Source organism: Mesorhizobium sp. 1B3 (assembly GCF_050958605.1).
GTDB lineage: Bacteria > Pseudomonadota > Alphaproteobacteria > Rhizobiales > Rhizobiaceae.
Genome location: NZ_JBJHDO010000009.1, coordinates 168,541 through 224,917 on the forward strand (window position 1 = coordinate 168,541; position 56,377 = coordinate 224,917).

A 56,377-nucleotide genomic window follows, 5' to 3' on the forward strand; every position below is an offset into this window, starting at 1 on the left:
CGAACCCATGGCCGGAACCATCCGCTTCCTCGCCGCGCGCGGCGTGCCGGTCATGGCGCATGTCGGCCTCACTCCGCAGTCCGTCAACACGTTCGGCGGATATGCCGTGCAAGGGCGCGGCGAGGACGGCGAGCGCGTGGCGCGCGACGCGGCCGCCGTCGCGGAAGCCGGCGCCTTCGCGGTCGTGCTCGAAAAAGTGCCGGAGTCGCTCGCCCGCCGCGTCACCAGCGAGATCGCCGTGCCTACCATCGGAATCGGCGCCTCGCAGGCCTGTGACGGCCAGATCCTCGTCGTCGACGACATGCTCGGCGCGTTCACCGATTTCCGCCCGAAATTCGTCCACCGCTATGCCGAACTGAGCGCGGAGGCGGAGAAGGCCGTCGCTGCCTATGCTGCAGACGTGCGGGCGCGCCGCTTCCCCACGGCCGACCATGTGTTCGGCGATACGCCGGGAGCTGTCGCCAGGGGACGCGGGGCATGAGCGTGCAGATCGTCCGCACCCTGGCGGAGCTTCGCGCGACGATCGCCGCCTGGCGGCGCGACGGCGCCGTGATAGCGGTCGTGCCGACCATGGGCGCGCTGCACGAGGGTCACCTGAGCCTGGTGCGCGCCGCGCTCGGCCGGGCCGACCGGGTCATCGTCACCCTGTTCGTCAATCCCAAGCAGTTCAACAGTGCGGCCGATCTCGCCGCCTATCCCCGCACCGAGGACGACGACGCGGCGAAGCTTGCGCCCCTCGGCGCGCATATGCTCTACGCGCCGGACGCCCAGGAGATCTATCCGGAAGGCTTTGCCACGACAGTCTCGGTGAGCGGTGTCAGCGAAGGGCTGTGCGGCGCCTTCAGACCCGGCCATTTCGACGGGGTCGCCACGGTCGTCGCGAAGCTTTTTCTCCAGACCGGCGCCGACCTGGCCTTCTTTGGCGACAAGGATTTCCAGCAACTCCTTGTCGTCCGCCGTATGGCGCGCGACCTCGACTTGCCCGTGGAGATCGTCGCTTGCCCCACTGTGCGCGAGGCCGACGGGCTCGCGCTCTCGTCGCGCAACGTTCGCCTGTCGCCGTCCCAACGGGCGAAGGCCCCAAAGCTTGCCGAAGCGCTCACCGCGGCCGCGCGGCGCCTCGCCTCAGGCGCGCGCCCACTGTCCACGCTCGACGACGCTCGGACCGCGATTCTCGCAGCCGGCTTTGATCGCGTCGAATATCTGGAGTTGCGTTCGGCCGACGATCTCGCCACGCTCGACTTACTCGACCGGCCAGCCCGTCTACTCGTCGCGGCTTGGCTAGGTCACACCCGACTCATCGACAATGTCGAAGTAGTCTAGCGTGAGAATTTCTCAGCATATCGCGAAAGTTTCTCTCTCGGATCGCCGTATATTTCGCCGTAGCCTTCGCGGTTAGCAGATTTGTCGGGAGGAGCCATGAAGAATGAAATAGGCACACCAATAGACGAAAATCGGGAACGGCGGATACGCGACAGCTTCGCACGTCAGGGTCTCATGGAGCACCTCGGAGCGTCGATCAACGAGGTCCGCAGGGGTCTTGTGTCTATCCGCATGCCATTCCGGCCGGTGCTCTCACAGCAGCACGGCTATTTCCACGCTGGCGGGACGTCAGCGATCGCGGATTCAGCGGGCGGGTACGCCGGCTTCACGATGTTCCCGGAGAATAGTTCCGTTCTGACGGTAGAGTTCAAGATCAATCTCCTGAACCCAGCGCAAGGCGAAGCACTCGAAGCAATTGGCAAAGTGATTAAGTCCGGCAAAACACTTACCATCTGTCAGCTTGAAGTGTTTGCGGACAGTGCTGGGAGCCGTTCGCTGGTCGCGATTGGCCAACAAACACTTATCTGCCTGGCTGGCCGTCAAGATGCGCCGCACACACACTGAAGGTGCGGCTCGGCGGCGGCACGGGTCATGATTCGTCTCCCCGCAGCATCCATTTGTTCCTGGCCAAGCGCGAGAACGTCTTCGGGTTCGCCACGGCCTCTCGACCGCCCGCCATTGGCACATCCGTGCCAGCAGCGCTCGGCGATACCTGCGCGAGTACCCCGCCGGCCGTTCGACGCGTCAAGCATCTCGAAGCTGCGCGCAGCCGATGACCTGTTTCCGCCGCCAGCAGTGGCCCAGCAGCGTGCGTCTCATGCCGTTCCAAGTCCAAACGAGATATCTCGAAATCTGGTGGGAAAAGCTAGCCTTGCATTCTGGGGTGGAGCGGCAGGCTGTGCACTCGGGGGGCGGTCACTGTAATCGGCAAAGTTTCGCTTGCACTTTCGACCTTTCGACGTTGTCCCCGATCGAACCGGAGAACCGGAGGTAAGCGCTCCCGATGAACGTGTTCGTCCGGCTCGAGGCGGCGCGCAGCAACGTGCGATAACGGTCAAGTACTCATCGACCGCCACCCCGTATCACGGTACGCGACACCTCCCTCGACTCCATCTTGATTGGCGTACCGCATGACTCGGACTGCACCCGAAGGGTATCGCCGCTTGGAAGAGGACGATCCCAGACGAAGGATACGCATCGCGATGGGTGGTCTACGCCAAGGCGCCCTTCGCCGGACCGGAGGCGGTGCTCGCCTACCTGTCGCGCTAAACCCACCGGGTCGCAATCTCGAACCGCCGCCTGATCGCCTTCGACGAGAGCGGCGTCACCTTCCGCTACAAGGACTACCGCCGCAACGGCGAGGACCGGCAGCAGGTCATGACGCTAGCGGCCGACGAGTTCATCCGCCGCTTCCTGCTCCATGTCCTACCGCGAGGCTTCCACCGCATCCGCCATTACGGCCTGCTGGCTGGCTCGACCCGCGAGGCTAGTCTCGCTCTCGCCCGCGCACTCCTGGATGTCGCCGCGCTGATGACGGCACATCAGGCGCATCGGACGACTTCCGGCCGCCATGCCCCTGCTGCGGCGGACGCATGATCACCATCGAGACGTTCGAACGCTGGAAGCAGCCGCGCGGACCGCCGCACGCCACCGCGACGAACCGGGAGGGTTAGCCATGACCCGGCATGGCATGGTCAAGGCATTAGCCGCAGGCGCTGCGCCTCCGGCAACGGACACACGCGCGTCCATGGCGACTATCGCCGCCGACAGGATAGCGACGAGCCGCGTGCCCGGCCGGCTAAGACGAGCCAAGACGCGAGGAGGCCGCCTGTCCGCACCCACTTCCGCGCTTCCCACCACTAGTCGCGCCATCGCCGACATCGGCCGCAGTTCGAAATCCCCATAGCCACAGACTGTGGCCCGAGAGTTCCTGCATGAGAGGCTTTCGTACGCCTGCCGGCACCCGAAACCCTTCACCATGTCGGCCGTTGACTGGCCAACAAGGGGTATTCGGGCTGTGTCCCACAGCTTCCTGGCGCAGTCGTATACCTCCCTATCCCGAGTTCGAGGAAAGATCCTTTGCCTCACGTCTGTAGCACCCCTGTGTTGGCGTGACCAGGGTAGCGTGGACTGGTTCTTCCAGCCACCGTCTTGTCCTTGATCTACTGGCCGCGCCCTCGATCGTCGGGCATCTTCTTGAATGGCTAGGAAGGTGCTTGCCCTGGCGCGGATGCAGACGTTGCCTTCCCCTTCACTCGGAGAGTTGCGTCGCAGGCAATCACTCCCTTTCCCACAGCCAGGACGCGCAAGGGATTGATTTCCAGCTCGACCATGGCGTCGCGATCGCTCGCGAACGCGGCCGACAGACGCGCGACGGCCGTGGCAGCGGCGTCGATTTCCGCCACAGGAGCGCCTCGGAACCCGAAGAAGAGTGGCACGCCCCTGAGTGTGTCCAGCGCCAGCCGCGCCTCGTCCTCTCCGATAGGCGCGAGACGGAACACCACGTCCTTGTAGAGCTCGGCCGTCACGCCTCCGATGCCGATCATTATCATTGGACCCAACGCCGGATCTGACCGACACCCAACGATCAATTCCACTCCCGGCGGCGCCATCGCCTCGATCAAGACCGCACCGGTCCTCAGGCGCTCAAGTATGTCACGGGCGGCAGTTTCAACCGCAGCGTCGTTGTCCAGCCCGAGAACGACACCGCCGACCTCCGTCTTGTGCAGGATATCAGGCGAATGAACCTTGACTGCGACCGGCAGGCCGATTGCCCTTGCCGCCTGCACTGCCGCCTCCGGGGAGACGGCCACGGCGCGTTTCGGTGCCGCAATACCGATGCTTTCCAGGACGCGCTTGGCAGAATCCTCGGTTCCGTCATGGAGCTTTAACTGGGCTGCAAACCCAGCCAGCTGGTCTGGCGAGAGCACAGCATCGCAGCGAGACACCGATCGCTGGCGCATCGCCGTAGCGAGGGCGGCAATCGCTCGATGATGATCTTCGAACACCACAAAGCCGGCGTCTTCATATTCTGCGATCCGCTCGGGATCTGCGACGATGCACAGAAGCATCGGAACATCGGGATAGCGCTCGGGCAGCGGCGAGAGGATCGACGAAAGCCGCGGGGCAATAACTTTCGATCCCGCCGTCACAGTGAAGAAGGCGACCAGCGCATCGAAGGCCCCGTCGCGCAACACGACATCGAGATTGTTGCGCACCAGCTCCAGATGGTTGAAGGCCTGCGCCGTCACGTCGACGGGGTTGCGTACAGCGGCAAAGGAATTGATTTCCTTTAGCGCCATCTGTGCTTCCGGTGGCAAGGGCGGGACCTCAAGCCCATGTGCCGCGGCGGCGTCGGCCATCTGAACGCCTACCGCCCCCGAGATGGTCACCAGTGCCAGCCGGTTGCCACGCGGTCTGCCATTCATGCGCTGCAGCAGATAGGCCGCATCGACTGCTGCCTCTGTGGAGGCGGCACGCGTCGCGCCGAACTGGACGAGCATTCCGTCAAACACTCTGTCGCTGCCGCTCATCGCGGCAGTGTGGGTGCGGACAGCTTCCGACCCGACGGCGCTGCTTCCCGCCTTGAGGAAGATCACCGGCTTGTCCGCGGCGGCGGCGGCGCGCAGCCCGGCGACGAGCGAGTCGCGCGCGCGCACCCCTTCGGCGTAAGCGACGATGATGCCGATCTCTGGCTGGGAAGCCATCCATTCGATACAATCGCCGACATCGAGACCGGCCTCGTTGCCGGTGGTCATCCAATGACCGACCCTCACCCCGCGGCGGATGGCAATTTTGCACAGATGGCTGCCATAACCTCCGCTCTGGCTGACGATTCCGACATTGCCGGCTGGCGCGAATCGGTCCTCGAAGATCGCTGAAAAACTGCCGTAGAATCGATGCGCGGCGTTGAATGCTCCGAGGCAGTTGGGGCCCAGAAGCGCGACGCCGTGGCGGCGCGCGATCGTTGTGAGCTGTGCCTGTCTTTGCTGCCCCTCGTCGCCGCTCTCCGCGAAGTCGGCGCTGAATATGATTGCCCCACGCACGCCGCGTTCCGCGCTTTCCCGAAAGGCGGAAACGGCCGCTGCGGCTGGCAGCGCGATGATTGCCAAGTCGGGTGCCTGAGGCAGGTCCGACACCGTCGGGTGGCAGGTCAGCCCCTGGATCTCACGATAGTTCGGATTGATCGGCAGGATTCGACCGGCGTAACCGGCGTCGAGCAGGTAGCGGATCGGTCGTCCGCCGATCCGCGCCGGACTATCGGAGGCACCGATGACTGCAATTGAATCCGGCCGCATCAGCGATGCGATGGACTTGGCCTGATCATGCATTGGTATTTATCCCCACTTCGCCCACCGCGATGACGCGATCGGCAGCGACTATCCGCAAGTCCAGTGCCATGCCGTTCGACGACAGGTCGCGGCAGGTGAGCTCGAGCGTCAGCGTCTCGCCGACGAAGGCGGGGCTCAGGAGCTTTCCGGTCAACCGGCCGCGTTCGGTCCAGGCTTCGACACCAAAGAGTTCGCGCAACCATGGTTCGAAGAAGGACAGCAACAGCATGCCCTGGGCGAACGTGCCGCTGAATGGGGTGCCGGCGGCATAGGCAGGGTCGGTGTGGATCGGCGCGTCGAAGCCCATGTACTCGCCAAAGATGTCGAAGGCCACCTGTGTCAGCGCTGGAGACCTGCGGGTCAGAACGTCTCCGCGTCGCAGAGGAAGATTGGTCAGCATGGCCAATAGAGTGTGCGAGTGATGGACATGATCAGTCGATCGTCGCCGGCGGATCGTATCGTCTGGGCAAACACCACAAAGCGCTTGTGGTTGCGGATGAACTTGTCGGCGACCGCAATGCAGACTTCCAGCTCCTCGCCAATTCTCGCTGGGCTGGCGAGAGCGAGTTCCTCGCGGGCATGTAGGACCCCCGGCGGAAGTTTCAGGAACTGCTTCAAGGTGCCAAGCTCGTTCAGCAAAAAGGCAGGTACGTGGTCGGGACGGGAGCCCGACCAGCCCGCGATCTCGCAGAATCGCTCGACCTGCCCGGCATTGCGGACGAGTCGGCGCGGCCCGAATGCTCGTCCTACGGGAACATTCGCATAGGCCACACCAGTCCAGCCGGACATCCGACGGTCGGGTTCGGGCTCGCGCCCGCCCTCGTTGCGTTGGTGTTGTGCTTCCTGTGCAGCCACGGCTGGCGCCACCTTTGCCTGAGTGTCAACAGTTTTCAGATGACATGAGTGCTCCCTACCGCTATTAGATCCAAAGATCAACCGTATCTGAGAGCAGGAGCGACACGTGCCGCTATTCAACGACTTCGGCTTCACCGACGAGCAGAAGATGCTGCGGGAAAGCCTGCTCACGCTCGCCCAGAGGCATCTGCCGGCGGAGCGCATTCGAGAACTCGACCGCGACAGCGGCTGGCCGAAAGAGGCGTATCAGGCGTTGGCGAAGGACGGCTGGCTCGGCCTTCCCTACCCCGAGCAGTATGGTGGTCTGAACGGCAGCTACAAGGACGTGGCGATCCTGTTGGAGACGCTGTCCTACCACTATGCCTGCTTGGCGACGACCTACATGACTAGCGTGATCTATGCGGGCCTTCAACTGCTCTACAACGGGTCCGAAGAGCTCAAGCGCGACTACATGGTGCCGATGATCCGAGGCGAACTCTATCTGTGCTTTGCGCTGACCGAACCGCAGACAGGCTCAGACGCGGCTTCGATCAAGACCCACGCGATCGCCGACGGTGACGACTACATCATCCGCGGCCAGAAGTGGTTCATCACTTCGGCCCATGTCGCCGACTACATCGTCCTGGTGGTCAAGACCGATCCGAATGCCGAGCCGGCCCATGACGGCTTCAGCCTGTTCTTGGTCGACGCCAAGGCGAAGGGTGTGACGATCTCGCCGATCGAGACGATGGGCCGCCACTCTACCCATACCAACCAGATCTTCTTCGACGACGTTCGCGTTCCGGCCCGTAATCTCATCGGCGAGAAGAACCGCGGCTGGAAGATCCTCATGCGCGGGCTGAACCTCGAACGCATGGCCATCGCCGCCTGCGGCGCTGGCAATGCCCAGAAGGCCATCGAGATCGCTCAGGACTACTCCACCCAACGCATCCAGTTCGGGCGTCCGATCACCAAGTTCCAGGCTATCTCTCACAAATTCGCCGACATGCGGATCAAGGCGGAGATGGCGCGTCTCGTCACTTACCGCACGGCCGAAATGATGGACGCGGGCTGGGACGCACGCATGGAGACCGCAATTGCCAAGATCGTCGCCACCGACAACGACTTCGAATGCGCGAACCTCGGAATGCAGGTGATGGGCGGCGCGGGCTATTCGATGGAGCACGACATGCAGCGTCTGTTCCGCGATTCTCGCCTCGGGCCGATCGGCGGCGGCAGCAACGAGATCCAGCGCAACATCATCGCCAAGCTGATGGGACTGTGATGACCAGTTCGACCCCGAAACCGCGCGGCCGCTATTTTGAGGACTTTGCCGTCGGCGAGGTCCTCGAGACGGGACGGCGGACCGTCACCTCGACCGACATCGTCAACTTCGCCTGCCTGTCGGGCGACTTCAACGACGTCCACTGCAACCACGAATATGCGAAGGCTTCGCCGTTCGGCGAGCCGATCGCGCACGCGCCGCTCGTCTTTGCCGTCGCAGCCGGGCTCAACTACGCGTCGGGCGTCAACGACGGCACGCTGCTCGCAGTGCTCGGCATCGACAAGTGGCGGATGAAGCTGCCGGTGAAGCACGGTGACACGATATTCGTGCGCTCGGTAGTCAAGGCGCTGAGTGAAACGAGCAAGGACGACAGGGGCGTGGTTACCTTCGAGCGTGCCTTCGTGAACCAGCGCGGGGAAGCGGTGCAGGAAATGGAGATATCCATCCTCTACAAGCGGCGGCCCCGCGGCTGAGACCCTACGCGGATGCTGAGTCGGCCTTCACTTCGGCCGACTGCAGCCATTGCTCCACCTCGCGATGGAGAATCTTGCCGGTGTTGTTACGCGGCAGCGTTCCCTTCGGGACGAACACGATGCGGCTCGGCCGCTTGTAGGCGGCTAGTTCTGCCCGGCAGAGGGCGATGAGTTCGTCGGCCGCGGGGGCCGGATCCTCGGCGGCCACGACCAGGACCGGCGTCTCGCCCCACTTCGGGTCAGGCTGGCGCACGACGACGGCCTCGACCACCTGCGGATGGCGCAGGACGACGCGCTCGATCTCGGCTGGATAGATGTTCTCACCGCCCGACTTGATCAGGTATTTTCGCCGGTCGACATAGCGCAGCCGGCCGTCGACCAGACGCACGAAAACGTCTCCGGTATGGTACCACCCACCTGCGAAGGCGTCGCGGGTCGCCTCCGGCGCGTTCCAGTAGCCGCTGAACAGCGTCGGGCCGCGCATCACCAGTTCGCCGGCCTGCCCGACGGTGACAGGTTGCCCCGCATCGTCGACGAGTGCGACCTCGCAAAGCAGGCTTTCGGTCTTCGCCAAGTCGAGGGGCTCGTTGCCGGCCTCCAGGCGGCCGGCCGACGCCGGCGGCATGCCCGTCTCCGTGCTGCCGAAGGTGTTCGTGAAGGGGACGCCCAAAATGGCGGTCAGTTCGGCGATCTCCTTCGGCGCAAAGAGGTCGGCCAGCGCGCCGAACTTTTTCAGGCGACGCACGACCGGCCGCCGCTCGCGCAAATATTCGAACGTCTTCTCTACCATGCCGGGAAAGACGATGAGGTTGCTGAGGCTCTCGCGTTCCAGATAGTCGCAGATCAGCGGCAGGTCCGGCCCGTCGAGCACCACGACCTTGCCGCCGAGCAGCAGCGTGCCCAGGCTGAGCTCCACCGATGCCATGTGGAATAGCGGCGACCATGCGAGGAACGTGTCGTCGCCATCGACGCCATAGTCAGTGACGTAGACCAGCAGGCGGGAGAGCATCGCCCGCTGGCTGATCAGGGCGCCTTTCGGGAGGCCGGTGGTCCCGCTGGTGTAGATGATGAAGAGCCCGTCCTCGGGATCGGGATGCACAGTCGGGGACATCACTGCATCGACGGCCTTGAGCTCCAGCAGGGTGGCGTCGATATCGCGCACCACATCGGAGGACCCGATGCCCTCCAGCAAACCTCGCATGCGCGACGACGCGAAGATGACGGCAGGTTCGACGAGCCCGACGCAGTGGGCGAGCTCAGGCGTCGACATCCGCCAGTTGAGCGTGGCGACGATCAGCCCTGCGCGCATGGCGGCCACGGAAAGGACGAGAAAGAACGGATGATTCTCGCTCAGAATCCCGATCCGGTCGCCCCGCATAACTCCGCTGGCGGCCAGGTGGGCCTCCAGCGCCGCCGCGAGACGGTCGAGACCGGCATAGGTCCATTGCTCGCCGCCCGGACAAGCCACGGCCGGCGCGTCGGGCTGCAGACGACATCTTTTCTCGAAGAGGGCGACGGGCGAGAGGCGTGACGCGGAAAGGACTTCTTCAAACATGCTGCTGCGGGCCGCACGGCCCTGCCTCCATTCGATTCGGCGGTTGACCCACCTATCAAAGCACACTAGCCTAGAATTGTAAGCTGTTTACAGTTTGCAAAAGACAGATGATCCCGATGCGGCTCCCGGAGGAGAACAAATCTTGAACCGGCAGACTACCATCGATTCCCCAATGGCCTACTACAAGCGGCGATTGGCGGCGAAAGAGTTCGTCATCCAGCGGTGCTCCGATTGCAGCCGCGCGGTGTTCTATCCGCGGGTCCTCTGCCCGCACTGCGCGTCTTCCGCGCTGAGATGGGAGGCACCGAGCGGTCGCGGCACCATCTACTCCAGGACCGTGGTCCAGCGGTCCGCCGACAAGGGCGGACCCTACGGCGTGGTGCTCGTCGACCTCGAGGAAGGGGTGCGAATGATGTCAACGGTGATCGACCGAGACCCAGGCGATGTGGCCATCGGCGACGAGGTGCAGCTAGACATAGCCAGCCTCGACGGGGTTCTCGCGCCCGTCTTCCGCTCAGCCCCCCGACAGGAACGTGTCAAGTGAGCGGCGCGCTGCGCGGAAAGGCGGCCTTTGTCGGCGCTGCCACGGGTTTCATCAACGGCGCGGGCGGGCTGTCCGCGGCCGAGATGATGGCGGTGACCGCGGCAGATGCGCTGCGCGACGCCGGCCTGTCGATCCGTGACGTCGACGGTCTGTTCGTCGGCATGCAGACGGAGTTTCTGAGCACGTTGGCCTTCGGCGAATATCTGGGCATCCGGCCCCGCTTCTCTGACAACAGCCGTGTCGGCGGATCTTCGTTCCTGTGCCATGCCGAACAGGCCGCCCTGGCACTCGACGCTGGGCTCTGCGACGTCGCGCTGATCTGCTACGGCAGCAACCAGCGATCGGCAGTCGGCCGTCTGCAGACGTCGGTGGCCGGCACCTGGTCGGACATCGAGGCACCCTACAACGCGCGGTTTCCGGTCAGCTCCTACGCGCTGTCCGCCGCGCGCCACATGCATGAATTCGGCACCCGCCCGGAAGATCTGGCATCGGTGGCGGTATCAGCGCGCCGCTGGGCCCAACTCAACCCCGATGCATTCGCCCGCGAGCCGCTGGACGCGGCGGAAGTGCTCGCCTCACCACGCGTTTCGACGCCTCTCGGACGTCTCGACTGCTGCCTGGTCACCGACGGCGCGGCCGCCGTTGTAATGACGCGCGCCGATCGCGCCCGGGACCAGGCGCGCAAGCCGGTCTATCTGCTCGGCTCGGCCGCCGAGCACTGGCACAAGCAGATCTCGGCGATGGAGGACCTGTGCGTGACGGCAGCGACCCGTTCGTCGCAGCGCGCCTACGCGGCGGCAGGAATCGGCAGCGGCGACGTTGATCTGGTGCAGGTCTACGACGCCTTCACAATCAGCACTATCATGCTGTTGGAGGATCTCGGCTTCTGCCCGAAGGGCGAAGGAGGACGATTCGTGTCCGGAGGCGTGATCGCGCCCGGCGGAAGCCTTCCCGTCAACACCAATGGCGGCGGGCTCTCCTGCTGCCACCCGGGAATGTACGGGCTGTTCACGCTGGTCGAAGCCATCCGGCAACTGCGCGGCGAAGCCGGGGATAGACAGGTCGCCGATGCGGAAATCGCACTTTGCCAGGGAAGTGGCGGTGCGTTTTCCAGCCAGGTGACCAATATTCTGGGTACCGGGGCCGCGCTCTGACGCCGGTGTAACTACAATCCAAACGGGAGGTAACGTAATGAAGCTCAAGCAGATGATGCGCGCGGTCGCCGTCGCGGCCATCGTTTCGGTGACGACCCTCGCCAATGCCCAGTCATGGCCGTCGCAACCAGTCAAGCTCATCGTGGGCTTCAGCCCGGGCGGTACGATCGACGTCGTTGCGCGCATCATCGGCGAACAGTTGCAGGCCAAGCTCGGGCAGCCTTTCGTCGTGGAGAACCGCACCGGCGCCAACGGCATGCTGGCGGCCGAGGCCGTCGCCAATGCGGCGCCCGACGGCTACAGCGTGTTCGTCAGCAACTCGAGCACGATCACGCTCAATCCGGCGCTGTTTCAGAACCTCAAATACAATCCCGAGCGCGACTTCGCGCCGGTGACCAGCGTGCTGTCGGTACCGCTCATCCTTGCGGTCAATCCAGAGAACCCCAACACCGCCAACATCAACACGATCGAGGATCTGATCGCCGCCGCCAAGGCTGCGCCCGGCGAGGTGCTCTACGGCTCGGCCGGCAACGGCAATATCACGCACCTGGCCTTCGAGTTGCTGAGCCAGCGGGCCGGCATCAAAATGACGCATCTGCCCTACAAGGGTGCTGCGGCCGCGCAAGCTGCGGCCCTGTCGCAGGAAGTCGCCGTGATCTTCGACACGCTTTCGGCGATTCCGCAGATCAAGGCCGGCAAGCTGCGCCCACTTGCCGTATCGTCTGCCGAACGTCTGCCGATGCTGCCCGACGTGCCCACCGTGGCAGAGAAGGGTTTCCCGGGCTTCAACGTGGGCTTCTGGGTCGGGTTCTTCCTGCCGAAGGACACGCCACAGGATATTATCGACAAGCTGGCGGCCGAGATCACCGCGGCCGGACAGGACCCGGTCGTTCAGGAAAAGCTGTCAGCACAAGGCTCGGTGGTGAAAATCTCGCCTGCCGAGTTCGCCGAACAGATCCGCAAGGAGACTGCCGAGCTGGCCGATGTCGTTCAGAAGGCGAACATCAAGGCCGACTGACGATAGCTGCGGGAGCGAGCGTGCCGCCCGCTCCCCCTTTTCCGGGAAGGCCGCATGAAACGACTTGCCACACCGGATGCCGCATCCGGCATTCTTTTTACAGCGCTTGGTGCGCTCGGCGTGGTGCTGAGCCTCCAAGAGCAGATCGGGACCGCCGCAAGGATGGGATCGGGCTTCCTGCCGCTGACGCTGTCCTGCGGGCTGCTTGCGCTTGGCCTGGTGATTATTGCCAGCGGCCTGCGCAGCACCGACAACGAGGCGGTCGAGATCGGCGGCATGCGTCCAGTGGCCATGCTGCTGCTGGCCGTTGCGGTCTTCGCACTCAGCGTTCGCAATCTCGGGCTCGGCCCGGCTGTGTTCCTGGCGACCCTGATCGCCTGCTATGCCGAGGCCAGGCCAAGCCTGCTGCGGGTGCTGGCCTTCGCCCTGCTGCTCGCTCTCTTCTGCACGCTCGTTTTCATCCGCGGCCTCGGATTGACCGTTCCTGCGTTGGTGCTCCCATGGATATCCTGAGCAATCTCGGCACCGGATTCGCCGTCGCCTTCACGGCGACCAATCTGTTCGCCTGCTTTGTCGGCGCCCTGCTGGGCACCCTCATCGGCGTGCTGCCGGGTATCGGACCCGTTGCCACGATTGCAATGCTGCTGCCGATCACCTTTGGCATGGATCCGACGACGGCACTGATCATGCTCGCCGGAATCTACTACGGCGCACAGTACGGCGGCTCGACGACAGCGATCCTGATCAACCTACCGGGCGAATCCTCGTCGGTCATCACAGCCCTCGACGGGTACCAAATGGCCCGCCAAGGGCGGGCTGGCGTCGCGCTCGGCATCGCCGCCCTCGGCTCATTCTTCGCTGGATGCGTCGCGACCCTGGTGATCGCGATGATCGGGCCCATGCTTGCCAGTGTCGCCACCAGCTTCGCCTCACCCGAGTATTTCTGCCTGATGCTGCTCGGGCTCATCGCCGCGGTGTCGATCGGCAGCGGCTCGCTGTCCAAATCGGTGGCGATGATCCTGCTCGGGATGCTGCTCGGCCTGGTCGGGACCGACGTCTACAGCGGCTATGCCCGCCTCGACTTCGGCGTGCGCGAACTGTCCGACGGCATCGACTTCGTGCCGCTGGCGCTCGGCCTGTTCGGCATTTCCGAGATCATGATCAATCTCCGCAATCCGGAAAGCCGCGCCTTTCTCGCGACCAAGGTCGGGCGGCTCCTTCCAAACCGGGAAGAAATTGGCGCGGCGGGCATGCCCATCGTTCGAGGCACGCTGCTCGGCAGCGTTCTGGGCGTGCTCCCAGGGGGAGGCGCGCTGCTCGCCTCTTTCACGTCCTACATGATCGAGAAGCGCGTGTCGCACGCCCCTGAGCGGTTCGGCAAGGGGGCGATCGAGGGCGTGGCGGGACCGGAGGCGGCCAACAATGCCGGCGCGCAGACCTCGTTCATTCCGCTGCTGACGCTCGGCATTCCGGCCAACGCGGTAATGGCGCTGATGATGGGCGCGATGATCCTGCATGGCATCCAGCCGGGGCCGAACGTCCTGTCCGAAAAGCCCGAGCTGTTCTGGGGCATGACGGCCAGCATGTGGATAGGCAACCTGATGCTGGTGATCATCAACCTGCCCTTGATCGGGCTCTGGGTGCGACTTCTGTCGGTCCCCTACAGCCTGCTCTATCCCGCCATCATAGTGTTCGCCTGCATCGGCGTCTTCAGCGTCAACTATCAGGTGTTCGACCTTCTGATGATCGCGCTGTTCGGCCTCCTCGGCTACGCCTTCGTGCTGCTGCGCTGCCCGCCCGCGCCGCTGGTGCTGGGTTTCGTACTCGGGCCGATGATGGAGGAGAACCTGCGCCGTACCATGCTGATCGCGCAGGGCGACCCGATCATCTTCCTGCAGCGGCCGATCTGCGCCGCCCTGCTGGCGATCGCCGTGCTGCTTATCGTGCTGGCGGCGCTGCCGTCGATCAGCCGGCAAAGGGAGAAGCTGGAGGAAGGCTGAGCGCGACGGCGCCCACCGGGCCTCAGGGCACGGAGCGCAGATCGTGGCCGCCTAGGAGCGCTGCCTTGAGACGCGCTTTGGCGATCTTGCCGATGTTGGCACGCGGGAATTCGTCGACCACATGGACCTCCCATGGGACCTTGAAGTCTGCAAGCGTCGCCCTGCAGGCGGAAAGGACCTCTTCCGCGACAGCCTCGTCGCCGGCGACAGCCAGCCGTCCGTGCACGCGCACGAATGCAACGGGAACCTCGTCACGCAGGGGATGCGGACGGCCGATGACGGCGCTTTCGGCCACGCCGTCGACGCCGTTGACAACGCGCTCGATCTCCGAGGAGGCGACGTTTTCGCCGCCCACCTTGAGCATATCCTTCCGCCGGTCAGCGAATTTTAGGAAGCGGTTATCGAGCAGGGTCGCCTGGTCGCCGGTGTTGAAGAACCCGTCGCCGTCGAAGGCGGCGGCGGTCGCCTCTGGGTCGTCGAGATATTCGAGGAACAGCGACACGCCGCGTACGCCGCCAATGTGAATCGCGCCGGTCTCGCCGATTGTCACCTGCGTGCCGTCGTCTCGCAGGACACGGAGAGTGTATTCAGGCGCGGCTTTGCCCACCGCCCCATAGGGAGTCGGCAGGTGCGGATAGCCGACGATGCCGTGCGACAGGGTTTCGGTCATTGCCCACCAGCTGACCGACGGAATGCGAAAGGTCTCGGCCACGAGCGGATCGGAGAAGGCGACGCCCCAATTGCGGAAGTGATGCCGGTCGGGCAGCGGAACGTTCGCCAGCGCCTTGTAGCAGAAGCCGGTGATAGAGGCCCAGCTGCAGCGGTTGCGCAGGGCAACCTCCCAGAAGCGGCTCGACGAAAAGCGCGGCTGCAGGACCATGGTCCCGCCGGTCCACAGCGTGGCCAGCCACGAGAAGGAAAGCGCGTTGGTGTGGAAGAGCGGCAGCACGCAATGGTGGACATCTTCTGGCCGCAGCGCCTCGTGCGTGGCGCTCACGCGCCCAGCCCACAGCGCGTTGGCATGCGTCCAAACCACGCCCTTGGGGCGCGAGGTGGTGCCCGAGGTGAACTGCACGCAAACGGGATCAAGCGCGGCGGCCGGTCCGGTTCCCGGCAGTTCCTCTTCATCGAGAAGGTCATCGAAGCGATCGTGGCCGCCGGCGGGAGCCGGAACGCCGCAATCGTTGCCGGTGACCGCGATCCAGGCAAGCGATCGCCCGGCGCTGGCGACCGTATCGGCATGGGCGGGTTGCGTGATGGCCGCGACGGCTCGGGACTTTGCGATGTAGTAGGACAGCTCCTCGACGGAGCTCCGGGTGTTGGTCGTGATCGCCACCGCGCCGAGAAGCGCGCAGCCGCAGAAGGCGATCAAGAATTCCGGGCTGTTGTCGAGATGCACGATCACTCGGTCACCGCGGCGGACGCCGCACCGTTGCATGCCGCGCGCGAGCCGACGCGAAGCCGACAGGAACTGGCGATATGTCAGCATCTGCCCAGGGGCGTCGAACGGCTCGAAAACGAGGTGCGGGTGGTCCGGACGGAGCGTCGCCTGCATCTCCAGCAGCCAGCCGAGATTCTGGCCTTCGAAAGGATGGAGGCAGTCGGCGTACGGACCCATTTTCCCGCTCTCCAGCTAATCCGCGGGCTCGAAGGCGGGCAGCGTGCCCTGGTCGAAATCGACGAAGGTGAGCCTGACCCTCTGGCCGATGGCCAGCCTATCGAGATCGCAGTTCACCACGTTGGCCAGCATCTTCGGCCCCTCGGCCAGTTCAACATAGGCCATGGCGTAAGGGACGGAGGCACGGCGCATGACCGAGACGGAGTAGATGGTGCCGGTACCCGCGGCGTCGCGCCACTCGATTTCCTCGCTCAGGCAATGCGGGCAGTGGGAGCGCGGGTAGAAGTGATGCTTCTCGCAGGTATGGCACATCCCGACCAGCAAGCGCCTGTCGCGCGCCGCCGCCCAGAACTTCTCAGTCTCGGGGCTCGGAACGGGAGCCATGATTTCGCGCGTGGGGGCTGTCATTTCGTTACTCCCGCTCAAGGATCAGGGTCGAACTGCAGTGGCGGTTGCCGAGCGCCGAGCCCCCTATCGCGTTGACCACCGCTAGCCTGCAATCCGACACCTGCACCGCTGCATTCGCTTCCCCGCGAAGCTGGCGCACGGCCTCGATGGTCTTGGTCATGCCGCCGCGGTTCGACGGGTGGTTGCTGCAAAGCCCACCGCCATCGGTGTTGAACGGCAAGCGTCCGACGCCAGAAATCAGGTTGCCGTCGGCAACGAAGCGGCCGCCCTCGCCCTTGTGGCAGAATCCGAGATCCTCGATCTGGATCAGAGCCGTGATGGTGAAGCTGTCGTAGATCGACGCGTAGTCGATGTCCGACGGAGCGACTCCTGCCTCCTGGAAGGCCATCGGGCCGGATCGGGCGGCAGCCGACGTGACGAGATCGACGTCGCCGCCGCTGCTGTGCTTGATCGCTTCGGCCGCGCCGCGCACGCGGACGAGCGGCTTGCCAAGGCTTAGCGCGATTTCCGGGCGCGTCACGACGAGCGCGCCGCCGCCGTCGCTGATCACGCAGCAGTCGAGCCGACGCAGCGGATCGGCCACCATCGGCGCGTTGACAACATCCTCAACCGTCACGACGTCGCGCAGCATGGCGTCCGGATTGTGCTGCGCATGATGGGATGCCGCGACCTTGATCCAGGCGAGCTGTTCGGGCGTCGTACCGAATTCGTGCATGTGGCGGGCGGCCGACATGGCATAGAGGTTGGCGACCGTGGCCCCGAACGGTGCCTCGAACTGCACGTCGGGCGAGGCCAGGTTGTAGATGCGCGGCGTCGTGCCAGTTGCCGTGCCTTCCGATCGGGGCCGTCCGCCGAGCGTGATCAGCGCAACGTTGCACTTGCCCGCCGCAATCGCCTGCGCGGCGTGCCCGATGTCGAGCGGATAGGCGGCGCCTCCGGCTTCCGTCGAGTCATAGTGGCGTATCCGCAGGCCCAGATACTCGATCATCTGGAGCCCGCCGGGCGCATCTCCAGCACAGAAGTAACCATCCACGTCCTCGATGCCGAGCCCGCAATCGCGCAGCGCACCCAGCGCCGATTCGGCGTGTAGTTGCGCCACCGACTTGTCGGGCGCCTTGCGGGTCGGATGCTCGTAGACGCCCGCGATATAGGCCTTGCCGCTGATGCTCATGCCGAGGTTCTCCTGTCAGTCAGACCGGATCCCAGCCGATCACGTCGCTGGTGCGATGCAGCGGGAAGAAGTTGCTCTCCATGGCGGGCATGGCGTGCTCGGCAATCGTCTCCGGCGTCCAACCTTCGCTGCGATGTGCCGAGCGGATCGGACGCGTCTGGTTGAACAGATAGATCTCGTTCATGCGCGAGGCGAAGATCTGTCCCGTCACCTTTTTCGACAGGTCACTGGCAAGGTAGACGGCAAGCGGCGCCACCTTCTCCGGTCCCATTGCCTTGAGCCGTTCGACGCGCTTCGCAGTCTCCTCCGAGTCGGTCGGAATAGTCCCGATCAGTCGACTCCAGGCGAAGGGCGCGATGCAGTTCGAACGAACGTTGAACCGTTGCATATCCATGGCAATGCCCTTGGACAGACCGATGATTCCCATCTTGGCCGCCGCGTAGTTGCTCTGGCCGAGATTGCCGATCAGGCCGGACGTGGAGGTGAAATGCACGAAGGAGCCGCTTTCCTGCTCCTTGAAATACGGTGCCGCCGCGCGGGCAACGTAGAAGCTCCCGAGCAAGTGAACCCTGATCACCATTTCGAAGTCGACGATCGACATGCGATGGAAAATGCGATCCCGCAGGATGCCAGCATTGTTCACGACGGCATCGATGCGGCCGAAATTTTCCATGGCGGTCCGAATGACGTTGTTGGCGCCCTCCGGCTCGGCGACGCTGTCATGATTGGCGACGGCGATGCCGCCTGCCGCCTCGATCTCGTCCACCACCGATTGCGCCGCCGATGCATCGGCACCCTCGCCCTCCGAAGAGCCGCCAAGATCGTTGACGAGGACCTTGGCGCCCTTTTCCGCCGCCAAAAGCGCGATCGCCCTGCCGATGCCTCGTCCGGCTCCGGTGACGACCAGAACCTTGTCCTGCATGCACTTCGTCATTTCACTTCCTCTTCGTGTTCGCGGTGCGGTCGAAACGGGGCAGAGACCTGCTCCGTCAGGGACGGGGAACCGGGTCGGCTTACGCCTTCTGCCAGTACGGTTCGCGGAGCTTTCTCTTGAGCAGCTTGCCGACATCGTCGCGCGGAAGGCTTTGTCGGAACTCTACGTATTTCGGGACCTTGAACCTGGCCAAGCGGCTCCCGAGGTAGGACCGTATCGCCTCGGCCGAGATGACGCTGCCCGGCACCACGATGGCGAGCAGAGACTCGCCATATTCGGCATCGGGGATGCCAATCACGGCGCAGTCGGCCACCTCCGGCAGCTCCAAGAGGGCAGACTCGATCTCGGACGGATAGATGTTCACGCCGCCGGAGATGACCATGTCCTTCTTGCGATCGCAGATGAACAGGAAGCCGTCCTCGTTGAGGTAGCCGATGTCACCGCCCGTCACGAGGTCGCCGAGGCCGACGGTCGCACGGTCCGCATCTCGCTTGTGGTACGTGAAATCCGGCATGAACTCGAGCTTCATGTAGATCTCGCCTTCCTGACCAGCAGGTGCCGGCTCTCCATCGGCGTCGATGATCTCGATTCTGGCGCCCTTGATCGGACGCCCGACCGTACCCGGGAAGCGCAGCCACTCCTCGGTCGAGCAACGCGTCACCACGCTCGTCTCGGTGGTGCCGTACCACTCGTAGATCACGGGCCCGAACCAATCGATTATCTGGCGCTTGACCTCCGGGGGACAGGGCGCGGCCGCATGCAGGACCGTCTTCAGCGAACTGATGTCGTAGGCGCGACGGACCTCCTGCGGCAACCGGAGCAGGCGCACGAACATGGTCGGGACCATCACGACAGATGTAATCCGGTGCTCCTCGACCATGCGCAGGAAGTTCTCCGGATCAAATTTCGGCATCAGGACGAGCGTGTCGGCGACCTCGAGCCCTCGCAGCGAGAAGACATTCGGCGCCGCGTGATAAAGCGGGGCCGGCACGAGCAGCCTGATGCCCGGCTTCAGGAAATAGACTTCTTCCCGCAGCCGGTCGAGCTCAGCCTTCTGCTCGGCCGTCGGGAGCCGCCGCCGGACACCCTTGGGACGTCCGGTCGTACCCGACGTGTAGATCGTGCTCTCCGGCGCCGGCGAGCGGCGCTCCTCGGGCAATGGCTCCTGCGCGGCGATCCAGTCGTCCCAGGAGAGCGCCGGGCCGTTCACCTCGCCCGCGATCGTCAAGGCGTAGGCTGTGCGGACCTCGTCCGGCGTCTCGACGACGATCGTCGTAATACCCGCCTGCTCGATGAGTCCGGGCGGGATCAGTCCCAGCAGGTCCCGGTGCGCGACGAGAATGCGCGCCTCGCAGTCCTGCACGACATAGGCGATCTCGTCGGGCGTCAAATGCCAGTTCAGCGGGACCGCATAGGCACCGAGCCGCCCTATGGCGTTGCTCGCTTCGAGAAACTCGATGGAGTTGCGCATCAGGATCGCGACCGCCGAGCCGGAGGTCACGCCGAGCCCGGCAAGGCCGGCGGCCACGCGCCGAGCACGCTCGAGCACCCGTCCAGCGGATCGCCGTCGCTCGCCGGAAACGATCCATCTTTCGTCGGAACTGGTCATACGAACCGCACCAAACCGTTGTTGAGGATGACCGTATCGCGTTCCAGCGCGATGCTCCGGAAGCCGGCCGTCCCATCGCCTTCGCGCCAGATCTCGGTGCGGATCGTCTCACCCGGCAGCACGGGTGCCGAGAAGCGGACGTTCATCTCCCGCAGCCGCGTCGCGTCGTTGTCGCAAAGGCTCCGAACGAGCGCGTGGCCGGCGACGCCATAGGTGCAGAGGCCATGCAGGATCGGCCGATCGAACCCTGCCGAAGCGGCCGCGGCTGGATCGGCATGGATTGGATTGAAATCGCCGTTGAGACGGTAAAGGAGACTTGAATGGTTCCACGTGGGCAGGTCACAGACCAGGTCCGATGCACGCTCGGGCAGCTTGTGAAAGGGCTTGGCCGATCTTTCAGGTCCGCCGAAGCCGCCATCGGCGCGGGCGAAACTGGACAGGCCGACCGTGCACACCAGCTCTTCTGTGTCGGCGTCGGAGAGCTCGCGTCTGACATAGATCAGCGCCCCTCTCCCCTCGCCCTTGTCGACGATCTCCTCGATCCACTGTCGGCCGATGAGCCGGCCAGAAGGCGCCAGCGGCCGATGAACGGTGAGGAATTGCTCGCCGTGCAGTACCTGCTTCCAGTTCACGCCGGTGTCGGCCTGATTTAGCCAGAAGCCCGGGGCGCACAGCACCGTCGCCATGGTCGGGAGTGCCTGCAATTCCTCCTCGTAGACGAACCGAAGGTCGCGGCGGTCGGTTGGATCGTCACCGCAGCAGACGCCGAGCGCGTAGAGCATCGTGTCCTTGACGTCGTAGCTCTGTTCGATCGGCTCGAACTTCCGGTTTTTGAGAGCCTGATAGTCGATCGTCATTGCCTGCTCCTTATGCCGGTGCCTGTACGGCGACTTTGTCCCGGAGAAGGGTCTCAACGGTGCCGCCAGGTACGCCCCAACGGAGAAGCGCTTCGGTCGTGTGCTGGCCGGCCCTGGCCGCCGGACCCGGCTTGCCGGATTGCGTCCGGCTGAAGCGTGGCGTCGGCGCCGGCTGCCTGACGCCGTTGATCTCGATGAAGTTACCTCTGGCCTTGTTCTGCGGATGGTCGGGAGCTTCCTCAGCGCTCAGGACGGCGGCGAAACAGGCATCGGTGTTCTCGAGCAGGGCCGACCACTCTGCCCGAGTCTTGGTGCGAAAGAGTTCTGCAAGGCGAGCCTGCAGGGTATCCCAGCCCTGGGGATCGTTTTGGGCAGGAAGTACCTCGCCGCCGAGCCCGACCATATCGAGCAGTTGCGCATAGAATTTCGGTTCGATCGGCCCGACCGAAACATGCCCGCCATCGGCGGTCTCGTAGCAGTCATACCATGGCCGGCCGCCATCGAGCAGATTGGTGCCGCGCCTGTCGGTCCAGGCGCCTCGCGCGAAGGCGCCGAACAGGAAGCTGGACAGCGAGATCGCCCCGTCGAGGATGGCGGCGTCGACCACCTGTCCTTGCCCCGAGCGTTCGCGCTCCCACAGGGCGCAGAGGATGCCGAACAGCATGTACATGGAGCCTCCGCCGAAATCGCCAACTAGGTTGAGCGGCGGAACCGGCGCCTCGCCCCGGCGCCCGATGGCGTGCAATGCGCCCGAGAGCGCGATGTAGTTGATGTCGTGGCCGGCGCTCTGCGCCAGCGGTCCGGTCTGGCCCCAACCGGTCATGCGCCCATAGACCAGGCGCGGGTTGCGGACGGCGCAGTGTTCGGGCCCGAGTCCCAGGCGCTCCATCACGCCTGGCCGAAATCCTTCGATGAGCACGTCGGCTCCGTCCACCAACCGAAGCACGAGTTCGATCGCCTCCTGCCGCTTGAGGTCGAGCGCGATCGACGGCCGACCGCGATTGAGCACCTCGAAATTGGGATTGCGCTCGCCCGGCGCACCCACCGCATCAGCCCGGTCGAGGCGGATGACATCTGCTCCCATGTCCGCCAACATCATCGCACAGAACGGGCCGGGGCCGATGCCGGCCATTTCGATTACCTTCAGTCCCTGCAACGGCCCCATTACGTGGCTACTCCCTGTCAGATTTCTGGATGGCTCCCGGAAGATCGAGCTCTGCGGCGCGAATGCAGCGAACCCGGCGATTTCCGGTGTGGACGAGCGGCAGCGGCTCCTCGCATTGGGGTCGGGCGTGCGCGCATCTCTCGCGGAAACGGCAGCCACTCGGCAGGTCGGCGAGGCTTGGCACCCTGCCGCCGATCGACGGCAGCGGCCGCCCGCGTACGCCGAGGCTCGGCATGGACTGGAATAGGGCCGACGTGTAGGGATGTTGGGGCGTACGATAGACGTCCTCGATCGGCGCATCTTCGACAATTTGGCCTGCATAGAAAACGAGCACCCGCTCGCAGAGCTCGGCGACGACGCCAAGGTCGTGGGTGATGAAGATCAGAGCCGTGCCCGTCTCCTCGTTGATGCGGTATAGCAGGTCGATGATCTGCGCCTGGACGGTGACGTCGAGCGCGGTCGTCGGTTCGTCGGCAATGATCAGACGGGGGCGGCAAATCAGTGCCATGGCGATCATGGCGCGCTGCTGCATGCCGCCGGACAGCGCATGCGGATAGTCGTCGTAGCGACGCTCCGGCGCGGCGATCCCCACCTCGGCAAGGGCCTCGATGACACGTTCCCGCGCCTCCTTCTTGCCGATCGGGACATGGGCGCGAAGTGTTTCCGATATCTGCTCGCCAACGGTGAAGACCGGGTCGAGCGCACGCATGGGCTCCTGGAACACGACGCCGATGCGCGCTCCGGTGACCGCGCGCATCTGCCAGCGGCGCAGCTGCATCAGGTCGCGGCCCTCGAAGGTGACCCTCCCGGTGACGCGCGACGAGAAGCGGGGCAGGAGGCCGAGCAAGGCAAGCCCCGTTACCGACTTGCCGCAGCCGCTCTCGCCGACTATGCCGAGGCGTTCGCCGGGCCGCACGGAGAAACCGACGGAATCGATCGCCTGCACTTGGGAGCGGCCGCTGCCGAAGAACACCTGCAGGTCATCGACCTCGAGCAGCGGCGCGACGCGGTCGGGCGAAAGGTCTGTCATCTGGCCGATCGTCATGGGCATGCCTCAGCGCGACTTCATGGTGGGGTCGAGCCGCACGCGGATGTATTCGCCCAGCGTGTTGAAGCTCAGCGCGGTGAACAGGATCGCCAGACCCGGCGCGTACATCTGCGACGGCGCGATGCCAGCGTAGAAGAATGAGCGCGACAGCATCGCGCCCCAGCTCGGCTGCGGCGGCTGCACGCCAAGACCGAGAAACGACAGGCTGGCCTCCGCCAGCAGCGCTGTCGGCAGCAGCAGAGTGACCTGGACGATGACTGGCTGGATGGCGTTCGGCAGTACGTGGACGGCGAGCAGCCGGAACTGCGACGCGCCGAAGCAGCGCGCGGCAGCGACATAGAGTGCATTGCGGCCGATCAGCGTCTGGCCGCGCATCAGACGGGCGATGGTCGGCGAAAAAACGATACCGATAGCGATCATGCTGTTGACGAGGCCGACGCCGAGCACGCCGGTGACTGCGATCGCCAGCACGATGGCCGGGAAGGAAAGCATAGTGTCGATCGCCCGGCTGATCACGGCGTCGACCCAGCCGCCGGTGAAGCCGGCGATCAGCCCGACCGGGACGCCGATCAGGCAGGCGACCCCGACGGCGATGAAGCTGCCCATGAGGGTCAGCGGCGCGCCATGGATCAGCCGGCTGAGCACGTCGCGGCCGAGGTCATCGGTGCCGAGAAAATGCTCGGCGCTCGCCGGGACAAGCACGGCTTTCATGTCCTGGTCGGTCGGCGAGTAGGGCGCGACGAAGGGCGCGAAGACCGACAGCAGCACCAGGAGCAGCAGGAACGCCGCGCTGAGATAGACGGGCACGTCGCGGAGGCGAAGCGAGGAGCCGGCGGTAGCGAGAGCGCTGCGAACCATGGTCATGACGTCCGCGGATCCAGGAGGGAGTAGAGAATTTCGATGACGAGATTCACCAGCACGACGATCAGGACCATGGTCAGCATCACTCCTTGCATGACCGGGAAGTCCTTGCCCGACGCCGCAGCGACAACGAGGCTGCCCATGCCGTTGATGGCGAATACCGCCTCGATGACGACAGTTCCGCCGAGCAGGCGGTTGAACAGCAGACCGACCACCGTCAGCAGCGTTACGCTGATGTTCTTCAAACCATGCTTCCAGAAGATCGACGTGTGGGTGAGCCCCTTGGCGACGAGCGTGCGCATGTGCTGGGAGGACTGGAACTCGATCAGCGCGCTACGAGTCTGGCGTGCGACCTCGGCGATGCCGCTAGCGCCGAGCGCGACTGCCGGCAGCGTGGCGTCGTAGACAGCGCGCCAAAAACTGTCCGAGGGATGTGTCATCCCGGAGACAGGGAAGAGCTGAAGGTTCATCGCGAGCCAGGTGACCAGGATCATGCCAAGCCAGAAGCCCGGTAGGGCGATGCCGACCGAGGCGATGTTGGTCACCAGGGAATCGACGGTGGAACCGGGGCGCGACGCGGCGAAGATGCCGATCGGGATGCCGAACGCAAGCGAGATGAACATGGCGATGCCGACCAGGGTCAGCGAAACGGGCAGCCGGGCGAGGATCGAATCCAGGACCGGCACGTTCGATAGCAGCGAGTTCGAGAAATCGCCGCGCAGGATATTGGAGAGCCAGATCCAATATTGCATCAGGGCCGAGCGATCGAGGCCGTAGAGCTGGCGGATCTCCTCGATCCGCTCGCGGGTGGCCGTTTCACCCGCGAGCGTAATGGCGATGTCCCCGGGAACGAGATGCATCAGCAGGAAGACGAGCAACGTCGCCGCGATAAGGATCGGAACCGCCTGGAGCAGGCAGAAACCGATCAGCTTGAGGGTCCTGTTGCCGTGCATCGTTGTCGCGTCCCGAGCGTCAGCTTGCGAGATGGACGGTTTCGAAGCGCGGCTTGCCGAGGATGGAGGGAGCGTAGCCCTCCACTGCCGGCGCGAGGGCGTTGAGCTCGACCTGGAGCACCAGCGGAACGTAAAGGGCGTTCTCGTTGATGATCTTCAGCGCGTGCTGGATCGCCTGCTTGCGTGATTCGAGATCGAGATTGCTGCGGCAGTCCGCCATCGCCTGCTCGAGCTCGGGGGCGCCCCACATGCGCGACGCATTGATGAAGGATTCCGGGTCGAACATGAGACTGAAAAACTGGCTCGGATCGGTGCGGCCGCTGTAGATCGACAGGGCTGCGTTACCGAGCCGTTCGCCCATGAATTTGGCGCCGAGCTCGTTCGTCGGAACGGACCTCAGGATGAGGTTGATCTTCGCCTTCTTCAGCTGTTCGACGAGCACCTCGCCCTTCTGCTGGAAGGCCTGCGTGTTCGGCACGAACATTTCCACGTCGACGCCGTCCGGGTGGCCGGCCTCGGCGAGCAGCTTGATGGCCAGTTCGGGATCGTGTTTGTAGGTGCCTTCGAGCTCCGGATTGTAGGCCCAGTGCGATGCAGGCAACGTCTGCACGGTCGGCACGCCTAGACCGGCCATGGTCAGTTCATTGAGCGCATCGCGGTCCACCGCATGGCACAAGGCAAGACGCACGTTCTTCTTGTCGAAGGGCGGCTTGGAGTAGTTCAGGTAGAAGTGGAATGTCGCCAGCGTCGGGCCCGACGCGGCCTTCAGCCTGGACGCCTCGATCAGCGGCTTCTGCTGCGGGGCGAGCTGCATGACGAAGTGGTTCTGCCCTGCCACCACCGAGCGAAGTCCGGTGTTTGAATCGGTGATGACGGAGACTTCGATGCCGTCGAGATAGGGCGCGCCGCTCTGCCAATAGTTCTCGTTGCGCGTATAGACGAGCCGCTCCGCGTCGCGCCACTCAGTCAAGCGCCACGGTCCTGTTCCCACTGCGGTGCGGTCGTAGCCCTCGCCCATTTCCTTCACCGCTTTGGGCGACGACATCATGCCGGCACGATCGGACAGGACGCTGAGCAGCACCGCGTCGGGCTCCTTCAGCTTGATCGTGACCTGGTGCTCGCCGGTCGCCTGAATGGACTCGACGGACAGGAGGTCGATCTTCACGCGCGAACGCTCGTCGGTGCGGGCGCGCTCGAGATTGAAGACGGCTGCCCCCGCATTGAAGGGCGTGCCGTCATGGAACGTGACGTCCTTGCGCAACTCGAGGACGAGCGTGGTCGGATCCGTGTAGGTCCACGATTCCGCCAGGCCAGCCTCCGGCATCAATGTATCGAGATTGACGTTGACGAGCGCCTCGTAGACCGGGAACAGTAGGATGTGGTCGTTGCCATGCCGACCGGTCATCGGGTCCATGCTGGTCGGATTGTGCGGCGCGGCGACCTTGAGCACGCCGCCCTGCTTCTGGGCATGGGCCTTCGTCGCAGCACCGAACGGCAACATGGCGGTTGCGGCGGCGCCACCCGCAAATGCGAGCCACTGGCGCCGGGTCATCACGACCGCGTCACTTCTTAAGCGGAAATCTTCCATTGCGTTCTCCTCCCTCATTGAACTCCTCCGGTCGTTTCGCCGGCGAAGTGACATGCGACCTGCTGGCCTGCGCGCATCTCTCGCAACGCCGGAGCCTCCTCGGCGCATCTGGCTTGGGCGAACTGGCAACGCGTCCGGAAGCGACAGCCCGAAGGCGGTGTCAGGGCGCTCGGGATTTCGCCGGTCAGGGCCGGACGCGTTCGCGTGCGCATCGAAGCGGGAACCGGGACCGGCCGTGATCGCAACAGCGCGCGCGTGTAGGGATGCAGCGGCTCGGACATGATCTGGTCGACCGTACCGACCTCGACCAGCCGGCCGAGATACATGACCGCGATGCGGTGGCTTACATGCGAAACGACGCTGAGGTCGTGGGAAATGAACAGATAGGCTAGGCCGAGTTCTTTCTGGAGCTTATCGAACAGATTGACGATCTCGGCCTGAATGGAGACGTCCAACGCGGCGACTGCCTCGTCGCAGACCAGCAGCTTCGGCTTCATGGTCAGGACCCGCGCGATGTTGACGCGCTGCTTCTGACCGCCGGAAAGCTCGTGAGCATAGCGTTTCGCATGCTCCGGACGCAGGCCGACGAGGCCGAGACATTCGAGCGCGACCTCGTCCTGCTCGGCGCGAGAGAGCTTGCCCTGGATGCGCAACGGCTCTCGAAGGCTCTGCAGAATGGTCATGCGCGGATTCAGGGCGCCGGCGGGATCCTGAAAGACGATCTGATAGTCGCGCCGCTTGCGGCGAAGCGCTGCGCCCGACAGACTGCTAATGTCCTCACCTTCGAGGACGACTCGCCCTTCAGTCGCTGCCTGAAGCGCGACAATCGTCCTGCCGACCGTCGATTTTCCCGAGCCGGACTCCCCGATCAGGCCGAACACCTCGTTCGAATGGACGTCGAACGAGACACCGTCGACCGCCTTGAGGGTGATATTGCGGCTGATCGGAAAATGGACGCATAGGTCCTCGACGCGCACCAGCGGAACCGAGAGGCCGGTTTGTGGTGAAACGTTCGGTGCGTGCGACGCGCTACATGGCTGCATCGTGCGCACCTCCGAGAGCACGGCGCTGTCTGCCGGCACGCCGGTGTGCGACATCGAGGCCGGCGACGATCCACGCGCGCGATGCCACGGGATCGATGACGTCGTCGATCGTCACATAGCTTGCGGCATTGAGTGGATCGCCGTGTCGGTAGAGATCGTCCACCCGCTTGCGCAGGCTGGCCTCGCGCTCAATCGGGTCGGCGATTTGTTCGAGCTCCCTGCGGAACCCGAGCTTGACCTGACCCTCCAGGCCCATCTTGCCAAAATGACCCGTCGGCCAGGAGACACAGAACTCCTGATCGTGCGAGTTACCCCCGACCATCGCCAGTGCACCCAGCCCATAGCCCTTACGCACGATAATGGTGAACTGGGGCACGTCGAGACGCGCGCCTTCGATGAACATGTGCCCGGCCTGGCGGACGAGACCTTCCCGCTCTGCGTTGGGGCCGACCATGAAGCCTGGCGTGTCGCAGAGTTTGAGCAGTGGCAGCCCGAACGACCCGACCAGCCTGCAGAAATCGGCGGCCTTGGTCGCGGCGTCGCTATCGATCGCGCCGGAGAGATGCGCCGGGTTGTTGGCCATCAGCGCGATCGGCCGCCCCTCTATGCGTACCAGCGCGGTGATGATCCCGACGCCGTAGTCGGGACGCAGTTCCAGGACCGATCCGGTATCGGCAAGGAGGCCCAGCACGTCGCGCATGGCGTACATCCGGCGTGGCTCTTCCGGAATCACATGCCTGAGGTGCCGCGGATCAGCGCAGTCCCAGGAAGGCAGAGTTCCCTGAAGGTAGGACAGGACCTGCTTGGCCGCCGCGACCGCGGCAGCCTCGTCCTTGACCACCATGTCGACGACGCCGTTGGGCGCCTGCATCGACATCGGCCCGATATCCTTCGCGGCCACGATGCCCAAGCCGCCGCCCTCGATCATCGCCGGGCCGCCCATCCCAACGGAGGCGTTCTCGGTGGCGATGATCAGATCGGCGCAGCCCGCAAGCGCGGCATTACCGGCGAAGCAGTTGCCCGAGACGATCGCGAGGATCGGCACCTGGCCGCTGAGGCGCGCCAATTGCCAGAAAGTCGGATTGTACAACTTGAGCTGTCCGTGGTCGTCGGTGTCACCCGGCCGACCGCCTCCACCTTCCGCGAACAGGACTACGGGAAGGCCGTTCTTTTCGGCAAGGTGAAACAGGCGATGCTTCTTGGTGTGCGCGACGACGCCCTGGGTGCCGGCAAAGACTGTGTAGTCGTAGGCCATCACCGCGCATCGCGTCGTCGCCGCGCCGAACAGGTCGGCATTGATCGTGCCGGTCCCGGTGATGAGCCCGTCGGCCGGACTGAGCTTCTGAAGTTGGTCGAGCGGCCGTCGTCCGCGTTGGGCGGCAATGGCCAGCCCGCCCGATTCGAGGAAGCTGCCCGGATCGCACAGGTCCTCGACATTCTCGCGGGCAGTGCGCTGACCGTCGGCGTGCCGGCGCTGGACCGCGTCGGGCCGCGCAGCATCCAGCAACTTTCCATGTGCTTCGATGACGCGCGCCAGATCGCAGCGGACCATATCGAGATCGATCGGCCCTCCGTTTGCTTCGCCGTTCAGCTCCGTACCGTCCGGACGGATGAAGACGATCGGACTTCCTTCGGAAAGAGCCGAGCCGACCTCCGCGGCGACGACCGCCACCGTGCCGCCGAAGCCGGCTGCCAGTGTCGCCTCCATCTTCATCGCCTCGGTGATCGCGATCAACTGCCCCGGCACTACGAAGTCGCCAGGGGCGACATGCAGTTCGATCAGGCGGCTGTCATTGAGCGCGACGATCGGCTGGCACCCCTCCGGCACGGCGACTTCGATGCGCTCCGCGACCGCCTGCTCTGCATCGTCATTTGCAAAGTGGAAATCCGGATGCGGCGTCCCAACCTCCAGGAGGTCTGGCAAGTTTCGGTCAACGAAGGCGATGTCGACTTCTCCGGCCTCGACCGCCGGATGCCGGAGCAGGCCGCGCAGGAACGAAACATTGGTGTCGATCCCGGCGATCTCCGTCTCGCAAAGCGCCCGATAGGCCTTCCTCACGAGGACTCCGACGTCGTCGGCCGCCGAATGCACGATAACCTTCGCAAACAGGGAATCGAAACCCAGGCCGTTGCGGAAGCCCGCATACGCGGCCGTGTCGACGCGTATACCCGGGCCACTCGGCAGCTCGAGGCGCGTAACGACGCCGGTCGCGGCGGTCGCACTGCCGTCAGCACGCATGCGTTCGGTGTTGATACGCAGCTGTACCGCCATGCCGCGCGGGCGGATCGTGCCAGAAACCAGGTCGTCGAGCCGGGCGCCAGAGGCGAGACGCAGCTGCAGCTGGACGAGATCGATGCCGGTCACTTCCTCCGTCACGGTGTGCTCGACCTGAAGACGCGGATTGACCTCCATGAACAGGATGCGGTCACCGGTTTCGCCGGGCGTGACCAGGAATTCCATCGTCGCGAGGCTCGACAGCCCGACGTGCCGCGCAATGCGCTCTGCCGCCTCGTGCAGTTCACCACGTGTCGCGGGAGCGAGCGAAGGAGCGGGAGCAAACTCGACGATTTTCTGCCGGCGCCTTTGAAGACTGCATTCACGCTCGCCCAGCACGCGGACTGCCATTCCGTCGCCTACGACCTGCACCTCCACGTGACGGGCTCGCTCGACGAGCTCCTCGGCGTAGATGCGGTCGTCGCCAAACGATGCGCCCGCCTCGGAGCGGCAACGTTCGAAGGCTTCGACAATTTCTGCGGAATTGCGGACGATCCGGATGCCGCGCCCGCCGCCGCCGGCGACGGCCTTGAGGACAACCGCGCGACCGAGTTCGGCCATGAAGCCGGCGGCAGCATTCGCATCGGCCAGGAGCCCGCTGCCCGCAGGCGTCTGAACGCCGGCCTCGGCCGCGACGAGGCGCGACCTCTCCTTGTCACCAAGCGCGGCAAGGGCCTTTGGAGTCGGACCCACAAAGATGAGGCCCGCTGCCTTGCAGGCCTCTGCAAAATCGGCGCGCTCGCTGAGAAAGCCGTAGCCCGGATGTATCATCTGGCAGTCATGTGCCAGCGCAGCGCGGATGAGGGCCTCGCCATCCAGATATGCCTTGGCCCCAGAAGCCTTGAGGAAGACCACCTCGTCGCCGCGCAGCCTATGCAACGCTTCCGTGTCGTCGACCGAACAAACCGTCACGCTGCGCCAACCCAGCTCGGCAACGGCACGCGCAATTCGGACGGCGATCTCGCCGCGGTTCGCGATTAGGACCTTCGGGGACCCTTCCGGGACTTGCCTGAAAGGCATCATTCCTCCTCCGCCGCCGATCCTCCCCGGCGACGCGGGAAGACAATCACCCAGCTTCCGGATTGTCAACAGTTGGCTGGTGACAATTTAATTCTGGCTGGGGAACCGAGGTTTCTTTTGTCGTTGACTGAAAACTGTCGACACCTTAACACGGGGCCTGCCCTGTACAAGGAGGTTCAGTTGGATCGATATGATGTGATCGTGGTTGGCGCCGGTAACGCGGCGCTATGCGCAGCCCTGTCGGCCAGGGAGAACGGCGCGAGAGTTCTTGTTCTTGAGCGCGCGCCCGAGGACGAGAAGGGCGGCAATTCCTACTTCACCGCAGGCGGGTTCCGTTTTGTGCATGAGGGTCTCGAAGACGTCTCCAGGGATATTCTGACGGATCTTTCCGAGGCGGAGCGCAACCAGATCGTGCTGCCGTCCCACAGCCGGCAGTTCTTCTACGACCAGCTCATGGAAATCACGCACCACCAAGCCGATGAGGATCTGGCGCATATACTGATCGACCGGTCGCGGCCGACGATGGGTTGGCTCCGGTCGCACGGCATCCGTTTCGTCCCGATGTTCGGGCGTCAGTCCTACGTCGTCGACGGAAAGCACCATTTCTACGGCGGTGTGAATATCGAAGCGGTCGGGGGCGGCGCCGGACTCGTCGAGGCGGAATTGGCACGCGCGGAAAAACTCGGCATCGAAATTCGTTACTCGACGGCGGCCATCGCCCTGCTGCAGAGCCAGGACCGCACGGTTACCGGCGTTAAGGTCCGGACCAAATCCGGCTATGAGGAAATATCGGCCAAGGCGGTTATCCTTGCATGCGGCGGCTTCGAATCGAACCCGGAGATGCGCGTCCGCTATCTCGGCCCGGGATGGGACCTGTGCCGGGTGCGCGGAACGCGCCACAATATGGGCGAGGGCATCCAGATGGCTCTGGCGATCGGCGCGCGACCCTACGGCAACTGGTCGAGCTGCCATGCCTGCGAGTGGGACATCTCGGCTCCGCCTTACGGCGACCGATGGGTGCTCGATAACTTCCAGAAGCACTCCTACCCGCTCGGCATCATGGTCAATCTCGACGCCCAGCGCTTCGTCGACGAAGGCGAGAACTACCGCAACCTCACTTATGCGAAGTTCGGCCGCGAGATTATGAAGCAGCCGCGCCGCACCGCCATTCAGATCTTCGACCAGCAGACTGTGGCGATGCTGCGCGATGAATATCGTATCAAGGAGGTGACCAAGCTCGAGGCGAACACTATCGAGGAGCTCGCCGACGGGCTGGAACTCGATCGGGACGCGCTTGTCCGTACGGTCCGCGAGTTCAACGAGGCATGCGGGCCGGAGACCTACAACCCGGCCATCCTGGACGGCAAGGGCACGCGCGGGATCGTGCCACGCAAATCCAACTGGGCGCTGCCGATCAACAAGCCGCCTTATGTCGCCTTTATCACGACCACCGGCATCACCTTCACTTTCGGCGGCCTGCAGATCAACACGCAGGGCGAGGTCCAGGATATGACCGATCAGTCCATCCCCGGCCTATATGCGGCCGGCGAATTGGTCGGCGGGCTGTTCTACGAGAACTATCCCGGCGGCACCGGGCTGATGTCAGGCTCCGTTTTCGGCAAGCTGGCCGGCGAGAGCGCCTCGGCATACGCGCGGGGCGTCGCCTGACCAAGCTGCGGCGCCGGCCGTGCCGGCGCCGCAGTCCGCCGAGCATTATTCCCTTTGCCCGGAGCATCCGATCCGGACAAACACTCCGGATAAAGTCAGGGGACCCACTGGGTCTCGACGAGATAGTCGGCAACCGCCAGATCAACCCTCGAGAAGACTGACCCGGGGGAGGGTGTTTTGGCGCCGGTCTGCAGCAGCCGGCCGATGTCGGCCAGATTGGCGGCGGCATCGATGGTCTCCAGACGCTCGAAGAGGATCGCGACGTTATCGGCCGGGAGCACGCACGCGGTGACATGCTCGAACCAGCCGAAGAGCGAAGACGGGGAAGGTGGCGGCACAGGGACCCGGCTGCCCGGAAGGACGTCCGCCAGCGCCAGATCGGATATGACGTCGCCCGCCGCAAGCGATGCGGCGAGCAACCCGGCGCGCGCGGCCTCCCCCGCCCTGAGCGAAACCAGGACGGGGTTCGGCGCAACCGGACATGACGGCTGCAGTGCGGCCGCCAGTTTCAACGCATTGGCGACGCGATCTGCATCGAGGTTCAGCATCCGCGCGCAGCCGCCCGCCACGGCGACGGCCTCGGAGGCCGCGACTAAGCGGTCCAGGGCCAGCAGTCCGGCACAGACGGCTTCGACCAGGCGCCCGCCGTCTGTCTGCCGCGCCTCGCCGAGCGACAGGAGCGCCGTCACCATGGGCACCGCGCTGCGGTCCAGCCAGGCGATCGTTTCTTCGCTTTCGGTCGGCGTTCGGGCGGCAACGGCATTGAGATACGCTGCATCGATCGCAGCGACGCCCCGATCTCCGCCGAAGATGGTCGACGGTCCGGTCCTTGGCGAGATGGCGGCTATGATCTCACCCGCAAGCGGGCAGGAGGAACCGGCGAGAGCGAGGCCCAACGTGCCGATGATCACCGCGGTGGCGCCCGAGCGGGCGTCTTCCGTCAGCCAGGCATGATCGGTCTCGCAAATGGCCTGAACGATGCTATCCACCATCTCAGGCGGCCGCCTTCAGTACATCCCGGGCAGCGCTGCGACCAGCAATGCGGCCAAACGTAGCGCCGGATACGAGACCGGTTCCTGCGGGGTAGTTGTCGTAGAACAGCCCGCCGACCATCTCGCCGCAGCAATAGAGCCCTTCTATGGGGCGCCAGTCCGTGCCTACCACCTGGGCAGACTCGGTGATCTTGAGACCGCCGAAGGTGAAGGTGATGCCGCCAGTCGCGCTGTAGGCATGGTAGGGCGGCTTATCGAGCTTCAGCGCCCAGTTGGTCTTGGGCAGCGACATTCCGGGTCTCGTCGCCAATCCATCCTTGGCGGCGGGATCGAAGCCCTCGCTCTCGTCGCGCGCGTGAGCGTTGTAGTCCCGGAGCGTGCGGAGAGCCTTGTCCGGATCCTCGAAGTCGAGCTTGCGAACCAGGTCGTCCAGACTAGCCGCGACGACCGGTTGCGACGTCGAATAGCGCGGCTCGAGCAGATGAAGGACCTTACTGTCGAAGATTTGCCAGGCCTTGGCTCCCGGTTCGGCCAAGATAGCGCGCCCGAACTTCGCATAGGTGAAAAGCGCTGCATCCTCGCCTTCGTCGACGAATCGGCGCCCCTTGCGGTTCAGCATCACCGAGTAGACATAACTGAGGCGGTTGGACCTGTCGGTCATCTCGCGCGGGGCGAATTCGCCCCAGTCGGCGCTAATTGGCGTCGCGTGGCAGCCCGACCACTGGCCCCACGGCAGCGCGCCGACGTCCATCGCCATCCTCAGCCCATCACCCTGATTGTGCGGCGTGCCCCGCACCTTCGCTCCGCCGATGTTGGGTCCGATATGCTGGGTACGCATCTGGACATTGGCTTCGAAGCCGCCGCAGCCGAGTATGATGCTGCGTCCCTCGACGACCGACATGCCTTTGCCGTCGCGGACCCTCACGGCGCAGACCCTGCCGCCAGCGTCGATTTCAAGCCCACGGACCGCGGCGCCGTAGCGGATCTCGACGCCCATCTCCTCGGCGGTTCGGAACCATGCACGAGACAGGCCGACGCCTTCGTGCTTCGCACGCACCACCAGGCCGCGGGCCCAAATTACCTTGTTGCCCCTTCGAACCGCGGACAGGGTCAGCGCCGGCTCCATGGGAACCTTGCCGACTCGGTTCATCCAGAACACCGTGTCCTTCGAATTGTCGACGAGGATCTTCGACAGGACAGGATCGGTCCGCCCTGCGGTCACGCGCATCAGGTCGCCGTGATAATCCGACTTCGAATAGGGCATGATGCCGCCATAGAAGTCTTCGATCTCGTTCTCGGCGTCCGGCACCAGAGGCTCGATCTCACGCGGGTCGTTGAAGGCGAAGCGCAAAACGCCGCCGCTCCAGTGCGTGTTGCCGCCCCGCATTTCGCGCGGGGCCTTTTCCAGAACAACGACGCGTTCAGCCCCACTCTCTCTCGCGGAGACCGCTGCTGCCAGTGCGGCATTCCCGGCCCCAACCACGATTACGTCATAGTGCGACATTCGACTTCCTCCAGACGATCCGCTTCTCCGAACCCGCCGGATGTGAAATCATCAACTGCCGAATGTCAACAGTTTACAGAGGTACGAGCTATAGCCCGCTCGCGGGTAATTGCCCGGGGAGAAAACGTACGACTACCGCGACAAGGATCACGGCAGCCGGAACGATCACGCCCATCGATCAGGACGCAGGGAAGGCACTTGCCGGGCGCGCTGCTCCGCGCCGGGCAGTCAGGTCTCGGCCGCCTCCGCCGCAGCCTTCTTCAACGCCATTTGGGCGTGCAGGCGGGCGTTGCGGATATGCGTCCGCATCGCGGCCTCGGCCCGATCCGGATCGCGCGAGACGAGCGCGTCGACGATCGCCCTGTGCTCGTCCAGCGCCTGCGCGGCGCGGCCAGTCATGGTCGAGGACTTGTAACGATAGACCCGTAGCAGATCGTAGAGGTCTCCCTTCACGATCGAAGCCAGCAACTCGTTGCGCGAGGCGGTCGCGATACGGAAATGGAAATCGTAGTCTCCGGATTCCTGATAGTAGCCTTGCCCCATTGCAACGTCGCGCTTGCGAGCGTGCGTATCCAGCAGCTTTACCAGTTCTTTGAGCTCCTGGTCGCTCATCCGCTCGGCCGCCAGTCGGCAAGCCATCCCCTCAAGCGCCTCGCGCACCGTCAGGAGATTGTCGAGACGTTCCGGCGAGAGCATCGCCACGCTCACGCCGACATTGGCCTTGCGGTCGAGGAGCCTGCGCCCCTCCAGTCGACGGATAGCTTCCCGCAGGGGACCCCGGCTGACCCCGAGCGACGCCGCGAGCGTTTGTTCGCGGATACGCTCGCCTGGCGCGAGCTCACCGGCGATGATGGCGGCCTCTAGCCGCTCGGTCACCGCGTCGACCAACGATTTCGGCACGACTTTGGTGCTGAAGCTATCTGTCAATTCCCGCTCCTTCACGAGGCCCTGTCCTGAGAACCAGCGACGATGTTGATCAATCTAATGCATTTCTCAGACGGTTGCACTCTCAAACTGTAAATTGTTGACATCAACTGATCTAACTGTTGAAAGATGCAACACTGCACCCGGAGTAAAGCCATGGTCTACCGACGAATCCCTTGCGCCTTCATGCGTGGAGGCACATCCAAGGCACTCGTGTTCCGGCGCGACGACCTGCCGGCTGATACCTCTGAATGGCCCCCGCTCTTCCTCGCAGCTATGGGCTCGCCCGATCCGAGCGGACGCCAGCTCGACGGGATGGGAGGCGGCGTGTCGTCCCTGTCGAAAGTGTGCGTGGTCGGCCCGTCAAGCCGGCCCGACGCCGATCTCGATTACAGCTTTTTCCAGATCGGGATCAAGGACGACCTCGTCGACACCAGCGGCAACTGTGGGAATATGTCGTCCGCGATAGGTCCTTTCGCCCTCGATGAAGGCTTTGCTCCGCCGTGCAGTGGGGACATGGCGACCATTCGCATTCACAACACCAACACGTCCAAGATCATCGTTTCCCGCTTTCCGGTCGAAGATGGCAAGGCTGCGGTTTCCGGCTCGCAATCGATCGACGGCGTGGCCGGGACCGGCGCTCCGATAAGGCTCGAGTTCCTCGATCCGGGTGGAGCCGGGACCGGACGCCTGCTGCCGGCGGGCGAGGCCGAAAGCGACCTCCAGGTCCCCGGACTTGGAATAATCCGCGCGACGATGATCGACGCCGCCAATCCATGCGTTTTTGTCGAGGCGCAATCGATCGGCAAGCTGGGTATTGAACTGCCATCGACGCTGGATGACGACCACGCGTGCCTTGCTGCGCTCGAATCTGTCCGACGCAGCGCCGCCGTCGCAATGGGAATCGCGCCGAACGAGGACGAGGCCGGCCGCGTTCCGAGCATTCCCAAGGTCGCAATCGTCAGCAAACCGACGGACTACATCACCATCTCCGGCCGCATGATCGGCCGGGAGGACCACGAAATCTCGGTGAGAATGATCTCGATGGGTATCCCGCATCGAGCAGTCCCCCTGACTGGCGCGCTCTGCCTCGCCGTTGCGGTGCGGACCCCGGGTACACTGCCGCACCGGCTCGCCGGTACGCACGACGGCTCCATTCGCGCCGGACATCCCTCGGGGACGCTGGAGGTCGATGCAGAGGTGACGGAACGGGATGGGCAGCCGCACGCCACGCACTGTGCGGTGTACCGAACCGCGCGACGTCTGTTCGAGGGACACGTCCTTGTTCCTGGAGCAGACGGCTAAAATCGCGCATGAAGAAAGTCAACTGTTGACAATCCTTTCGCCGCCAGCGAGGGTGCCACCGCTGGTGGAGACAGGCGATGCGCGATTATGGACTTTTCATCGATGGCGAATGGATCGGCCAAGGCCAGGGTCCGACATTCGAATCCCTCAATCCCTACACGCAGAAGCCGTGGGCGACCCTGCGCGAAGCGACTACCGGCGAGGTGGATGCCGCCGTTCGTGCCGCCGTCGCGGCGCATGAGGGTGTTTGGCGGGGCATGAGCGGCATCCGGCGTGCGGAAATCATGCACCGCATCGCCGACCTGGTCGTCGCCAATGCGGAGGAACTCGCCCGGCTGGAATCGACCGACAATGGTAAGATCATCCGCGAGACGCGTTCGCAGATGCAGTTTGTAGCTCGTCTCTTCCGCTTTTACGCGGGCTATGCCGACAAGCTGTTCGGAAGTGTGATCCCGCTCGATCAGCCGGGCATCCTCGACTACGCGACGCGCGAGCCATACGGCGTCATCGGCGTCATCACCGCCTGGAACTCCCCGCTCAGCCTGCTCAGCAACAAGTTGCCGGCAGCCCTTGCCGCCGGCAACTGTGCCGTCGTCAAGCCCTCCGAACATGCTTCAGTGACTACGCTCGAGCTCTGCAGGATCTTCGAGCAGGCAGGGCTTCCTAAAGGGGTCGTCAACGTCGTGACCGGTGCCGGCGAGGTCGGTGCGGCGATCGTGCGCCATCCCGGCGTCGCTAAGGTCAGCTTCACCGGCAGCCCGCATGTGGGCAGCATCATCGCGGCGATGGCCGGACAACAGCTGAAGCCGGTGACGCTCGAACTGGGCGGCAAGTCGCCGAACATCATCTTCGAGGATGCTGATCTCGACAGGGCGATCTCCGGCGCGCTGGCCGGCATCTTCGGCGCCACCGGTCAGACCTGCATCGCCGGCTCGCGCCTCCTCGTGCAGCGGTCGGTTCATGACGAGGTCATTTCGCGACTGGTCGAACGCGCCGGCGGGATACGGCTCGGCGATCCGCTCGATCCCTCGACCGACATGGGCACCGCCGCGAACGAGCCGCAGTTCCAACGCATCATGGCGGCCATCGCGAGCGCCAGGGAGGACGGCGCGGCTCTGGTCGCCGGAGGACGGCGCGCCTCCGGTCCGTCACTTGAGACCGGGTTGTTCATCGAGCCGACCATCTTCACCAACGTTACTAACGGGATGAGGGTGGCCCAGAACGAGATCTTCGGGCCAGTCCTGTCGATCATCGCATTCGACACGGAGGACGAAGCGGTCGCTATCGCCAACGACATCCCCTTCGGACTAGCCTCAGGCATCTGGACCCAGGACCTTTCGCGCGCGATGCGGACCATCCCACGCCTGCGCTGCGGGGTCGTGTGGGTCAACACCTACCGTATGGTCGCTGCCCAAGCTCCGTTCGGAGGCACAAAGGAAAGCGGTTTCGGACGAGAACGCGGCGAAGCCGGCATCCTCGAATTCATGACGACCAAGAACGTGATGATCGATTTCTCCGGCGAGAAGCGCGATCCGTTCGCAATCAAGAACTGAACCGACTCTGCACGATGGAGACGAACAGCATGAATGCGCGAGTTGCACTGGTAGGCATCGGCCAGATGGGCGGTGGGATGGCACTCACGCTGGTCCGCGCGGGATTTAGCGTCACGGGCTATGACGTTAGCGCGGCGAGCCGCGAAGCTGCCGCCGCGCAGGGCGTGCCGGTCACCTCCGCACTGAAAGAGGCCATCGAGGGCCAGGATTTCGTCCTATCAAGCCTGCCCAATTCGCGGATTACGCGGGACGCCTGGCTCGGGGAAGACGGCATCCTTGCGCACGACCTCGGTCGTGCCGTCTGCATAGAGCTGAGCACAATCGATGCTGAGACGATGAAGACAATCGGCGAAGCCTGCATACGTCGGGGACTTTCTGTCGTCGACGCCCCGGTGAGCGGCGGCCCCAACGAGGCCGCGTCCGGCAAGTTGGTGCTGATGCTCGGCGGCAGCGACGATGACGTAGCACGCGCGAAGCCGGTGCTCGACGCGCTCGGGGAGGCTCAGCTCCGGACCGGCGCCGTCGGCACCGCCAAGACCGTGAAGCTCGTGAACAACGTCATGTCCATGGGCAACATCCTGATTGCCGCCGAGGCCTTCGCTCTCGGTACTGCGGCAGGTGTCGAGCCGCAGGCGCTGTTCGACGCCCTCGCCCAATCGGGCGGGCGGTCCCATCACTTTCTCAAGCGGTTCCCGAACGCGCTCCAGTCGAACTGGGACCCGGGCTTCAAGATGGAACTTGGCGAAAAGGACGTGGCGCTCGCGCTCGAGGTAGCGAGAAACCTGCGGCAGCCGATGCCGGCGGCGTCGCTCGTCCGCGAGCTGATGACCCTGGCGCTGGCGCAGGGCTATGGCGGCCGAGACGTCGTTGCTCTGCTCGACATGTACCAGAAGATGGACCGCGGCAGATAACTCGGCGGCGACCAAAGTTGGCCCGGCGGGCAGCAGCATCAGGAGGGGACGGTGGAAACCAGGGGCAGCAGATTTGTGGTGACTGGGGGCGCGAGCCTGATCGGCTCGCACATCGCGGACCAGCTTCTTGCAGGCGGCGCACGTGAAGTCGTGCTGTTCGACAACTACTCGCTCAGCTCGCCGGACGTAGTTCGTGAACAGCTCAGGGATGCGCGCGTCCGGCTGGTCAAAGGCGACATCACCCGCGTCAACGAACTGTACGACGCCCTGGAAGACGTGGACGGTGTCTTCGCCGTGGCGGGCTTCCTCACGCTGCCCCTGAGCCAGAACCCCGCTCTCGGGCTCGACGTAAACATTCGCGGCCACATGAACGTGCTGGACACCTGCCGCTACCGGCGCGTGAAGAAGGTCGTGTTCTCATCGTCGATCGCCGTCTACGGCGATCCCGAACCGGGCCTCATCGACGAGGACGCTGCCTATCGCTCACACACGATGGGGCCGGCCACCGTGCTCTATGCGGCGTCGAAGATGGTGGGCGAGAACCTCTGCAAGCTCTATGAGGAACGTTACGGCATCAAGTCCGTGTCGCTTCGCTATGCAACCGTCTATGGCGAGCGCCAGCACTATCGCGGCATCAACGCGCTCTACATCATTGACACCTACGACAAGCTCGTCCGGGGGGAACGGCCCCGCCTCCCCGGCGACGGCAGCGAAGTTCACGACTACGTCCACGTCGCCGATGTGGCGCGGGCCAATGTGATGGCCATGGAGAGCGAAGTCTCGGGCGAGAGCTTCAATGTGGCCAGCGGCAAGGCCACGTCGCTTCGCCGGTTGTTCGAAATCATCGCCCGCCAGATCGGCTCGGATCTGCAGCCGGTCTATGCCGAAGGCGACGGGTTGCGGCTGACGACATCAAGTACCCTGGACTTCTCCATCGATAAGATCGGCCGCATGATCGGCTGGACGCCACAAGTATCGATCGAGGACGGCATCGAACGCCTGATCCGCTGGCGGCGCGGCCAGAGCGCCTGAACCGTTCAGGCGCGGAGGACTGCCGGATTGACGACGTTGGTCGGTCGTCCGGCCACGAAGGCGTTGATCTGGTCGTAGATGTCATGAAAGTGGACGTCGAGTTCGTCTTCGGTGACGTAACCTATATGCGGCGTCGGGATCACTCGCGGATGCGAAATCACCGCATCGCGCGGATCGGTGACCGGCTCGTGCTCGAAAACGTCGAGCGCCGCAATGCCGGGCCGACCGGCGTCCAGCGCCTTCAGCAACGCCCCCGGCGCGATGAGGCCGGCGCGCGACGTGTTGATCAGCACCGAGTCCGGACGCATCGCCATCAGGTCGTTCAGCGCGACGATGCCAGCGGTCTCCGGCTTCAGCCGCAGATGCAGGCTGACAGCATCGCAGCGCGCGAAGAAATCCGCCCCGGCTGACGGCCACCGGCTCGCGATCCGCGACTGCCCGTGCCCGCCCCTCAGCCGAACTCCACCAGACGACCCGCATGCCGAAGGCACGCGCATAGCCGGCGACGGCGCGCCCGATGCGGCCATATCCGTAGAGACCGAGTGTGCGGCCGGCGAGGGTTCGGCCGACGCCGCTCTGCCAGCCCCCTGCCCGCGCCGAGGCGATCTGGCCGGGCAGGTCGCGCATCGCCGCAAGCAGGAGGGCGAACGTCAACTCCCCGGCGGCCGCGCAATGGCTGCCCTCGTGCATGTTGGAGCAGAGCAGAACGCCGCGCTCGGTCAGCGCGCCCACGTCGACGTGCGGGTAGACGCTGCGCTGGCTGACCAGGCGCAGCTTGGGCAAGCGGCGTATCAGGCTGGACCGCAGGGGCGTGCGCTCCCGCATCAAGACCAGTGCTTCGACGTCGCCGATCCATTCCGCCAGTTCGTCCTCGTCGCGGGCGCGCCGATTCCAGACCGTGACCTCGTGGCCGGCCAGCTTGGCGAAGCTCGGCAGGGTGCGCAGCGTGTCGAAGTAGTCGTCGAGAATGTGCACACGCACGGTCGCTGCCTCCCTTGGTGCCTGCCGCTGCGGCGTTGACGCCGCTCCTTGCGATCGGACGAGAAATCGTATCAGCAGACTAGCGCCGCCTCAATGATGACTGTAGATTGTAGACACATTTGTATAACTGGATGCGACAGGCTAGATACCGATGCGGAATACCACCAGACTTAAGCAGATGCTCGGCCGGCGGGATGCCGTCCTCGTTCCCGGCACACCCAATGCGATGTTTGCTCGGATAATTGAGCAGCGCGGCTTTGAGGCCATCTACGTCACCGGCGCCGGCGTGGCTAACATGCATCTGGGCGCGCCGGACATTGGCCTGACAACGGTCTTGGAAGTCGCGGAAGTCGCGGCGGCCATCAGCGACGCTACCACCCTGCCCCTCATCGTCGATGCCGACACCGGCTTCGGCAACGCCCTGAACGTTGTCCGCACCGTTCAACTGCTGGAAAGGGCCGGCGCAGCCGGCCTGCAGATGGAGGACCAGGTCTTTCCGAAGAAGTGCGGCCACTTCAACGGGAAAGAGATTATCCCCGCCGCCGAGATGATAGAGAAGATCAAAGCGGCGGCCGACACGCGCCGGGACGGCGATCTTCAGATCATCGCGCGGACCGACGCACGGGCAGTGGAAGGATTTGAGGCCGCACTCGAGCGGGCCCATGCCTATGTCGAAGCCGGCGCCGATGCGACGTTCGTCGAGGCGCCGGTGAGCGTTGAGGAACTCGCATCCATTACGACACGGCTATCGGTGCCACAGGTAGCGAACATAGTTTTCGGCGGTAAAACTCCTGATCTTGGAAGGGATCGTCTGAAGGAGATGGGCTTCTCGATCGTCCTCTACGCAAACCTGATTCTGCAGGCGACGATTCGCAGCGCGAACCAGGCTCTCACACACCTGACCGAACACGGCACCGCCGCCGGCGGCGAGCACCTGCTTGCGACATTCACGGAGCGGCAGGAAACCGTCGCGAAGCCTTATTGGGACGCGCTGGAGCAGCGCTACCGCGTGCCGGGGATCTAGAAGGCTTCATGGGGCTGCCAGTTAGCTTCCTTGTCATTTCCAGGGCTCCGACGAGAGATCGTTTATCGCGTACAATTGACGGACTTCCAGTCTGCACGCGGTAGCGGCTCTCCCCGAGCGTGAGGTTAACACGCCATGGTAGCATTTATAACGACATGAGCACGAGGAACGTCGGTGCCACAATAGGCGCTCCCTAAATTAGGTGGAGGCGCGCTAGGTTCGTCCTACACGAACGCCCGGGCTGGGAGGCTAGCTCGCGAAGCGCGACGTACTCTCGCTTCGAAGCAGAAACGGGGATACCCTGGACATCTTGGTGCGTTCCGTGTTGCGCACCAATAGTGCGGATGTACTCACCTCGACCCTTGTGCAGGGTCATGCCGCTGGCCCAGTTCAGCAGCTCTTGGTCAACGATGAGCTAGCGGACGGACACCTCGTCCATGTACTTACGGAATACGAAGTCCGACCGACGGAGGCTTTTCTCGTATACCCGTCGGCCCGCTTCATGCGTCCGGTTGTCCGTGCATTCACGGACTTTGCGGTCCCATTGCTGCGCGCTATTCCAGGCGTGGTTCATAGCTCCCTCGACACAGAGAAATTCGAAAGTGCCGGATGATGTCCCTGGGTTCGGCGGCCGCCCTACCTTCCGGTCCGTGCCAAGAACGGATGAGCTTGGCGCAGCGGGCAGGCTGATGAGGGAATCATCGCTCTTCGAGTTCCGCCCCGGCCTGATCCAGGCGATGACCGGCCCGTCCGGATCCGCAAGTCAACGATCCTGGTCCTCATGTGGCGGTTCTGGGATCCCGATGAGGGGCGTATAGCGCGGCAGATGTCTCTCGATATGAGGGCGCGGCTGTTCGCCCCTGTGTTTCGGGACACCATCCATTCGATGACACCGTCGCTGCCGATATCGAAATCGGCAAGTTAGGCGAGCGGCAATGAAGAGGAGCCCGCCGCGGGGGCGGCGCGGTGTCATGATTTCATCGCCGCACTTGAGCACGGTTACGAGACTATCGTCGGCGAAGGCGGTTCGCGGCTGCCTGGCGGCGAGCGTCAGCGCATTGCAATTGCCCGAGCCATCCCCAAGGATGCGCCAATCCTGCTGCTGGACGAAGTGACGGCATCGATTCCAGACAATGAGTACGATATTCGGCTCGCCATTGCCGAACTCTGCGCGGAAAAGACCGTGATTCTCGTGGCCCATCGTCCACGGACAATCGACAACGTCGATCAACGCATTTGCACTCGTAGCAAGCAACGTAACGCAGTAGAATCAATCGTTGCTCGCGAAGAGGAACTAAGGATGGGCGGGAATCAGCGCCTCACGGCCGCGCGCCTGCTCGGCGACCCATCGGTCGTGCCTATGCGGTCCGATGCTCTCGAGACCAAGCGACGCCGCACACAGGAGATTGGCGCCGAGATTGTACTCTATGATCGCAGCATGGAAGACGCGCGAAGCGTTCAGCGCGAACGCTCGCTAATGGGGACGGTGGCTGGGTCCGCAATGAGCCGCGCCTGGACAGCCTGATGCCGATTGCGCGCCGTCCGATTGCCTTTAAGCGTGTCCTCGTCGTCGGCAGGCGCTAATGCAATTCGCCGCGACCGGCTCCTGCCCATTGCCTCCCTAATTCCTGCATCCGTGGTTTCAGCCGGCAGGATCAGCTGGGCCCGTTGGGTTTGCGCTGTGTGACGGACCGAATGCCGGCTAGGTGGTTCGAGCCGGCAAACGCGTAGACGGCTTGAAATGCTCGGGGGAGCGAACGACGTGCGTCCTGCTCTGGATATTCTCCACTGCGGCGACCAAAGCATTCGCTGCGACGGCAACATCGTCGGTCGAAACGTCCATATGCGTGACCGCACGCAAAAGATGCTGACCTTCCATCGACAGGCGTATCCCCTGGGGGGCCAGCTCGTTCAACAGATTCTCCGCTGAAACCCCGGTCTCGGACAGATCGACGAAGACCATGTTCGTTTCGATGTCGCGGAAGGCCAACATGATGCCGGACCGGCCCTGGATGCCCTCTGCAAAACGCTTGGCGTTGGCGTGATCGTCCGCCAGACGCCTTACGTTGTTGTCCATGGCATAAAGGCATGCCGCGGCCATGAAGCCAGACTGGCGCATGGCGCCGCCGAGACGGTGCTTCCATCTCCAAGCCTGCTTGACAAAATCCGCCGAGCCGGCCAGCACGGCGCCGAACGGACAGCCGAGGCTTTTGGTGAAGTCGACCCAGACACTGTCGCACTCCCGGGTGAAGTCGTCCAATTCCACCTCGGCGGCGACGACTGCATTAAAGAGGCGAGCGCCGTCCATATGGACAGCCAGACCAAGGGAGCGGGCTTCGCGCTGGATCGATTTGACGACGTCAAGAGGCCAGACGGCGCCGCCGCCGCGATTAGAGGTCTGCTCGATGACGACAACTCGGCTTCTTGGCGACCGGTCGCGCTGCGGACGAACCCCGTGCCGCAACTGGTCGGCGGTGAAGATGCCGTTCCTGGTGTCAATGGTCTGGATGGAAGCTCCGGCAAGCGCAGCCCCGCCCGCGCCTTCCGAAGTGACTATGTGGGCGAGACGCGACGCGACGATCTCATCGCCCGGCCGGCAGTGAACCAGGAAAGCAATCTGGTTGCACATGGTGCCGGTGGGCAGAAAGATTGCGCTTTCCTGGCCGAGTTCATGCGCGACACGCTCCTCGAGATGCCGGGTCGTCGGGTCCTCGGCAATCTGCTCGTCGCCGACTGCGGCATGCATCATGCACTTGAGCATCGCGGGGGAGGGACGAGTAGAGGTATCGCTTCGAAGATCAATCTTCCAGGCAGTAGGCGAAGCGGTCATGTTATTCTTTCTCAATGATCTGTCATTCTCGCGACGGAGCTATCGAACGCTCAGAGTGCGATGACGCGCGCAGCGGCTGCCGGAAAGTTGATCGTCGCCTGAGCGGTGCAATCGCCCCGCCGAAGGTCCGCCACCCTATTTGATTGGGATACGGTGAACGTCAGTCCGGCATCGCTGGCGAAAAGGTAGTCCGATTCATTGCCGCGGAAGAGTCTCTCCTTCAGCAGAACCGGGAAGCTGTTCTCACCATCGCCAGGTGCCTCTCCCGACCAGAAGAGGTCGATGTCCTGTGGACGTATCGCGACGAGCACCTTCGACCCTGCCTCGACGGCGGTATTCGGCAAGGCAGCGATGACCGGGCCGCCGATGTCGACCAAAACCCGCTCGGCGTCTGAGCGTACGATACGGCCTTCGAAGGCATTGGTCGTGCCCAGGAACCGCGCTACGAAAGCCGTTTGCGGCCGCTGGTAGATATCGCTCGGCGATGCGTATTGTTCGATGCGCCCGTTGTTCATCACCGATATCTTGTCAGACAGCACAAGCGCTTCCTCTTGGTCGTGAGTGACGACGACCGTGGTGATCTGAAGCGATTTCTGCAGGGCCTTCAATTCGATCTGCATCGACTGGCGCAATTGCCGGTCAAGTGCGCCGAGCGGCTCGTCGAGCAGAAGGATGGCCGGCTCGATGACCAGCGCACGGGCCAGGGCCACGCGTTGCTGCTGCCCTCCCGACAGTTCATCGGGATAACGGCCACGCATAGCTAGAAGACCGACCTTATCCATTGCCGCATCGACGGCGCGATCGAGTGGCGCCCCCTTGATCCCTCGCATCTTGAGGCCGAAAGCGACGTTGGCCGCGACGTTCATATGCGGAAACAAGGCATAGCTCTGAAACAGCATGCCGACATTGCGTCTATGGACCGGTTTACGGCTGACCGGCTCACTGCCGACGAAGATCTCGCCAGCGGTGGTCTGGGTCAAACCCGCGATCATTCGCAGCGTCGTGGTCTTGCCGCAGCCACTGGGGCCAAGGAACGACACGAGATTGCCGTGCTCGACATAGAGGTCGATGTCGTCCACGGCGACGACGTCGCCATATTGCTTCCTGACCCTGCGCAGTTCGAGATCCGCAGACATCGCAGTCCTCCAGCGTCAGAGTGGGATATCTAGCGGTTTCAACGTGACCGGCCGTGTTGAAATCTCTTTGACGAACTCCGCCAGATTCAGGCTGAGGGCCTGGATCATCGCCACACCTTTTTCGGCAGTGGCCGCCTTGGCATCGCCCATTGTGCCGCCCATCGCTTTGTTGGACGCCGTGAAGGTGTCGACATCGTGCGGAATGTTGATGCGGTTGCCGTCGACACGGGTTTCGGAGTTGACATGTGGAGCCCATCGCCTGGGCGGCAAGGTCGCGCTTACAGCTTGGCTCATGTCCACCAGTTCGGGGCGATATGCCAGCATCAATGCTGTCTCGGATTCACCGGCATGGCCGAGGCCTCCGGGCGGCGATTCATTGATCTCATTAAACTCTTCCTTCGCCAGTTGGCTAACGTCCGCCACTGCAATGAATGCGCCGGTCTTTCCGCGCAGCTTGGCGGCGGCAATATCGAGCGGCGGCAGGTTGGCGATGCGGTTGCCGTTGACGAAGATGATCCGCTTGAAGCCGTGATAGGCCAGGCTCTCACCCATATCGATGGCGACTTGAGTCAGAGTTTCCGGTCGCAGTGTCACGCAGCCGGGATATCCCATGTGGTGGCTCGACCAGCCGAGATGCATTGGTGGCGCAATCAGGACGTCGCAAAGTGCTGCCGTCGCCTCGCAGGTGGCAATGGCCCAGGCCGTGTCCACCATCAGTGGCATATGCTTTCCATGCTGTTCGGTCGCGCCGATCGGGATGAGAACGGTGTCGTGGCCGTCCTTGAGGAACTGCTCGATCTGCGGCCAGCTCCTCTCATGGATCCAGGGAGATATCTTACGGACAGCTGCGGCGTCTGGCATTGTTCGTCCTTGTAAAAACTGCGGTAACGCGGATGGCAGCGTCCGCTATCCACGCATTGGATTAAGGCGGTTCAGGAGAAGACGCGGTTCCACTCCTCTACCCACTCTCCCCGGACCTTGTTTAAATGTGTCCAGTCGGGCTCCTTGATGCCGCGCTTGTCGAGCTCTTCGGGGGGATACGGAATGTATTTCAGGATCTCGTCGTCGAACTTGACGTTCTTGACAGTCGGCGCAGTCAGCGCAAATTCAGAAATGCCCTGCTGAACTGTCGGGTCGAGCATGCGGTCCATGAAGGCGACACCGAGGTCCTGGTTGGGGCTGTTCTTCACCAGAACCTGTGCGTTGACGCCTGGGAACGAGCCTTCCTCGGCATAGGTCATGTCAACGGCCGCGCCCTCGCGGGTGTAACTGTAGACCCACTTGCTGTAGGCGAGTCCGCCGACGCCCGCTTCACCCTGGGCGACGAGGCTGGCGGCCTGCGACGGCGTGGTGAACTGGTTGAGGACGTTCGGCGCCAGTTCGGCGAGTTTCTTGAAGCCTTCAGCGGCATGGTACTGCGCTTCCAGCAGCGGCTTGCCGGTGGCGACCGCCGACGCGGCGATGACGAAGTGCAGCCCGCCAGTAGTCTTGATGCTGGAAAGCGTGATGTTCTTGCTGTACTCCGGCAGCCAGAGCGAGGCATAGCTTTCCGGGCGCTTCGTCGTCTGCGGATTGTAGAACATGCCCGAGATCGACACGGCGATGCCGACGCCGTAGCCGTCCTGCAGCATGTAACGCGGGTCGGCATTCTTGATGTTCTTGGTATCGGAAATAGGAATCGGGGCGAGCAGATCTTCCTGCTTCAGCATGTCGACCGCGAAATCGTCGACGAACATGACGGTGAATTGCGGATTTTCCTTCTGCGCGCGGACCTTGGCCACCTGCCCCAGCGTGTTGCCCTCCTCAAGATGGACCTTGCACTGGTAGTCCTTCTCGAACTGCGGCACGATCTTCCTGGCGATGTACTCGCCCTGCGCGCCGGCCCAGATGCCGACATAGATCTCCTGACCCTGAGCCCAGGCCCTCTGGCCGAGCAGGCTTGGCGCGAGCAGAGTGGTCGACGCGGCCGCTCCCGTCTTAAGGATCGTTCTGCGTGAAAGGTGACTGAATGGCACATTGGTCATGTTAGTTCCCCTTGTTCTGACGGCGAAACGACGTGCTTATCTGCTCCAGGCGTTCTGTAGCCCCGCGACTCGCTCCATCGCGACGACCGCTATAAGCGAGATGACGATCATGACCGTGGAGATGGCCGCGACTGTCGGGTCGAAAAACCTTTGAATGTATCGGTAGGCGGTGAGCGGAAGTGGCATGTTCTGGGCGTCGGCCAGCCACATCGAAACCGGATAGTTGTCGAAGGACAGGATGAAGACGAAGATGCCGCCGACAAGGATGCCCGGCTTTATCTGCGGAAGCGTGATGTACCAGAAGCAGGACAACGGGTTCGCGCCGAGGGTTCGAGCTGCATCCTCTATGCCGGGAACCATTTGCTGGATCGAGGCCGTGACTGTGCGCACCACATAAGGCACCGTCACCACGACGTGCCCGATCAGCAGATGGGTGAATGCCGCGTTCGAGTTCATGCGATTGAAGAACTGCAGCAGCGCGATGCCCGTCACAAGCGTCGGCATGACCATCGGCGACATCAGCAAGATGCGGACTGGCGAGCCGTAAACGCCTGGCATCCGCCTCAGGCCCAAAGCCGCTGCCGTGCCGAACAGCAGTGAGATGAGGGTCGTCATCAGCCCGAGCTTCACGCTGAGCCAAAGCGAAGCAAGAAATTCGCCGTCACCGAGGATCTTTTCGTACCAGCGCAGCGAGAAGCCGTTCGGCGGGAAAGCGAGAATAGCACTGTCCGAGAAGGACATGAGCACCGGCAACAGGATGGGCGCGGTGAGAAAGCAGACGAAAAGCCCGGTCAGCAACCACGACTGGAGAAAGTTGGTGCCGCTCATCGCATCAATCCCTGCCGATCCGGATGAACTTGCCCGAAATGAAGGCGACCGTCCCGGCAACAACTCCGATCAGGACGGTGAGGATCACGGCGATCGCCGCGCCGAATTCCCAGTCGAACACGCTGAGCAACTGTTCCTCAGCAAGCGGGCCGAGCATCTTGACGAAGTCGCCGCCGAGCAGCGCTGGGATGACGAAGGAACTGGCGGTCAGCGAGAACACCATGACGGCGCCCGCCGCGAGCCCCGGCAGGCTTTGTGGCAAGGTGATGCGGAAGAAAACCTGGAGGCTGTTGGCGCCGAGCGTCCGCGCCGCCTCCTCGGTGCGCCTGTCGATCTTTTCAATCGAAGCGCGCAAGGGCAATACGAGGAGAGGCAGGAAGACGTGAACCGAACCCAGAACCACCGCGAATTCATTATAGAGAATTCGCAACGGGGCATCGATCAGTCCGGCGGACACCAGGCTCGTGTTTACGATGCCCGTTCGCCCGAGAATGATGGTCCAGCCGTAAGCCCGAACGACGACGTTGACCATCAATGGAATGATTGTTGCGATCATCAATATCTGCGACTGCAGAGGGGTACCCCGCGCTATAAGCAGGGAGAGGGGATAGCCCAGCACCACGCAGACCACGGTCGTCTCGGTCGCAACGCGAAACGTGGTGAGGGTTCCGCGCAGATAGAAGGTGTCACTGAAGAAGCGAACGTACTGGAGCAGCGAGATCGACCCGTCGTGGGTACTGAAGCTGGTCGAGATCGTCTGCGCCATGGGCGCCACGAAAAACAGCAGAAGCAGGAACAAAAGCGGCACGACCAATAGAGGCGTGGTAGGCTTCCCAAGTCGGACGGCCTTGCGGCCGTGCTCTCTAACACGGCTAATTTTCTGGCTCGAAACGCCCATCGCCATATGGGTTCGATCTCATTTCTGTTCCCTTGAAGGCGACCTAACAATTCTTTGTAGAATTTGTCAATCCGGTTCGGACTGCAGGAAAAGCGCGGAAAGATCGGGGTTAACATACCGATTTCTATCAGCAATTTTTGTCTCTAGCGCCGGTCTCTCGAGTGGATGATCGATTGACGTGAAATATTTTCTCTATATGAATCGGGCTAGTGCTTCAGAGTTCGGAGGAGTGGATGAACCGCCAGCGTGGAGTTCGCCGCAAGCTTGCGTTGTCCGGCCGCATGGCGATGGACCCGCCCGAGGGGACAACCCTCGCGGAGGCCGCGTCCCGTGCGAAAAATCCGACACTGTCTCGGGCGAAGCCCGCGCCGCTGCACGAACAGATCCGCCGCGAAATGATTGAGATGATATCCGGCGGGACATGGCCGGCGGGGTCGGTTCTTCCCAATGAAGGCGCGTTGGCCCAGATGCTCGGTGTTGCGGTTGGAACCGTTCGGCGCGCAATGACCGATTTGGCGGCGGACGGACTGATCGCGCGCCGTCCGCGCACCGGAACCGTGGTGACCGGACGTATTCCCCAGCTGCGGCTGCAGGACAGCTTCCATTACTTCCGTCTGCACGGCCCAGGCGACACCCTTGCGCGTTCACGCAGCAAGGTGTTCGGCTATCTGAGGCGCAAGGCGGATAAGCGCGAGCAGGAGGTTCTCCATCTCGGACCGGATGACGAGGTACATAAGTTCGAGCGCGTCAGGCTGGTCGACGATACGCCGGTCATGCACGACATCGTGGTCTTTCCCGCCAAGCTCGCCCCCGACATCATGACCGAGGCCGACATACCGCCAACCCTCGCCATCCACTTCCTCGAAAAGTACGGCATCCGGATTACGGCGCAGCGCGAGAAGCTTTCAGCAGCCCTGGCGACCGACAACGACCGCGAAACGTTGAACCGTGCCGGCAACTTCGCCGTGCTGGTCATCGATGAGGTGGCCTATAACCAGACCGGGGAAGCCGTGCTGATCGGCCAGCATCGCGCCGTGACGGACAATTTCAAATATCTGAACGAGATAAGCTGATGGCGTCACCGCTCCTTCCGGCAACCCGCTCGCGCGCCTACCATGCCGTCTCTCAACAACCAAGAGGTGTTCGACTAATTCATCTTTGACGTCGGCAGCGCAAGGTGAGCGAACGCTGGTGATGATAATTGCCAAGAAGGCTTCGTATATAATCGCTAGCAAGTCGCCGTTGCCTGCGTTCGATCCGAGATCCATCCCTTTGCATTCTACGAAAGCCGCATGAGAAGGGAATTGCCTTGAGCCAGCACTACGAGGTCTATGCGATCGCCTTCGGCCGGGTCGACCGGCAAGCGTCGGGTAACTTCATCGGCGGTGTCATCGCCGATCGTAGTATGCCCCTCGTCTACTACGTCTGGGTTATCCGCAGCGCCGGCCGCGTGATCGTCGTTGATACCGGTTACGACCAAGCCAGCGCGGACCGGCGGCGGCGTGCGCTCCTCAAACCTGTCGAAGCCGGCCTTCGCGCGCTGGCGATCGATCCAGCAGCGGTTCAAGACGTCATCGTCACGCATATGCACTACGACCACGCTGGAAACGGGACGCTTTTTCCCAACGCCCGCTACCATCTGCAGGACGCTGAAATGGCTTTCGCAACCGGTCGCTGCATGTGCCACGCGCATGTGCGCTCGCCCTACGATGTCGAGGATGTGGCAGCCATGGTGCGGCGGGTCTATGCCGGCCTTGTCAACTTCCATGAGGGCCCGGGCACAGTGGCTCCGGGGGTCGGGGTGCACAGGATCGGCGGCCACTCCCGCGGCCTGCAGGCCGTAACGGTCGAGACAGAGCGAGGCACGCTGGTTCTGGCATCCGACGCCATCCCCTTCTACGCGCATTTCCAGTCGCGCAGGGTCTACCCGGTGATTGATTGCCTTCCGGATATACTGGATGGCTACCGGACCATCGACGAGCTCGCCTCCCGCCCGGAACATATCGTGCCCGGCCACGATCCCGAGGTGATGGAAATCTTTCCGGCATTCTCAGCCGAAACACGAGGGTGGATCGCGCGTCTACATGAAGGCCCACTGAGGCCGCCCGCGGTCTGGCTGGATGGATAGACGAATGGTATCTGGAACCCAGAAACTGAAAATTGTTGCGCTTGACCGCGACACGTTGCCGATCGCGAAACTTCGCACACCGAATTTTCCGCATATTCTGATCGAGCACGGCAAGACTGCGGCCGGCGACACGCGCGAGAGGATTGCCGACGCGGACGTTGTCATCACGAATAAAGTTCGATTGACTGAGGCTGATCTCTCGACTGCCATCAAGCTCAAGTTTGTAGCGATCGCGGCGACGGGGACCGACATCGTCGACTTGGGAGCCTGTGCCGCGATGGGCGTCGCCGTGTCAAATATCCGCGGCTATTCCGAAAATTCGGTTCCGCAGCATACGATCGCGCTTATGCTGGCGCTGTCGCGCAGCATCGTACCTTACTGCAATTCCGTTGCACGGGGTGGTTGGGCGAAGTCTGAACAGTTCAGTTATTTCGACTATCCAATCGAGGATCTGAACGGGAAAACCTTAGGCATCATCGGTGACGGCATGATCGGCCGCTCGGTAGGCCGGATTGCGGAAGCGCTCGGCATGCGGATCCTTTTTGCCGCGCACAAGGGCCGCAGCGGGATGGGGTCGCTCTACACGCCGTTCGACGATCTGCTCCGAACCAGCGACGTGATCACGCTTCATGCCCCATTGACTGCAGCGACGAAGCATATGATCGCCGAAGCCGACTTCGATCTGATGCTGCAGAGGCCGCTGCTGATCAACACGTCGCGGGGTGGCCTCATCTCCGAGACGGCGCTCGTTCAAGCTTTGAAGGACGGCAGGATTTCGGGCGCTGCCCTCGATGTTGTGGCGAAAGAGCCGATGCCGGACAATCATCCCTATATGAAGCTGCTACACCAACCAAATTTCATTTTGACGCCTCACGTTGCTTGGGCCAGCAAAACCGCAGTTGCTCAGCTAACGGAACAACTGATCGCAAACATCGAGGCTTGGCATACAGGCGAGCCACGAAACCTCGTGATCTGATAGTCGACTTGAATCATTGGCTATCGGAGCGCGATCAGCGGCCGGTATGTAAACCAGCGCATATCGCCAGCACAGGTCCGCACACCAACCCGCGGCGCCCAGCAAGAGCAGGTCTAAAGGGTCACGCACTCATAAACTGCCGGCGGTAGCTGCAAGGACATGATTCAAGCTGCTTGAAGGGAGCAGCTGATGGGCCAGCCCGCTACGAGTTGACGGATTTCGAGTGGTCGGTGGATCGAGCCGCTGCTACCGAGCAAGCCGCGCGGGGTGCCTCGGGTTGATAACCGGCGTGTTCTGAACGGGGATTCACTGGCGTCTTCGGACCGGCTCGCCGTGGGCGGACATCCCCGAGCGCTATGGCCTGTATACGACCTGCAACAACCGCTTAGTCAGATGGCGCAAGGCGGGCGTATGGGACCGGCATCTTCGATGCTGCATCAAGCGCTTACGATGACGACGTGCAGATGATCGACAGCTCGTCGAGCCGGGTTCACCAGCATGGTGCCAACGGTAATGGGGGCGCGCCGGATACCGCAACCTCGTCGAACGATTCTTCAGTAAGCTCAATCACTTCCGTACCGTCGCCACCCGCTTCGAAAAGCACAGCGAAAACTACTTTGCTCTCGTCAAACTCGCTCAGCCAAATCTGGATGCGCTTTACGAGTCGGTGAGCTAGAAAGGCCCATCGAACGCTCGGAGAGGCGTTCAGGCAGGAGCCCGACCATGATCAAGATGAGCGTCTACTATCCGGCCGATGGCGGCTCGAAGTTCGATCACGACTACTACCGCACCCGCCACATGCCACTGATCGAGGAACGGCTCGGCGATGCCTGCCTGCGCTACGAGATCGATAAGGGCCTCGCGGGTCGCGAACCTGGAAGCGCGCCGGAGTTCGTCGCGGCGTGCCACGTCTATTCGCCGAGCCTGGCGACATTCCAGGAGGCGTTGGGTCCCCACCGCGCGGAGATCGCCGCGGACGTCGCCAACTATACGGACATCGCCCCCATCGTGCAGATCAGCGAAGTCGTTGAAGGGTAGGGGGCTTTGGCGCGTCAGGCGTAGCCGTTGAACTTTCCGGGATCGGCGTAGTGCTGGCGCACCTGATCCATGGTGACGTAGCCGGTGCCGAACCGGTCGACGATTGAGGGGCACGACGAGACAACGAACGCGCCAAACGGCGTTGGCCTGCCCGAGGTCCTATTTGAAGGCATTAATCCAGGAGACGTCGATTTTTCCGTTCTAGTCGCCAAAATGGGTGAACACCTCACTTCAGAGATGAAAAATACCCACACCGCACGTGAGGAGAATTCTTTTTAGCCTCACCGACGAGACTGCTATCTCCTTCGCAATCGAAAAACCGGGAGGATTGCGTAGTGGAGAAGCGTATCGGGAAAGGAATCAGCCGGCGCAAGGCCTTGACCGCGTTGGCGGCGGCTCCGGCTGCGGTGGGGATAAGCGCTCCAGCGGTGGCGCAGGGCAATCCCGTCGTAAACTGGCGAATGACGTCGAGTTTTCCGAAAGCGCTGGTCGGTATAGACACTGCGGCGACGGTGTTCACCACAAGGGTGAAGGAGGCTACTGACGGAAAGTTCAATATCCAGATCTTCCTCCCGGGCGAGCTCGTGCCCCCTTTGCAAGCGCTCGACGCAGCTCAGGACGGCACGGTCGAATGCGCGTTCACGGCCTCTTACTACTATACTGGCAAGAGCCCCGCGTTCGCGTTCGGATGCCAGTTGCCATTCGGCCTCAACACACGACAGCATCAGGCGTGGGTGCTCACCGGCGGAGGCGGGGAACTTCTCGACGAGTTCTTCAGCCAGTACAACGTCCGCAACATCATGCTCGGCACGACCGCGGCTCAGATGGGCGGATGGTTCCGCAAGGAGATCAACAATCTCGACGATCTTCGTGGCCTCAAGTTCCGGGTGGGAGGGCTGGGTGGCGAGATACTTTCGCGACTTGGTGTGATTCCGCAGCAGATCGCTCCCGGCGACACCTATCAGGCGCTTGAGCGTGGCACGATCGATGCCGTCGAGATGATCTCGGCCATTGATGACGAGAAGCTCGGCTACGTGGACGTGGCCAAGTACTACTACTATCCCGGCTGGTGGGAAGGCGGAACGGTCACCAACCTCTTCATCAATCGCGACAAGTGGGATGAACTCCCCGAAACCTATCAGGCGATCGTCCATGCGGCGGCAGCGGAAGCGACGCAACGCTGCCTTGCGGTCTACGACGGGCAGAGCCTCGATGCCCTGCGTCGCCTTGTGGCTCGGGGCGCGCAATTGCGCCCCTTTTCCCAAGATATCATGGACGCATGTTTCAGGATCACCAACGAAACGCTTGATGAGCTGGCTCAGGCGAACGCCGATTTTCGAAAGATGTATGAGCCCTGGAAGAAATTCAGAGCCGATATAAACACGTGGTTCAGCATCGCCGAGACGCCATTGGACACTTACCTGCAGCGGGCTTTGAAAGGGTAGTCGCCCGGCGCAGGAAAGAGATTCAGCATCCCCGCCGGATTCTTACCCACCGCGCTTTTCCCCTATCGTCGCTATCTTTCTGATAGCCGCCATACGCGAGCTGCGTCTCGTGA

Annotated in this window: 51 protein-coding genes and 4 pseudogenes (1 of these 55 cut by a window edge); 26 read left to right on the top strand and 29 right to left on the bottom strand. The window is 63.3% G+C overall.

What is annotated here, in order from left to right; all coding sequences use genetic code 11:
• The 4 genes and pseudogenes from panB to ACCO56_RS23080 form a co-directional block, all read left to right on the top strand.
• Positions 1-481, top strand: partial view of a 3-methyl-2-oxobutanoate hydroxymethyltransferase gene (gene panB / locus ACCO56_RS23065; RefSeq protein ID WP_433643209.1) — the 3' portion only. The gene continues 341 nt to the left of window position 1, outside the view; 481 of the gene's 822 nt are visible here — the last part of the coding sequence; its start codon lies beyond the left edge, outside the window; it ends in the stop codon at positions 479-481.
• Positions 478-1,323, top strand: a complete 846-nt coding sequence (panC, locus tag ACCO56_RS23070; protein WP_433643210.1) for a pantoate--beta-alanine ligase — start codon at positions 478-480, stop codon at positions 1,321-1,323. The genes panB and panC overlap by 4 nt, the downstream gene beginning before the upstream one ends.
• A gap of 96 nt (positions 1,324-1,419) precedes the next feature.
• Positions 1,420-1,887: a PaaI family thioesterase gene (locus tag ACCO56_RS23075; protein WP_433643211.1), complete on the top strand. Its 468-nt coding sequence runs from the start codon at positions 1,420-1,422 to the stop codon at positions 1,885-1,887.
• A gap of 636 nt (positions 1,888-2,523) precedes the next feature.
• A pseudogene (locus tag ACCO56_RS23080) lies at positions 2,524-2,990 on the top strand (IS91 family transposase); the annotation flags it as partial.
• A gap of 537 nt (positions 2,991-3,527) precedes the next feature.
• On the opposite strand, the gene ACCO56_RS23085 reads toward ACCO56_RS23080, so the two are convergent.
• The 3 genes from ACCO56_RS23085 to ACCO56_RS23095 are packed head-to-tail and all read right to left on the bottom strand — an operon-like array spanning position 3,528 to position 6,509.
• Positions 3,528-5,654: an acetate--CoA ligase family protein gene (locus ACCO56_RS23085; RefSeq protein ID WP_433643212.1), complete on the bottom strand. Its 2,127-nt coding sequence runs from the start codon at positions 5,652-5,654 to the stop codon at positions 3,528-3,530.
• Complete coding sequence (locus ACCO56_RS23090; RefSeq protein ID WP_433643323.1) at positions 5,647-6,054, bottom strand: MaoC family dehydratase; 408 nt, start codon at positions 6,052-6,054, stop codon at positions 5,647-5,649. The genes ACCO56_RS23085 and ACCO56_RS23090 overlap by 8 nt, the downstream gene beginning before the upstream one ends.
• Entirely contained in the window at positions 6,048-6,509 is a 462-nt protein-coding gene (locus ACCO56_RS23095; protein ID WP_433643213.1) for a hypothetical protein, read from the bottom strand. Before ACCO56_RS23095 ends, ACCO56_RS23090 begins: the two co-directional genes overlap by 7 nt.
• Positions 6,510-6,615: 106 nt before the next feature.
• Between ACCO56_RS23095 and ACCO56_RS23100 the strand changes: the two genes are divergently transcribed.
• Positions 6,616-7,773, top strand: coding sequence for an acyl-CoA dehydrogenase family protein (locus ACCO56_RS23100; protein ID WP_433643214.1), 1,158 nt, complete (start codon positions 6,616-6,618; stop codon positions 7,771-7,773).
• Complete coding sequence (locus ACCO56_RS23105) at positions 7,773-8,246, top strand: MaoC/PaaZ C-terminal domain-containing protein (RefSeq protein WP_433643215.1); 474 nt, start codon at positions 7,773-7,775, stop codon at positions 8,244-8,246. Before ACCO56_RS23100 ends, ACCO56_RS23105 begins: the two co-directional genes overlap by 1 nt.
• Positions 8,247-8,250: 4 nt before the next feature.
• Here the strand turns inward: ACCO56_RS23105 and ACCO56_RS23110 are convergent, their stop codons facing one another.
• Positions 8,251-9,801: a class I adenylate-forming enzyme family protein gene (locus ACCO56_RS23110; RefSeq protein ID WP_433643216.1), complete on the bottom strand. Its 1,551-nt coding sequence runs from the start codon at positions 9,799-9,801 to the stop codon at positions 8,251-8,253.
• A gap of 142 nt (positions 9,802-9,943) precedes the next feature.
• Between ACCO56_RS23110 and ACCO56_RS23115 the strand changes: the two genes are divergently transcribed.
• Genes ACCO56_RS23115 through ACCO56_RS23135 form a run of 5 tightly spaced genes read left to right on the top strand, consistent with a single transcriptional unit; the run spans position 9,944 to position 14,517 of the window.
• Positions 9,944-10,345: a Zn-ribbon domain-containing OB-fold protein gene (locus tag ACCO56_RS23115; protein ID WP_433643217.1), complete on the top strand. Its 402-nt coding sequence runs from the start codon at positions 9,944-9,946 to the stop codon at positions 10,343-10,345.
• Positions 10,342-11,499 (top strand): acetyl-CoA acetyltransferase, encoded by a 1,158-nt coding sequence (locus tag ACCO56_RS23120; protein ID WP_433643218.1) that lies wholly within the window; start codon positions 10,342-10,344, stop codon positions 11,497-11,499. The genes ACCO56_RS23115 and ACCO56_RS23120 overlap by 4 nt, the downstream gene beginning before the upstream one ends.
• A gap of 37 nt (positions 11,500-11,536) precedes the next feature.
• Entirely contained in the window at positions 11,537-12,517 is a 981-nt protein-coding gene (locus tag ACCO56_RS23125; protein ID WP_433643219.1) for a Bug family tripartite tricarboxylate transporter substrate binding protein, read from the top strand.
• A gap of 54 nt (positions 12,518-12,571) precedes the next feature.
• Positions 12,572-13,030: a tripartite tricarboxylate transporter TctB family protein gene (locus ACCO56_RS23130; RefSeq protein ID WP_433643220.1), complete on the top strand. Its 459-nt coding sequence runs from the start codon at positions 12,572-12,574 to the stop codon at positions 13,028-13,030.
• Positions 13,018-14,517 (top strand): tripartite tricarboxylate transporter permease, encoded by a 1,500-nt coding sequence (locus tag ACCO56_RS23135; protein WP_433643221.1) that lies wholly within the window; start codon positions 13,018-13,020, stop codon positions 14,515-14,517. Before ACCO56_RS23130 ends, ACCO56_RS23135 begins: the two co-directional genes overlap by 13 nt.
• 22 nt (positions 14,518-14,539) lie before the next feature.
• Here the strand turns inward: ACCO56_RS23135 and ACCO56_RS23140 are convergent, their stop codons facing one another.
• The 13 genes from ACCO56_RS23140 to ACCO56_RS23200 form a co-directional block, all read right to left on the bottom strand.
• Positions 14,540-16,135 carry an AMP-binding protein gene (locus ACCO56_RS23140; RefSeq protein WP_433643222.1) on the bottom strand — a complete coding sequence of 532 codons (1,596 nt, stop codon included), beginning with the start codon at positions 16,133-16,135 and terminating at the stop codon, positions 14,540-14,542.
• Between the two features lie 15 nt (positions 16,136-16,150).
• A complete protein-coding gene (locus ACCO56_RS23145; protein WP_433643223.1) occupies positions 16,151-16,543 on the bottom strand; it encodes a Zn-ribbon domain-containing OB-fold protein in 393 nt (130 codons plus the stop codon).
• 4 nt (positions 16,544-16,547) lie between these two features.
• Positions 16,548-17,714 carry a thiolase domain-containing protein gene (locus ACCO56_RS23150; protein WP_433643224.1) on the bottom strand — a complete coding sequence of 389 codons (1,167 nt, stop codon included), beginning with the start codon at positions 17,712-17,714 and terminating at the stop codon, positions 16,548-16,550.
• A gap of 19 nt (positions 17,715-17,733) precedes the next feature.
• Positions 17,734-18,648 (bottom strand): SDR family oxidoreductase, encoded by a 915-nt coding sequence (locus tag ACCO56_RS23155; protein WP_433643225.1) that lies wholly within the window; start codon positions 18,646-18,648, stop codon positions 17,734-17,736.
• A 79-nt stretch (positions 18,649-18,727) separates the two neighbouring features.
• A complete protein-coding gene (locus ACCO56_RS23160) occupies positions 18,728-20,257 on the bottom strand; it encodes an AMP-binding protein (RefSeq protein WP_433643226.1) in 1,530 nt (509 codons plus the stop codon).
• A complete protein-coding gene (locus ACCO56_RS23165) occupies positions 20,254-21,114 on the bottom strand; it encodes a MaoC/PaaZ C-terminal domain-containing protein (RefSeq protein ID WP_433643227.1) in 861 nt (286 codons plus the stop codon). Before ACCO56_RS23165 ends, ACCO56_RS23160 begins: the two co-directional genes overlap by 4 nt.
• A 10-nt stretch (positions 21,115-21,124) precedes the next feature.
• Positions 21,125-22,279 (bottom strand): CaiB/BaiF CoA transferase family protein, encoded by a 1,155-nt coding sequence (locus ACCO56_RS23170; RefSeq protein ID WP_433643228.1) that lies wholly within the window; start codon positions 22,277-22,279, stop codon positions 21,125-21,127.
• A gap of 7 nt (positions 22,280-22,286) precedes the next feature.
• A complete protein-coding gene (locus ACCO56_RS23175) occupies positions 22,287-23,324 on the bottom strand; it encodes an ABC transporter ATP-binding protein (RefSeq protein WP_433643229.1) in 1,038 nt (345 codons plus the stop codon).
• Between the two features lie 9 nt (positions 23,325-23,333).
• A complete protein-coding gene (locus ACCO56_RS23180) occupies positions 23,334-24,191 on the bottom strand; it encodes an ABC transporter permease (protein ID WP_433643230.1) in 858 nt (285 codons plus the stop codon).
• Positions 24,188-25,141, bottom strand: a complete 954-nt coding sequence (locus ACCO56_RS23185) for an ABC transporter permease (RefSeq protein WP_433643233.1) — start codon at positions 25,139-25,141, stop codon at positions 24,188-24,190. The genes ACCO56_RS23180 and ACCO56_RS23185 overlap by 4 nt, the downstream gene beginning before the upstream one ends.
• Before the next feature lie 19 nt (positions 25,142-25,160).
• Complete coding sequence (locus tag ACCO56_RS23190) at positions 25,161-26,729, bottom strand: ABC transporter substrate-binding protein (RefSeq protein ID WP_433643234.1); 1,569 nt, start codon at positions 26,727-26,729, stop codon at positions 25,161-25,163.
• Positions 26,730-26,743: 14 nt separating this feature from the next.
• Positions 26,744-27,772 (bottom strand): ABC transporter ATP-binding protein, encoded by a 1,029-nt coding sequence (locus ACCO56_RS23195; RefSeq protein ID WP_433643235.1) that lies wholly within the window; start codon positions 27,770-27,772, stop codon positions 26,744-26,746.
• Positions 27,759-31,070: a carboxyl transferase domain-containing protein gene (locus ACCO56_RS23200; RefSeq protein WP_433643236.1), complete on the bottom strand. Its 3,312-nt coding sequence runs from the start codon at positions 31,068-31,070 to the stop codon at positions 27,759-27,761. The genes ACCO56_RS23195 and ACCO56_RS23200 overlap by 14 nt, the downstream gene beginning before the upstream one ends.
• Positions 31,071-31,247: 177 nt before the next feature.
• On the opposite strand from ACCO56_RS23200, the gene tcuA (ACCO56_RS23205) reads away from it, so the two are divergent.
• On the top strand, positions 31,248-32,735 hold the full coding sequence (gene tcuA / locus ACCO56_RS23205) for an FAD-dependent tricarballylate dehydrogenase TcuA (RefSeq protein ID WP_433643237.1): 1,488 nt from the start codon (positions 31,248-31,250) through the stop codon (positions 32,733-32,735).
• Between the two features lie 95 nt (positions 32,736-32,830).
• On the opposite strand, the gene ACCO56_RS23210 is transcribed toward tcuA (ACCO56_RS23205), so the two are convergent.
• From ACCO56_RS23210 to ACCO56_RS23220, 3 genes are all read right to left on the bottom strand, one after another.
• Positions 32,831-33,727: an MmgE/PrpD family protein gene (locus tag ACCO56_RS23210; RefSeq protein WP_433643238.1), complete on the bottom strand. Its 897-nt coding sequence runs from the start codon at positions 33,725-33,727 to the stop codon at positions 32,831-32,833.
• Position 33,728: 1 nt separating this feature from the next.
• The gene (tcuA, locus tag ACCO56_RS23215; protein WP_433643239.1) at positions 33,729-35,231 is read right to left on the bottom strand and encodes an FAD-dependent tricarballylate dehydrogenase TcuA; all 1,503 of its coding nucleotides are present in this window, start codon (positions 35,229-35,231) and stop codon (positions 33,729-33,731) included.
• 228 nt (positions 35,232-35,459) lie between these two features.
• Positions 35,460-36,158, bottom strand: a complete 699-nt coding sequence (locus ACCO56_RS23220) for a GntR family transcriptional regulator (protein WP_433643240.1) — start codon at positions 36,156-36,158, stop codon at positions 35,460-35,462.
• A 153-nt stretch (positions 36,159-36,311) separates the two neighbouring features.
• Between ACCO56_RS23220 and ACCO56_RS23225 the strand changes: the two genes are divergently transcribed.
• The 4 genes from ACCO56_RS23225 to ACCO56_RS23240 all read left to right on the top strand — a co-directional run bounded on the left by ACCO56_RS23225 (position 36,312) and on the right by ACCO56_RS23240 (position 40,956).
• Positions 36,312-37,460, top strand: coding sequence for a 2-methylaconitate cis-trans isomerase PrpF family protein (locus ACCO56_RS23225; protein WP_433643241.1), 1,149 nt, complete (start codon positions 36,312-36,314; stop codon positions 37,458-37,460).
• Between the two features lie 77 nt (positions 37,461-37,537).
• Positions 37,538-39,013, top strand: a complete 1,476-nt coding sequence (locus tag ACCO56_RS23230) for an aldehyde dehydrogenase (protein ID WP_433643242.1) — start codon at positions 37,538-37,540, stop codon at positions 39,011-39,013.
• Between the two features lie 14 nt (positions 39,014-39,027).
• Positions 39,028-39,924 (top strand): NAD(P)-dependent oxidoreductase, encoded by an 897-nt coding sequence (locus tag ACCO56_RS23235; RefSeq protein ID WP_433643243.1) that lies wholly within the window; start codon positions 39,028-39,030, stop codon positions 39,922-39,924.
• Between the two features lie 51 nt (positions 39,925-39,975).
• The gene (locus ACCO56_RS23240) at positions 39,976-40,956 is read left to right on the top strand and encodes an NAD-dependent epimerase/dehydratase family protein (protein WP_433643244.1); all 981 of its coding nucleotides are present in this window, start codon (positions 39,976-39,978) and stop codon (positions 40,954-40,956) included.
• A 5-nt stretch (positions 40,957-40,961) separates the two neighbouring features.
• Here ACCO56_RS23240 and ACCO56_RS23245 read toward each other — a convergent pair whose 3' ends face one another.
• Together ACCO56_RS23245 and ACCO56_RS23250 are read right to left on the bottom strand one after the other, a co-directional pair.
• A complete protein-coding gene (locus ACCO56_RS23245; protein ID WP_433643245.1) occupies positions 40,962-41,447 on the bottom strand; it encodes an NAD(P)-dependent oxidoreductase in 486 nt (161 codons plus the stop codon).
• 7 nt (positions 41,448-41,454) lie between these two features.
• Positions 41,455-41,937: pseudogene (locus tag ACCO56_RS23250) on the bottom strand (NAD(P)-dependent oxidoreductase); the annotation flags it as partial.
• Positions 41,938-42,088: 151 nt separating this feature from the next.
• Between ACCO56_RS23250 and ACCO56_RS23255 the strand changes: the two are divergent.
• From ACCO56_RS23255 to ACCO56_RS23270, 4 genes and pseudogenes are all read left to right on the top strand, one after another.
• Positions 42,089-42,961, top strand: coding sequence for an isocitrate lyase/PEP mutase family protein (locus tag ACCO56_RS23255; RefSeq protein ID WP_433643246.1), 873 nt, complete (start codon positions 42,089-42,091; stop codon positions 42,959-42,961).
• A gap of 313 nt (positions 42,962-43,274) precedes the next feature.
• Positions 43,275-43,574: a LysR substrate-binding domain-containing protein gene (locus tag ACCO56_RS23260; protein WP_433643324.1), complete on the top strand. Its 300-nt coding sequence runs from the start codon at positions 43,275-43,277 to the stop codon at positions 43,572-43,574.
• 366 nt (positions 43,575-43,940) lie between these two features.
• Positions 43,941-44,069 (top strand): annotated as a pseudogene (locus tag ACCO56_RS23265) (ATP-binding cassette domain-containing protein); the annotation flags it as partial.
• 192 nt (positions 44,070-44,261) lie between these two features.
• Positions 44,262-44,486 (top strand): hypothetical protein, encoded by a 225-nt coding sequence (locus tag ACCO56_RS23270; RefSeq protein ID WP_433643247.1) that lies wholly within the window; start codon positions 44,262-44,264, stop codon positions 44,484-44,486.
• Positions 44,487-44,663: 177 nt separating this feature from the next.
• Here the strand turns inward: ACCO56_RS23270 and ACCO56_RS23275 are convergent, their stop codons facing one another.
• From ACCO56_RS23275 to ACCO56_RS23300, 6 genes are all read right to left on the bottom strand, one after another.
• The gene (locus ACCO56_RS23275; RefSeq protein WP_433643248.1) at positions 44,664-45,791 is read right to left on the bottom strand and encodes a threonine aldolase family protein; all 1,128 of its coding nucleotides are present in this window, start codon (positions 45,789-45,791) and stop codon (positions 44,664-44,666) included.
• A gap of 50 nt (positions 45,792-45,841) precedes the next feature.
• Complete coding sequence (locus ACCO56_RS23280; RefSeq protein WP_433643249.1) at positions 45,842-46,927, bottom strand: ABC transporter ATP-binding protein; 1,086 nt, start codon at positions 46,925-46,927, stop codon at positions 45,842-45,844.
• 15 nt (positions 46,928-46,942) lie between these two features.
• Positions 46,943-47,788 (bottom strand): creatininase family protein, encoded by an 846-nt coding sequence (locus tag ACCO56_RS23285; protein WP_433643250.1) that lies wholly within the window; start codon positions 47,786-47,788, stop codon positions 46,943-46,945.
• A 71-nt stretch (positions 47,789-47,859) separates the two neighbouring features.
• Positions 47,860-48,951 carry an extracellular solute-binding protein gene (locus tag ACCO56_RS23290; protein ID WP_433643251.1) on the bottom strand — a complete coding sequence of 364 codons (1,092 nt, stop codon included), beginning with the start codon at positions 48,949-48,951 and terminating at the stop codon, positions 47,860-47,862.
• A 36-nt stretch (positions 48,952-48,987) separates the two neighbouring features.
• On the bottom strand, positions 48,988-49,779 hold the full coding sequence (locus ACCO56_RS23295) for an ABC transporter permease (protein WP_433643252.1): 792 nt from the start codon (positions 49,777-49,779) through the stop codon (positions 48,988-48,990).
• 4 nt (positions 49,780-49,783) lie between these two features.
• A complete protein-coding gene (locus ACCO56_RS23300; protein WP_433643253.1) occupies positions 49,784-50,545 on the bottom strand; it encodes an ABC transporter permease in 762 nt (253 codons plus the stop codon).
• A gap of 365 nt (positions 50,546-50,910) precedes the next feature.
• On the opposite strand from ACCO56_RS23300, the gene ACCO56_RS23305 reads away from it, so the two are divergent.
• The 5 genes and pseudogenes from ACCO56_RS23305 (at position 50,911) to ACCO56_RS23325 (ending at position 54,819) form a co-directional block, all read left to right on the top strand.
• Positions 50,911-51,750 carry a GntR family transcriptional regulator gene (locus ACCO56_RS23305; protein ID WP_433643254.1) on the top strand — a complete coding sequence of 280 codons (840 nt, stop codon included), beginning with the start codon at positions 50,911-50,913 and terminating at the stop codon, positions 51,748-51,750.
• Between the two features lie 236 nt (positions 51,751-51,986).
• Entirely contained in the window at positions 51,987-52,805 is an 819-nt protein-coding gene (locus ACCO56_RS23310; protein WP_433643256.1) for an N-acyl homoserine lactonase family protein, read from the top strand.
• Positions 52,806-52,809: 4 nt separating this feature from the next.
• The gene (locus ACCO56_RS23315) at positions 52,810-53,781 is read left to right on the top strand and encodes a D-2-hydroxyacid dehydrogenase (RefSeq protein ID WP_433643257.1); all 972 of its coding nucleotides are present in this window, start codon (positions 52,810-52,812) and stop codon (positions 53,779-53,781) included.
• Between the two features lie 173 nt (positions 53,782-53,954).
• A pseudogene (locus ACCO56_RS23320) lies at positions 53,955-54,302 on the top strand (IS5 family transposase); the annotation flags it as partial.
• Between the two features lie 202 nt (positions 54,303-54,504).
• Positions 54,505-54,819, top strand: a complete 315-nt coding sequence (locus ACCO56_RS23325) for an EthD family reductase (protein ID WP_433643258.1) — start codon at positions 54,505-54,507, stop codon at positions 54,817-54,819.
• 14 nt (positions 54,820-54,833) lie between these two features.
• On the opposite strand, the gene ACCO56_RS23330 is transcribed toward ACCO56_RS23325, so the two are convergent.
• Positions 54,834-54,992, bottom strand: a complete 159-nt coding sequence (locus ACCO56_RS23330) for a hypothetical protein (RefSeq protein WP_433643259.1) — start codon at positions 54,990-54,992, stop codon at positions 54,834-54,836.
• A gap of 162 nt (positions 54,993-55,154) precedes the next feature.
• On the opposite strand from ACCO56_RS23330, the gene ACCO56_RS23335 reads away from it, so the two are divergent.
• Complete coding sequence (locus ACCO56_RS23335) at positions 55,155-56,264, top strand: TRAP transporter substrate-binding protein (RefSeq protein ID WP_433643260.1); 1,110 nt, start codon at positions 55,155-55,157, stop codon at positions 56,262-56,264.
• Positions 56,265-56,377 lie beyond the last annotated feature (113 nt).

Excerpts from the sequence above, each read along its gene's own strand:
- ACCO56_RS23125 (WP_433643219.1), top strand. The coding sequence starts at position 11,537 with ATGAAGCTCAAGCAGATGATGCGCGCGGTCGCCGTCGCGGCCATCGTT.
- tcuA (WP_433643239.1), bottom strand. The coding sequence starts at position 35,231 with ATGTCGCACTATGACGTAATCGTGGTTGGGGCCGGGAATGCCGCACTG.
- ACCO56_RS23165 (WP_433643227.1), bottom strand. The coding sequence starts at position 21,114 with ATGACGATCGACTATCAGGCTCTCAAAAACCGGAAGTTCGAGCCGATC.
- ACCO56_RS23090 (WP_433643323.1), bottom strand. The coding sequence starts at position 6,054 with ATGCTGACCAATCTTCCTCTGCGACGCGGAGACGTTCTGACCCGCAGG.
- ACCO56_RS23160 (WP_433643226.1), bottom strand. The coding sequence starts at position 20,257 with ATGACCAGTTCCGACGAAAGATGGATCGTTTCCGGCGAGCGACGGCGA.
- ACCO56_RS23280 (WP_433643249.1), bottom strand. The coding sequence starts at position 46,927 with ATGTCTGCGGATCTCGAACTGCGCAGGGTCAGGAAGCAATATGGCGAC.
- ACCO56_RS23135 (WP_433643221.1), top strand. The coding sequence starts at position 13,018 with ATGGATATCCTGAGCAATCTCGGCACCGGATTCGCCGTCGCCTTCACG.
- ACCO56_RS23295 (WP_433643252.1), bottom strand. The coding sequence starts at position 49,779 with ATGAGCGGCACCAACTTTCTCCAGTCGTGGTTGCTGACCGGGCTTTTC.
- ACCO56_RS23285 (WP_433643250.1), bottom strand. The coding sequence starts at position 47,788 with ATGCCAGACGCCGCAGCTGTCCGTAAGATATCTCCCTGGATCCATGAG.
- ACCO56_RS23290 (WP_433643251.1), bottom strand. The coding sequence starts at position 48,951 with ATGACCAATGTGCCATTCAGTCACCTTTCACGCAGAACGATCCTTAAG.
- ACCO56_RS23185 (WP_433643233.1), bottom strand. The coding sequence starts at position 25,141 with ATGCACGGCAACAGGACCCTCAAGCTGATCGGTTTCTGCCTGCTCCAG.
- ACCO56_RS23225 (WP_433643241.1), top strand. The coding sequence starts at position 36,312 with ATGGTCTACCGACGAATCCCTTGCGCCTTCATGCGTGGAGGCACATCC.
- ACCO56_RS23270 (WP_433643247.1), top strand. The coding sequence starts at position 44,262 with ATGGGCGGGAATCAGCGCCTCACGGCCGCGCGCCTGCTCGGCGACCCA.
- ACCO56_RS23130 (WP_433643220.1), top strand. The coding sequence starts at position 12,572 with ATGAAACGACTTGCCACACCGGATGCCGCATCCGGCATTCTTTTTACA.
- ACCO56_RS23175 (WP_433643229.1), bottom strand. The coding sequence starts at position 23,324 with ATGACGATCGGCCAGATGACAGACCTTTCGCCCGACCGCGTCGCGCCG.
- panC (WP_433643210.1), top strand. The coding sequence starts at position 478 with ATGAGCGTGCAGATCGTCCGCACCCTGGCGGAGCTTCGCGCGACGATC.
- ACCO56_RS23315 (WP_433643257.1), top strand. The coding sequence starts at position 52,810 with ATGGTATCTGGAACCCAGAAACTGAAAATTGTTGCGCTTGACCGCGAC.
- ACCO56_RS23255 (WP_433643246.1), top strand. The coding sequence starts at position 42,089 with ATGCGGAATACCACCAGACTTAAGCAGATGCTCGGCCGGCGGGATGCC.
- ACCO56_RS23085 (WP_433643212.1), bottom strand. The coding sequence starts at position 5,654 with ATGCATGATCAGGCCAAGTCCATCGCATCGCTGATGCGGCCGGATTCA.
- ACCO56_RS23150 (WP_433643224.1), bottom strand. The coding sequence starts at position 17,714 with ATGAGCATCAGCGGCAAGGCCTATATCGCGGGCGTCTACGAGCATCCG.
- ACCO56_RS23305 (WP_433643254.1), top strand. The coding sequence starts at position 50,911 with ATGAACCGCCAGCGTGGAGTTCGCCGCAAGCTTGCGTTGTCCGGCCGC.
- ACCO56_RS23110 (WP_433643216.1), bottom strand. The coding sequence starts at position 9,801 with ATGTTTGAAGAAGTCCTTTCCGCGTCACGCCTCTCGCCCGTCGCCCTC.
- ACCO56_RS23330 (WP_433643259.1), bottom strand. The coding sequence starts at position 54,992 with ATGCCTTCAAATAGGACCTCGGGCAGGCCAACGCCGTTTGGCGCGTTC.
- ACCO56_RS23105 (WP_433643215.1), top strand. The coding sequence starts at position 7,773 with ATGACCAGTTCGACCCCGAAACCGCGCGGCCGCTATTTTGAGGACTTT.
- ACCO56_RS23075 (WP_433643211.1), top strand. The coding sequence starts at position 1,420 with ATGAAGAATGAAATAGGCACACCAATAGACGAAAATCGGGAACGGCGG.
- ACCO56_RS23210 (WP_433643238.1), bottom strand. The coding sequence starts at position 33,727 with ATGGTGGATAGCATCGTTCAGGCCATTTGCGAGACCGATCATGCCTGG.
- ACCO56_RS23155 (WP_433643225.1), bottom strand. The coding sequence starts at position 18,648 with ATGACGAAGTGCATGCAGGACAAGGTTCTGGTCGTCACCGGAGCCGGA.
- ACCO56_RS23145 (WP_433643223.1), bottom strand. The coding sequence starts at position 16,543 with ATGACAGCCCCCACGCGCGAAATCATGGCTCCCGTTCCGAGCCCCGAG.
- ACCO56_RS23235 (WP_433643243.1), top strand. The coding sequence starts at position 39,028 with ATGGAGACGAACAGCATGAATGCGCGAGTTGCACTGGTAGGCATCGGC.
- ACCO56_RS23200 (WP_433643236.1), bottom strand. The coding sequence starts at position 31,070 with ATGATGCCTTTCAGGCAAGTCCCGGAAGGGTCCCCGAAGGTCCTAATC.
- ACCO56_RS23300 (WP_433643253.1), bottom strand. The coding sequence starts at position 50,545 with ATGGCGCAGACGATCTCGACCAGCTTCAGTACCCACGACGGGTCGATC.
- ACCO56_RS23325 (WP_433643258.1), top strand. The coding sequence starts at position 54,505 with ATGATCAAGATGAGCGTCTACTATCCGGCCGATGGCGGCTCGAAGTTC.
- ACCO56_RS23180 (WP_433643230.1), bottom strand. The coding sequence starts at position 24,191 with ATGACCATGGTTCGCAGCGCTCTCGCTACCGCCGGCTCCTCGCTTCGC.
- ACCO56_RS23190 (WP_433643234.1), bottom strand. The coding sequence starts at position 26,729 with ATGGAAGATTTCCGCTTAAGAAGTGACGCGGTCGTGATGACCCGGCGC.
- ACCO56_RS23275 (WP_433643248.1), bottom strand. The coding sequence starts at position 45,791 with ATGACCGCTTCGCCTACTGCCTGGAAGATTGATCTTCGAAGCGATACC.
- ACCO56_RS23140 (WP_433643222.1), bottom strand. The coding sequence starts at position 16,135 with ATGGGTCCGTACGCCGACTGCCTCCATCCTTTCGAAGGCCAGAATCTC.
- ACCO56_RS23170 (WP_433643228.1), bottom strand. The coding sequence starts at position 22,279 with ATGGGGCCGTTGCAGGGACTGAAGGTAATCGAAATGGCCGGCATCGGC.
- ACCO56_RS23195 (WP_433643235.1), bottom strand. The coding sequence starts at position 27,772 with ATGCAGCCATGTAGCGCGTCGCACGCACCGAACGTTTCACCACAAACC.
- ACCO56_RS23230 (WP_433643242.1), top strand. The coding sequence starts at position 37,538 with ATGCGCGATTATGGACTTTTCATCGATGGCGAATGGATCGGCCAAGGC.